Origin of the sequence: Rhodococcus sp. D-46, assembly GCF_011290655.1 — a bacterium.
In the GTDB taxonomy this organism is placed as follows: Bacteria; Actinomycetota; Actinomycetes; order Mycobacteriales; family Mycobacteriaceae; genus Rhodococcus_F; species Rhodococcus_F qingshengii.
The window spans coordinates 285757-343427 of record NZ_JAANTF010000011.1; the positions used below are offsets into that span (position 1 = coordinate 285757).

Sequence of the window (57671 nt, forward strand, 5' to 3'; positions counted from 1 at the left end):
GCATTCTTGACGACGCCCTTGCCGATTGCACGGTTGCCCGCACCGCCGATGACCGCACCGATTCCGGCCGGAACGAGCTTGCCGAGGATCAGTGCGCTGCGCTTCGCGGCGTACTTGGTCACGAATTTCCGCACGAGGGTGCTGTTCATTCCCCTCATCGTGGGTCCGGGAATCTTGCTCGTGATTGCCGTTCCCCAGTTCTTGGCTGTGATTCCGGTGGCCTTCTGCACGATCTCCATACCGGATTCGCCGAGGGCGACTGCCAGGACCAGGGCACGTCGTTGCTGGTGATCCTGTACGGAGATTCCATGCACTGACGCAATTGCCAACGTCAGCAGCGCTGACGCCTCGAGGAAGAAAGCCGATTCCGCACCGACGGCAGCGATGGACGCGACCGTTCCGACGCCCGGCACGGCGGCGGTGGCGCCGACGGCACTGCCGCTTCCGGTCACGGCGAGAATGAACATCTTCTCCATCCGCTCGACGATCTGAGCAGGTGACTCGTCGGGGTGGGCCTTACGGACATGGTTGACGTATTTGGCCACTGCGGGTGCTTGCAGGCGGCTTCCGTTGTCGAGAACGGAAACGAGGACCTTCTCGATACGCCCGCTGTCGTTGTTCGTCGACTTGCTCATTGCTGCCCCTCCACAGTTGTCCTCCTCTGAAGCGAGGTGGACCGTATCTCGAGAATAGGTGAAGTTTTCGCTGGCGGCGGTGATCACCGGGGCCATAGGCTCGTACGAGACTCGGTTTTCTTCGTGAGTTTTCCCAGGCAGGAGTTCGAGTGTTATGACCGCCACTTCGGAATCTCGTTCGACGACCATCTGGCCGACGCTGCGCTACCTCGACGCCCGTGCGGCAATCCACTTTCTGGTGAGCACCTTCGGTTTCGTGGAGAAGGCCGTCTACGGAGAGGGAGACGTGGTGGACCACGCCCAACTCGACTGGCCGGGCGGTGGCGGCATCATGTTGGGTTCGCCGCGCACCGATTCTGCGATCGCCGGCCTGCCGCCTGGAATCGGTTCGGTGTACATCGTCGTGGACGACGCGGACGCCGCCGATGCACTCCACGAACGCGCTGTCGCGGCGGGCGCCACGATCACGCAGGGATTGCGCGACGAGGACTACGGTTCGCGGGGGTTCACCTGCCGTGATCCCGAAGGTGTGTACTGGAGTTTCGGCACGTACGCAGGGGAGTAGCCCCCCGCGACCTACCTGGTGGCCCAGTGCTCTGCCGGAACCACTTCCGACGGGATGGGCGGATGAGGTGGTGTGCCGTCCCCGAACGGTCGGCCACCCAACTGTTCGCGTCCGTGCGGTTCGAGCCAGTGTGTCAATTCCGGTCCCTTGGGCACGATTCCGGAGGGATTGATCTCGGAATGCACGATGTAGTAGTGCGCTTTGATCTGTGTGAAGTCGATGGTGTCACCGAATCCGGGGGTTTGGAACAGATCGCGCGCGTAGTCCCACAGCACCGGCATCTCGCTGAGTTTGCTTCTGTTGCACTTGAAGTGGCCGTGATAGACGGGATCGAACCGCGCCAGCGTGGTGAACAGGCGCACATCGGCTTCGGTGATGGTGTCGCCCACCAGGAAACGTTGCCGGGCAAGACGTTCGGTGAGCCAGTCGAGGCGGGCGAACAGCGTGTCGTATGCCTCGTCGTACGCCTGCTGTGAACCGGCGAAACCGCAGCGGTAGACGCCGTTGTTGACGTCGCGAAAAACGTACTCGGCCACTTCGTCGATTTCGTTTCGCAGAGGCTCCGGGTACAGATCCGGTGCGCCTTCGCGGTGGTACTTCTTCCATTGCGTCGAGAAGTCGAGGGTGATCTGTGGGTAGTCGTTCGTGATCACCTTGCCCGTGGCGATCTCCACCATGGCGGGCACCGTGATTCCCCTGGGGTAGTGGGGATCTCGGGCGAAGTATGCGTCCTGCAGTCGCGGGATCTTCAGTACGGGATCGACGCCGCCCGGGTCGAGATCGAAAGTCCAGCTTCGCTTGTCGTGAACCGGACCGCAGATGCCCATCGACAGTACGTCTTCGAGGCCGAGTAGGCGGCGGACGATGATGGCGCGGTTTGCCCACGGGCAAGCACGTGCCACGATCAACCGGTATCGCCCGGGTTCGACGGGGTAACCGTCGCGGCCGTCCTCGGTGATCCGGGTCGGGATGTAGTTGGTGTCGCGTTTGAATTCACGACCCTCTTCGACGAATGTCGGTTCGCTCGCGCCGTCTTCCGTACTCATCCGCGGTCCCTCTCGTTCGAGTGTCAACTGGGCAGGTGCACGTGTACCCGAGCGTATGCCCCCAGAACGTCGAATTTGGCTTTACGTGGAAGCGTCGCTCCGATCGCACTGCCGCGACTTGTGCGTAGCTGCGGGATCAATCCGGAATCGAGAGCGTCCTCCGCAGCGAGAAGCGTTACTGCGCAGCCGATTCCGTGACGGCGATGCGCTGGAGCAGTCAGGGTCGTGAGATCTGCCACGAATCCCTGAAATTCGGAGTACGCCGCGCATCCGAGCACCTCGGTGGAATCGGTGAGGGCGGTGAACCACCGCGCCCGGTTTCCGAGGTCGGCTGTGGTGCTGTCGTCGGGTGGGCACAGCGCAGCGACGGCGAGGGCGTCGTCGATGTCGTGGGAAATCAGTAGTTGCTCGTCGGGCGGCGCGTCCGTGTAGTCGCCGAGGAAAGCGAGATCGACGGGGCCGGTGATTCTGCCGCCGTGATCGCCGGCGATCTCGAGTAGACGCGCCGGTTGCAGCAGGGCGTCGACGGAGATGTCCTCGGTGCGCTCGATGAACCACTGCGGCCCGACGATCGCACCTGAGCCTGCCAGATCGAGAACGTGGATGTCGTCGCCGACGACGCGGGCCGTGTGTGCCGGCCGAAGTGCCGAGTCGCCGAGGCCCAGTTCACGTGCCCAAGCGAGTCGGATGATGTCGAGGTGATGTTCGTCCACTCGCTACAGGCTAGTCCGATTCGAACGGGTTGATCGAGATGGACAGAGGTCGTATATTCCATGTGGACTATTTCAGGTGGAATAGTCAAGAAATAGTCAATTGCGGCTTGTCAGGGAGGGGGACTCATGGGTGACGTGTCACTGACGCCTCTGGGAATCACCGTTCTGGGCCTGCTGTCCGAGCGTTCGATGCATCCGTACGAGATGTATCAACTGGCCTCGGTTCGCCGGGGCGATCAGTTGGTGAAGATCAAGCCGGGATCGCTCTATCACACGGTTTCCCGGTTGGAGAAGCAGGAACTTCTGGCTTCGATCGGGACCGATCGTGAGGGCAACCGGCCCGAACGGACGACGTACGAGATCACCGCCCGGGGCCGTGAGGCCCTCGAGCATCAACTACGTGAGATGTTGGCGGTTCCGGTGCGGGAGTATCCGCGGTTGCCGCTCGCGCTCGCCGAAATGCACAACCTTTCCGCGTCCACCGCGTGTCAGATGCTTCGAATTCGTCTCGCGCACCTCGACAAGACGATCGCGAAATTCGAGGCCGACTACGAAGCGCTGAAGGCGGCGGAAAAACCACGAATCTTCACGGTGGGCGCGGACTACGCCCACGCACTGACCGTCGCCGAAAGAGAGTGGATCGGCGCGTTGGTGACAGACATCGAGAGCGGCGAAATGCCCTGGCTCTCACAAGAACTTCTCGACCGGCTGGCCGGCTCCGCAGGCTCGTCCGCACTACCTAAGGACTGAAGATGGAAAAGCAGGTCAATCCCTGGCACGCGCTGTGGGCGCTGTGTATCGGGTTCTTCATGATTCTGGTGGACAGCACCATCGTCGCTGTCGCCAACCCTGCGATCATGGAGGACCTCGGCACCGACATCAACAAGGTCGTCTGGGTCACCAGCGCGTACCTGCTGGCGTACGCGGTGCCGCTGCTCGTCACCGGCCGGCTCGGTGACAGGTTCGGACCGAAGAACCTGTACATGATCGGCCTCGTACTGTTCACCGGCGCTTCACTGTGGTGTGGTCTGTCCGGCAGCGTCGAGATGCTCATCGTGGCAAGGGCTTTCCAGGGTCTGGGCGCCGCAATGATGACGCCTCAGACGATGGCCGTCATCACACGCACGTTCGCGCCGAACAAGCGTGGCGCCGCAATGGGCCTGTGGGGCGCGGTTGCCGGTGTTGCGACGCTGGTCGGTCCGCTTGCCGGTGGTGTGTTGGTCGACAATCTCGGCTGGGAATGGATCTTCATCGTCAACGTCCCGGTCGGTGTCATCGCCTTCCTCCTCGCGTGGAAGCTTGTTCCGTCGTTGCCGACCAGCGAGCACAAGTTCGACATCCCCGGCGTGATTCTCAGCGCCGCAGGCATGTTCCTGCTCGTGTTCGGAATCCAGGAAGGCAGTTCGTACGACTGGAACGGATTCGTCTGGAGCCTGATCGGCGCCGGTGTGGTGTTGCTCGCGGTGTTCGTGTTCTACCAGTCGCGCAACAAGAACGAGCCCTTGCTCCCACTCGAACTCTTCAAGGACCGCAACTTCTCGCTCGCCAACGTCGCGATCACCGCGATGGGCTTCGCGATCACGTCGATGGTCCTTCCGCTGATGTTCTACACCCAGGCAGTTCGCGGACTCTCCCCGACGCAGTCGGCGCTCCTCCTCGTTCCGATGGCCGTGCTAACCGGCATCTTTGCGCCGATCATCGGCAAGCTCGTCGACAAGACGCATCCGCGCTACATCGCGGGCACCGGCTTCCTGCTGTTTGCGATCGCCCTGGGCTGGCTCGCACTGGTGATGTCTCCCGACGTCGCGATCTGGGAACTGCTCCTGCCGATCGGCCTGATCGGCTTCGCCAACGCATGCATCTGGTCACCGCTCGCGGCCACCGCCACACACAACCTGCCTCCGATGCAGGCCGGCGCCGGCGCCGGCGTCTACAACACCACCCGGCAGGTGGGTGCGGTTCTCGGCAGTGCCGCGATCGGAGCACTGATCACCGCACGATTGGCGGCTCAGGGTCTGACCGGCGGCAGTTCCGAAGCCGGAGTGGGTCACCTACCCGAGTTCGTCCGTGAACCGTTCAGCACGGCGATGTCGGAGTCGATCTGGCTGCCCGCAGGCGTGCTGCTCATCGGCTTCGTCGCTTCGGTGTGCTTCGCTCGGCCTCTGCGCGGCGACGCACACGACGACGCGATGGCCGTCAGTGCCGAAGCGCGTCGGGAAACATCACTGCACGATTGAGATAGTCGCTCGGGTCCAGGGCTCGCTTGATCGCCCACATCGTGGCTATGTCCTCCGCAGAGAGGGCCAGGTCCAGATAGTTGCGTTTGAGCGAGCCCACCCCGTGCTCGGAACTGACGTTTCCGCCGTGATCGCGAACCAGTTCGAGGACGCTGCGGTACACGGTGTCGGCGTTCGGACAGTTCAGGACGTTGAGGTGGATGTTTCCCTCAGCGACGTGTCCGAACAGGATCGGAATTGCCTCGGGCGCTCGGCTCGCGATCACCGCCGTTGCGTCCTCGGTGAAGGTGGCAAGCGAGTCCAGCGGTAGCGCCGCGTCGAATTTCAGTGGGGGACCGAACAATCCGACCACCTCGGCGAAGCATTCGCGGGCCGCCCACAAGCGCGTCGAGCCGGGGGCGTCGACCGCCACTGCCGGGGTCTGCGGTGGGCCGATGCGTTCGAGCAGCTCGGCCAGGTCTTCCAGCGGATCGTGGGCCGCGGACACCTCGGCGAGGAGGTACCACGGTCGCCCCGTCGGAACCGCGGCTTTCAAATGGCGTGCGGCCAGTTCGAGACCGCGCCCGTCCAACAATTCGAGTGCGTCGACGCCGTCGAGAGTGCGCAACACTCGCCCTGCCTCGACGACGTCTTGGAGTGCGTCGAAACCGATCAGCGACGTCACGCGGTAGGTCGGTATCTTCCGTAATTTCAGGTCGACGGAAGTGACCACCCCTAGAGTTCCTTCGCTACCGACCCACAGCGCGGGCAGGTTGTATCCGGAGTTGCCCGACAGCACTTTCGGTGACCGGCGCACAGTAGTTCCGTCGGGGAGTACCACCTCGAGTCCGAGCATCTGTTCGGCCATGTTCCCGTATCGAACCGTGTGCAGGCCACCGGCATTGGTGGACACCATGCCGCCGATCGTCGCAGTGTCCCGCGAGGCTATGTCGACACCGAACTTCAAACCGGCGGCGGCGGCCGCCGAATGTACCTGCGCGAGTGCCACTCCCGCACCGACGGTGATCCGACCGGCGGCAACATCGACTTCGCCGATGGCCTGGAGGCGTTCGGTGGAGAGCAGGACGTCGTCGTGCTCGGGCACCGTCCCGGCGACCAGACCGGTTCGCCCGCCCTGAACGGTGACCGGTACGCCGCGCGAGCGGCACACGTTCAGCACTGCCGAGACTTCGGCGGTATTTCCGGGTCGGACCAGAGCGCTGGCGCGCCCGCTGTAGCGCCCTGTCTGGTCGGTGGAACGGGTCGCCAACACGTCGGCGTCGTCGACGACGAACCGGTGTCCCACAACGTCCGCGAGTGCATTTCTCAGACCCTCCACCCGACGATCGTAGGCCGGTTCGATGTGGCAGTGTGGCGGCATGACTGCTCCCGAATCGCATCCCACCCGCCTCGAGCGCTTCACCACCGATGGTGGTGCCGAGGTGGCTGTCCTGACGTTCGCGCACGGACCACTCAATCTGTTCGATCAGGCCATGTTCGACGCCGTCATCGCCGATGTTGCAGCGCTGACCGAAAACCCACCGCGCGCTGTGCTTCTGCGCGCCGAGGGCAAGGTCAACTCGGCCGGCGTCGACGTCCATGTGTTCGACGGACTGAACCCGGAGCAGGGAGCGGAATTGTGGCGCGAACTGTTCGCCCAGATCTGCCATCCGCTCGAGGCGTTGCCGTGCCCGGTCATCTACGCGGCGCACGGGCTGACGCTGACTGCTGCCTTCGAGATCTCCTTGGCCTGCGACATCATCCTCGCGGCGCCGAAGGCGAAGTTCGGACTGGTCGAGACAGTGGTCGGTCTGACGCCGTCCATGGGTGGACCGCAGCGTTTGGCCGAGCGCGCCGGTTCCGGACGGGCTCGGGAGTTGGTCATGACCGGCGATCTCTACGACGCCGCAACCCTGCACTCGTGGGGCGTCGTCAATGCAGTTCACGACGATGTCGATGCTGCGGCGCGTGCCCTGGCGGCCCGGTTGGCGGACGGGCCCACGCGAGCCCACGACGCCACCAAGCAGATCGTGGCGGCCTGGCGTTCCGGCGGGATCGCCCACGCGGATTCGGTGACTCCCGGGGTGTCCGGTGCGCTGTTCGCCACCGATGACCTACGCGGCGCTGTCCGCAGTTTCCTCGAGGTCGGACCGGGCAAAGCGGTCTACTCCGGAAAGTAAGTTTGCGACGATTATCGCCAGAGACCTCCACGAACTGTGATCCACGTCATATAGTCGAATGGCCGGTGGGTTGTCAGTGACGTGGAGGTATCGATGCGGTCGACGCTTGTGGAATACCCGTGTTCGACTCAGCTCCTCGCCGACGCCCGTGTCACCCGTGCGGGTGACGGGGTGCTTCGGTACAGCCAACTCGACCCGTCGCTGTCCGAACTCCTCGATATCGCCGTTCATCGATTCTCCTCACGCATCGCGGTGGAGGAGGTCGACGGCGAGCAGGTCACCTTCGCGGAGTTGTGGGCCGAGGCGTCGCGGGTCGCAGGCGGGCTGAAGTCGCGAGGCGTCGAGATCGGTGACCGTGTGGCCATTCGCGTCGCCGCCGGGGTGAGGTGGATGGAGGCGTGCCTCGGCGTCATTCTCGCCGGCGGTGTTCCAGTCTCCGTGGGTGTTCATCTGAGCGACGACGCGGCGGACTTCGTCATCGCGGACAGTGGCTCGGTGTTGGTGCTCGACGGGGAACTCCCACACGGTGTTCCGTTCATCGACGACGGTGCCGCCCCGGAGGAGATGGCGATCCTCGCGTACACCGCCGATTCTTCGGGCGAAATGCTAGGCGTCGAGTTGAGCAACGAGAACGTGCTCTCCGCCATCGTCGGCATTCTGCACTCGCGCGATTACGGCGTCGAAGGTGTGCGCAATCTGTTGGTGGACAATGACTTCAAGTCGGTACGGCAGTTCGTGCACGTGCTCGCGACGTTGGTGGTCGGTGGAACGGTGGTCCTCGCCGGCGACTTCTGGCGTGAGAGTGTGCATACCGTCGACATCGTGACCGGGCGGCCCGAGGACCTGCTCGAGCCTCGGTTGCTCACCCTCGGGCCGGCGGCGCGTGCCGGTTCGAGGTCGGTGCAGTGGATCGATTGCAGCGGGTCGCCGATCACGGCCGAACAGGAAGCCAAGCTGCTGACCCTGTTCCCGGCTGCTCGGCATGTGATCGGGTGGGGCAAAACCGAGACCTGTGGGGCTGGTCTCATTCTGCCAACCGAGTCGGCACCCACCCACCTCGGAAGCGTCGGAATCGCTTTCGGTGGAATGGAAGTGGCGTTGTACGGCCCGGATGCGCCAGGTGGTTTCGGCGAGTTGTTGTGCCGTGGACCGAGTGTCACGCGTCGGTATTGGAACTCGCCGCAAGCGACCTCGACGAGGTTCACCCAGGGGTGGTTCTGCACTCACGACACCGCGCAGATCGACCCCGATGGCTTCGTCCGTATTGTCGAACGCAACGTCGCGTAGTCACGCGAGCGTGGTCGACAAACGAGAGGGACATCATGGCGGACGAGGTTCTCACCGAGCGGCGCGGGCGGACACTGATCATCACCATCAACCGGCCCGAGGCGCGTAACGCCATCAACTCGGCGGTCAGTCACGCATTGGCCGCTGCGGTCGAAGAGCTCGATGCGGACGACGATCTGTCCTTGGCGGTGCTGACAGGAGCCGGCGGAAACTTCTGTGCCGGTATGGATCTGAAGGCATTCGTGGCCGGCGAGAACGTACTCGTGCCGGGACGCGGTCTCGGATTCACGGAAGGGCCGCCGCGTAAGCCGATCATTTCGGCCGTCGAGGGCTTCGCGTTGGCAGGCGGCACGGAACTCGTGCTTGCCACCGACCTGGTGGTCGCGTCGTCCGAAGCGAAGTTCGGTATCCCGGAGGTCAAGCGAGGGCTGGTCGCAGGTGGAGGCGGATTGTTGCGCCTGCCCAAGCGGATTCCGTACCAGAAGGCATTGGAACTGGCCCTGACCGGTGACAGTTTCACAGCCGAGGAGGCCTACCGCTACGGCTTCGTGAACACGTTGACCGAGCCGGGTAAGGCGCTCGAAGGCGCGCTGGAGCTGGCTGATCGCATCACCCGCAACGGACCGCTCGCGGTTGCGGTCACCAAGGAGATCATCGTCAAGGCCGGCGGTTGGTCCGACGACGAAGCTTTCGCGAAGCAGTTGCAGGTCATGGCGCCGGTGTTCGCGTCCGAAGATGCACGCGAGGGCGCGACGGCGTTCGCCGAGAAGCGCGCCCCGGTCTGGAAGGGGCGGTAACACCGACATGGCTACACCTGTCGCAGAGCTGCACATGCACATCGAGGGTTCTCTGGAACCCGAACAGATTTACCGACTTGCCGAGCGCAATCGAATGGACTTGCCGTACAAGGACATCGACGATCTGAAGTCGAGGTACGAGTTCACCGATCTGCAGTCGTTCCTCGATCTCTACTTCGCCAACATGGCCGTCCTGCGCACCGCGGAGGATTTTGCCGACCTGACGCGAGCGTACTTCCGCCGCGCGGCTGCCGCCGGCGTCGCGCATGCCGAGTTCTTCTTCAATCCACAGGCGCACGTGGTCCGTGGTGTTCCGCTGACCGAGGTCCTGGACGGGATCATGGATGCGGTGGCATCGAGTGAGCGCGAGTTCGGGCTCAGCAGCGCGGCAATCGCCGCCATCCTCCGAGATCAGCCCGTCAAAGACGCCGAGGAGATCTTCTCCGAGATAATTCGCCTGCAGGCTCCGATCGTCGGGCTCGGACTCGACTCCGCGGAGGTCGGCAACCCGCCGTCACTGTTCGAGGACGTGTTCGCCCGCGCGCGTGCCGAGGGTTTGCACGTTGTGGCTCACGCCGGTGAAGAGGGACCGCCCGAGTACATCTGGCAGGCGCTCGACATTCTCGGCGCCGAGCGGATCGACCACGGAGTCCGGGCACTCGAGGATCCTGCCCTGATCGAGCGTCTGGTCGACGAGGAGATTCCACTGACGGTCTGCCCGTTGTCGAACGTTCGTCTGCGGGTGTTCGATTCGCTGTCGGATCATCCGCTTCGATCGATGCTCGAGATGGGTTTGATCGTCACGGTCAACTCCGACGACCCGGCCTACTTCGGGGGATATGTCGACGACAATTTCACCGAACTGGGCCGAGCCCTGGGTCTGACGGAGGCCGAGCGAGACACCCTCGCCCGGAACTCGATCAAAGCCTCGTTTGCGAGCGATGCGCGAAAAGCGGAACTGCTGCGGCACTGACCGTCAGTCGCCGAGCACCTGACGCAAGTATTCGTTGCCGAACACACGATTCGCGTCGTACTTGTCTCGAACGGCGACAAAGTCGTCGAGTCGGTCGTACGTAGGACGCAGGTCGTCGACGGTCCGGTTGTGCATTTTTCCCCAATGCGGCCGGCCGTCGACGGCGCGCGCGATTGCCTCCACTGCGGCGAAGTATTCGGTTTCGGGTCGTCGGTGGTACTGGTGTACGGCGATGTATGCGGTGTCGCGTCCGTGAGCAGTGGAGAGCCAGAGGTCGTCGGCGGCAGCAAAACGTACTTCGACGGGGAATGCGACGTTAGTTCCGGACTTCTTCATCCAGCGGTCGATTTCGCGGAGTGTCTCGGTGACGTGTTCGCGGGGGATCGCGTATTCCATCTCCTTGAACTTCACCCGGCGCGAAGACGCGAATACTCGGTAGCTGCGATCGGTGAACTCCCGGGCGCCGAGCAATCGAGACGACACGTTGTTGATTCTCGGGATCGCGGCCGGCGCCAGGGTGGCAACGCGGTTGACGCCTTCGAAGAGTGTGTTGGAGAGGAGTTCGTCGTCGACGAACGCGCGGACCTTGCCCACTGGATCGGGTTCGGTATCTCCGGGCAGTCGCGTATTGCTCTTCGTCAGGACACGGTCGGTGTGCGGAAACCAGTAGAACTCGAAGTGGTCCAAGCCCAGACGATCGCTCTCGAGGGTGTCCAGTATGTGAGACAGCGTGTCGGGTTCCTCGATTGCGCGAAGTGTGAATCGCGGGACGCAGGCGAGAGTGATCTTCGAAATGATGCCGATTGCGCCCAATCCGAGGCGGCCTGCTTCGAACAATTCGACGTTTTCGTCGGCGCTTGCGGTAACGACGGATCCGTCGGCGAGAACGATCTCGATTCCGCGAATCTGCGTGGCGATACCGCCGAATCGTGCGCCGGTGCCGTGTGTGCCGGTGGACGTCGCGCCGGCCAGTGACTGGACGTCGATGTCACCGAGATTGGCCATCGCATATCCGCGTTGCCACAAGGCGTCGTTGAGAGCATGAAGGCGAGTGCCTGCAAAAACAGTGACCAGCGCACCGTCGTCGGTCGGTGTGATCGAGTCGATTCCGCTCAAGTTGTCCAGGCTGACGAGGACACCGTCAGTGACCGCGACACCGGTGAACGAGTGGCCGGCGCCGACGGCCTTCACACGTTGGCCACGCGAAGCGGCCTCGGCGACCAACGACGAAAGTTCACGGGTATTTGTCGGCGTCGCAAAGCGACGCGGCGCGGCGCTTTGAGTGCCCGCCCAGTTCTGCCAAGTGTCCGAAGCCATTACGCAATAATGTACTTGGACGGTCGTCCAGGCAAGTATTGCGCGAAGATTTTGTCATTTGCGTTCTACGATCATTGGATGCTGAACAGGCTCCCGGCGGACGAACGCCGCACACAATTGGTCGAGTCCGCCTTGTCTATTGCGGAACAGCGCGGTGTCAGTTCTGTGACGGTAAGGGCGGTGGCAGAGGAGGCCGGGGTATCGCTCGGCGTCGTTCATTACTGCTTCGAGAGCAAGGAAGCGCTGATCGCGGCAATGGGTGAAACGCTCATTCTGCAGCTCAGTGCGTCGATGCAGTATGCGTTCGCGCAGGTCCGCCATGCGCCGGATCTCAGTGGCGTGCAGGGGCTCAGGGAATTGCTGCACATCGGCCTGACCGGAATGTGGCCGACCATCGAGGCAACCCCGGATCGCCAGTTGTTGACCTACGAAATTACCGCGCAGGCACTGCGTAGTCGCAATCTCGGAGCCGAACGTGCTGGGGCGGTTGCATTTGAGCAGTACCGAATCATGGATGAGCTCGCGGTGTCGTTTCTCGAAGAGTGCGCCAAGATATCGGGCACGGTGTGGACGGAGCCGTTGAGTTCGATTGCGCGACTGAGTCTTGCGATGATCGACGGCCTTGTTCTGCGATGGCTGGTCGATCGTGACTCCGACGCGACTATTGCCGAGTTCGGAGAAATGGTTCAGGTAATCGCCAACAAAGCCGTGGTCGCGCCTCAGTAGAACCGCCATCCTGGACATACGTCCAGGATTGGTGATTGACTGGTCGCACGCCGCGACGATTGGATCATCTGTGACCAGGACCCTTGATCGACTCACTGCTGCCACGCGAGAACTCGACCCGCCTCTGGCTGCTCTGGATCTGACCACACTGCGCAGTAATGCAGCCGACCTGGTGCGCCGCGCCGGTGGAACCCCGGTGCGAGTGGCGAGCAAATCGGTTCGTTGTCGGACGGTTCTGGCTGAAACTCTCGGCGACACACTGACCGCGTCCGGCGGATTCCGCGGAATCATGGCGTACTCACTGCGCGAGGCTCTGTGGCTGGTCGGGCTCGGCGCACGGGACATCCTGATGGGGTACCCGACCGCCGATCGTGGCGCCATCGCGGATCTCGCTGCCGACGACACCGCTCTCGCATCGATCACCTTGATGGTCGACGACGATGCGCAGTTGGACCTCATTCGTTCGGCGTCGACGGGGGATGCGCCTGTCCGCGTGTGTCTCGACGTCGACGCGTCACTGCGGATCGGCCCGATCCATCTGGGCGTACGACGCTCGCCACTGCGCGAACCTGGCGCGGTCGCCGCACTCGCGGCGCGTGCGCGCCAACGCGGATTCTCCGTCGTCGGAGTGATGTTCTACGAAGCCCAGATTGCCGGCCTTCCTGACACCAGTGCTCCGATCGGTTGGGTCAAGAAAGCCTCTGCCCGCGAATTGGCGTCCAGAAGGGGCGCTGTGGTCGCGGCCGTCACCGATGCCGTGGGTGCACTCGAGATCGTCAACAGCGGCGGTACGGGGTCGCTGGAGGTCAGCTCGGCCGATCCTGTGGTGACCGAGGTAACAGCAGGCTCCGGACTGTACGTACCGACCCTGTTCGACCGCTACCGCGCCTTCCGTCCCGATCCGGCGCTGTTCTTCGCACTGTCGGCCGTGCGCAAGCCGACGCCGTCCGTCACGACCCTGTTCGGCGGCGGATACATCGCGTCGGGACCTGCCGGAGCCACCCGCGTTCCGTCACCGGTCTGGCCCGCTGGTCTCAAACTGCTCCGCAACGAAGGTGCCGGCGAAGTCCAGACGCCGGTCACCGGGAAGGAAGCCGGAAACATCGCGATCGGCGACCGCGTATGGTTCCGTCACGCCAAAGCCGGCGAGCTGTGCGAGCGCTTCGACCGCGTGTACGTGGTCGAAGCCGACGGCACCCGAACCTCGGTTCCCACCTATCGCGGCGAAGGGCAGTGCTTCGGGTAAGGCAGTGCTTCGGGTAAGGCAGTGTTTCGGGTAAGACAGGCTTCGGCTAGCTCGTCAGCCTCATGAACGCGCCCAGTTCGACCAATCCCGCAGGCGTACTGGGCATGTACTGCGTCAACGCGTGCGATCGAACGATGATCGCGCACCACTTGCCGCGTGAGACAGCAACATTGAGACGGTTTCGCGACAGCAGGAACGACATCCCTCGCGGGACGTCCTCGACGGCAGATGCGGCCATCGACACGATTGCCACCGCGGCCTCGCGGCCCTGGAACTTGTCGACGGTCCCGACCTCGACCTCCGTGAGACCGGCTTCGGTGAGATCGCGCTCAACGGTACCGACCTGGGCGTTGTATGCCGCGACCACGAGGATGTCCGCCTGCTCCAGGGGCCGGGTTCCCTCGAACTCGCTCGGGTCGGTCCATGGCGTACCGAGAAGGCCCTGGATCTGGCGAACGATTTCGTGGGACTCTTCCGGGGAGTACGTGGAATTGCCGCGGTGATCGACGAACACCGTGTGCACTCCGGCAGCGAGTCCGTCGAGTTTTCTTGCCGCACTCACGGTTTCCTGGGAATGCAGCTTGCCCTCGTACGACAATGCGGACACGGGCGCACACAGATCCGGGTGCATCCGCCAAGTCTTCTCGAGGAAGTAGCCGAGTTCGGGTGGCAGTGCGCCGTGTCCCTCGGCGAGCCAACCGAGCGCCGATTCGTCGACAGGTTCGGGGTGAGTACCTTGGCTCACCTGCGGCAACTGCTGCGGATCGCCCAGCAGCAACAGGTTTCGCGCGGAAATCGCGACGGCAATGGTGTTGGCGAGCGCGAACTGGCCCGCCTCGTCGACCACGAGCAGGTCCAAGCTGCCCGCCGGAACACGATCGGTGTTCGCGAAGTCCCACGCAGTGCCGCCGATGACGCAGCCGACGCCTTCGGCCTCGGCGATGAATCTCGCATATTCTTCGGATGCGATGTCCTGCCATTCTGCGGTCTTGCTGCGGCTGCCCTTCTTCGCGACCAGTGCAGGGTCCACGCCGGCCTTCAGAATGCCGCCGAGCATGTTCTCGACCACCGAATGTGACTGAGCCACGACTCCGATTCGCCACTGATGTTGTTCGATCAGTGTCTTGACGACACGAGCACCCGTGTAGGTCTTGCCCGTACCAGGGGGACCCTGTACTGCCACGTAGGAATCATCGAGGTCGAGAAGTGCGGCGGTGATGGCGTCCGCGTAGTTGTTGTCGGTGCCGACGGGCGGGAGCGGTGAACCCGAGCGTGTCCTCGGGGTGCTGCGCCGGAGAATGTCGACCGCTGCTACGGGTGGCAGTTCGGGCAGGATCTCGCTGGCGCCGGATGCGGCAGCGGCGATGGACTTCTCCATGCGTCCGGTGGGAATCGGACGACCAGGTGCCAATGCGACTGGAGCATCGAGGTATTCGTCACCGCCGAGCAGTTCTTCGACGGTGACCACGTCGAGTCCTTCGGACTTGACCACGGCCGTGACCTTGACGCTGCTGGTGCCGCGTTGGGTGGGGTTCTCGCTTGCAACGGCATCGGGGGAGGGGGTTGCGTAGAGAGCGAACAGATCACTGCCCGGGCTCAAAGACGTTCCGGTGCCGAAACTTCCGGTCAGCTGAATGTGTCGACGGAACTTCTTCTGACGTGGAGTGCTCTTGTGCCAGTCCGCCTCGATTTCGGACTGTTCGACCACCATGACGTCGCGGATGTCCACCAGGTCTTCGATCGGTGTGACCAATCGGTCGAAGTGGGCCCACCAGTACGGCTTCCGCTCACGATTGTGGTACCCCACCGCAGCAGCCAGTAGAGCAGCTGCCTGCTGATCGGGGGTACGCGCCGAACCTGCCTTGTGTCCTGCGAATTCGCGGAGCGCGATCTCCGATTCGGTGAGCTCCTCGAGTGGAATCTTGATCTGCCCGGTCGGCTCACGAAGTTCGACGCCGTGTTCTGCGGCGCGCTCGGCAAGCCAATCGCGCAGGCGCAGAGTGGATTCGCAGTCGTACTCGTTGTAGTCGGAGATGCCCTGAAGAAGTTCCCTGGCCTGGTCGGCTTGTCCGCCGTCGCGCAATTCGCAGTAGTCGGCATAAGCGACAACCGAAGCGGCGGCATTGGTCACGTCGCCGTCGCGGCCGTGCTCACCCATGTAGAGCGGCTCGAGTTTCTTGATGCTGTACGAGCGTTGTCCGATCCGCAGGCACGCGCGGACGATCGGGTACAGGTCGACGAGCACGTTCTCGCTGAGCAGGGTGTCCACGGTCTGCTCGCCGACACCGTGACGTGCGGCCAAGCGCAACAGCGCCGATTTCTCGTACGCGGCGTAGTGGTAGATGTGCATGCCTGGATGAACTTCTCGACGCGCGGTGACGTAATCGAGGAAGTCGAGGAGCGCCTGGCGCTCACCCTCGCGATCGTGTGCCCAGAACGGCTTGAACACGTAGTCGTCCGCAGGCCCTTCGACCACACCGAACAGATACTCCAACCCCCAATCGGTGGACCCGTCCTCGGCCCAGAGCGGATCGCCCTCGAAGTCGAAGAAGATGTCGCCGTCGTCGGGGATGGGGAGTCCGCCGAGCGCCGAGGGTTCGTAGACCTCGAATTCGGCGTCGCCGGACACTTCCTGGCGTAGTTGAACCGCTGCCTGTGCACGGAGCTTGTCGAGTGTTTCCCGGCGGATTCCCTCGACTGGGCCGGTGCTCGCGGCGAGTTCGTCGATTGTCGTGATCCCCGAGACGATCAGCTGTTCACGCTGATTGCCGCGGACACCCGCAACCAGCAGCAGGTCTCGATGGCTTTCGACCTCGACGCTGCAGGTGTCGCATCGACCACAACGCAGGTACCGATCGTCGAGCCACTGTGTCGGTTTCCCCTCGGCGCGGTGCTCGTCGAGGACTCGTTCGAGTTCAGCTCTACGTGCCGCGAATACCGGCGCGATGTCTCCGATGTCGTGCGACGACGTGCTGCCGTCGCCTAGCAGTAGATGAACTTGATCGGAGGCGGCAATTGCATTGCGCTCCAACGCATCCGCGTATGCGGCGAGTTGTAGAAGTGCCGACACCTTGGCGTGCCGGGAGAGCTTGCTGTCGTAGACCGCGTAGGTGTCGCCTTCGCGGACGAGGAAATCGCAGAACCCGAGGAATCGGCCGTCGAAAAAGGTTCCCTGATAAATGACTGGCGCGCCCGATCGTGCTGCCTCGACGGTGGCCAACGTGGCAGCGGTCAGGCCTGCGCGTGAGTGTTCCGGTCGCGGCATGACGACGACGCCGTCTCCGTGTTGATCGATGAACTTCTGAAGCTGTTCGCGCTCGTGCGAGTCGCCGAGGCTCGACGTCCGCTCGAGCATCGGATCCGCCTCGGCGGCCTGGGCCGCGATCAGACCGGTACGGGCGTCGAGTTGCCGCAGCAGTGCGAACTCGCACGAGGCCGCAGCCGAGAGGTCGCTGGCGCTGTAGACGATCTGATCATCGAGTAGGAACACAGGGCGATTGTGCCATCGCTCACCGACAAGGCAACCCACCAGTAATCGCCCACGAGCCGCGGATACCGGTAGCGGCGTGCAGAATGACGATCATGCCTTTCTTCGACGGACGAACCGGTCAGGTGCACTTTCGGCATTGGCCGGCGGCAGGGGGTGCGGTGCCCACGGTGTCACTGGTCTTTCTGCACGGTCTCGGCCAGCACAGCGGCCAGTATCACCGCTTCGCGGGCGCAATGACGGCGTCGGGGATCGACGTGTGGGCGATCGATCACACCGGGCACGGTTTGTCGGAGGGTGATCCGGGAGTCGGGGCTCCGCTCTCCGATCTTGCTGCCGATGCAGCCGCGCTGGCTGACATCGCCTTGGCGGAACTGCCCGAAGTTCCGCAGGCGGTGATGGGTCATTCGTTAGGTGCCGTGACGGCGCTGACGATGCTGGCTCATCGCGATCACGATTTTGCCTCCGCAGTGCTGTGCGGCATCCCGCGCAGTGCGGTCGAGCAACACGGGTGGGCGGAACTCTCCGACGCGGGCATCCCAGTCCTGGTCGTTCACGGTACCGACGACCGGATCGCCCCGGTCGATCCCGTCCGGGACTGGGCGCGGACGCTGCGCAACGTCGAGATGCGCGAGTTCGAGGACGCCGGTCACGACCTGCTGCACGAGAAGGTTCACGCCAGTGTCACCAACGTCAGCCGTGAATTCCTTCTCGCGCATTCCAGGTAGTCCTCTCAGGAGAGCGCGCCGAGCACCTCTTTCGACGTGACGGGATGCGAGAACATCGGGTAGTCGTAGGTGATCGCGTTCTCGTGTTCGGCGACCGAAGTTCCGGCTACACAATCGGTGAGGGTGATGACCCGGTAGCCGTTCTCGTATCCGGTGCGCATGGTCGATTCGACGCAGCAGTTGGTCAGGAAACCACCGAGAAGGATCGTGCGAATTCCTTTGCTACGCAGAATGAAATCGAGGTTGGTGCTGGCAAAAGTGTCGAGTCCGCGCTTGCCCTCGATGACGATGTCGCCGTCTTTCGGAGTGAGGTCGTCGACGATAGCGGCGCCCCACGAACCCTTCACGAAGGCCTTTCCGTCGACGACGCCCTTGAGGATTCCGTACGGATGCGAGGTGATTTCGTTGTACCCCTCGGCGAAGGTGATCGGTGCGTGCATCACGGTGACACCCGCCGCACGGGCCGCATCGACCAGCGCGGCGGTGTTCGCGAGGAGTCCGTTCGATTCCATGACTGGTGCGACGGCCTCGTGAAGAACACCGCCCTCGGTGGTGAAGTCGTTCTGGTACTCGATGAGCACGACGGCGGTGGTCGCGGGATCCAATTCGAGCTTGTCGGTCATGGTCGGCACCTTCTCTGTTGTGGTCCGGGTCACGAATCTTCTCAATTAAACAGTTTGTCAGACAAGCAGGCAAGGGGTGGTAGCGTCGCGGCATGGATACGACTCCGTTGTCGCGCATGCCGCTCAGCCTTGCCGTGTCGGGACGAATCCGCGCTGCCATTCTCGACGGTTCACTCCCGGTCGGTGAGGCATTGCCCACCGAACAGGAACTTGCACAGACGTTCTCGGTGGGTCGATCGACGGTCCGTGAGGCCCTTCGGGTCCTGCAAGCGCAGGGATTGTTGACCGGCGCGGACACCACTTCTACTGCCAGGCCTCGGGTGACGCACGAGCATACGGCCGATTCCGCGGCCACAGCTCTCAGCACGGCGTTGCAGGTGGGTGCAGTTCCATTGGGCGATCTTGTCGAATTGCGAGTGCTGCTCGAAGCTGCTGCGCTGCGCACTGTCGTCGCGGTGCCGAACGGCGCCCGGGATGCGATCGAGCGGATGCGCGTCGCAACCCTTGCCGACGACTCGGTCGCATTCCACGACGCCGATGTCGACTTTCACGTTGCGCTGGCCGGAGCCGGCGGGAACAAGGCGTTCGGGTTGGTCATGACGGTTCTCCGCGACAGCATCGCCGGCTACCTGCTGAGTGAACTCGACTCGCGCGAGAACTCGGCGGCCACGCTCGGCGCACTGTTGGCAGAGCACGAGGGTATCGCTGACGCGATCGAGCGCGGCGCAGCTGACGAGGCCGCCGTTTTGGTCGAGCGCCATGTGCGCGGATTCTACGAAGGACGAACACAATGACCACGAGTATCGATCTGTTGGATGAACGCTTGCAGAAAGCGGTGGGGGACAGGGCGACAACCGATCCCGACCGAATGGGCGCGTACGTCCGGGATCAATCACTGCTCACCGCAGCCGGAAGGCCCGCCGCGCTGGTCAAGGCGAAGACGGTCGACGACGTCGTTGCGGTCATGACGGTGGCGCACGAACTCTCCGTTCCCGTGGTGACACGAGGGGCAGGTACCGGGTTGGCCGGCGCCGCCAACGCACTCGACGGATGCATCGTCTTGAGCGTCGCGGGCATGGATCGCATTCTCGAGATCGATCCTGCCGCGCGCACCGCCACGGTGGAGCCTGGAGTGATCAACGGTGACCTGGCGGAAGCTGCTGCACAGCAGGGACTTTGGTACGTACCGGATCCGGGAAGCCGGTCCATCTCGAGTATCGGCGGCAACCTGGCGACAAATGCAGGCGGCATCTGTTGCGCCAAGTACGGCGTCACCGGTGATCACGTTGCGGCCCTGACGGCGGTACTCGCCGACGGGCGTGTGATCCGTACCGGTGCACGGACGCGCAAAAACGTTGCGGGGCTGGACCTGACACATCTGCTCGTCGGGTCGGAGGGCACTCTCGCGGTCATCGTCGAAGCCACGATGCGGTTGCGTACGGCGCCCACTGCCGCGACCACTGTGGTCGCCTTCTTCGATTCCGCGGAGTCCGCGATCGATGCCGTCCTCGCCGTGTCGGCGGTGGCCGAACCGTGTCAGATGGAGTTGATGGACGACGTCACCATCGGCGCCGTCAATCGGCTGACCAAGATGGGGCTGGACGAATCGGCCGGGGCGATGCTGCTCATCCAGTGCGACGGTAGGTCGGCGGCCGCCGAGGCAGCGGACTGCGCCGCGGCGTGCGAAAGTGCCGGGGCCCGAGAGGTTTTCCACACCGACGATCCGGTGGAAGGTGAAGAGTTCACCGCCGCGCGCCGCATGGCCTTGCCGGCTCTCGAGGCGTTGGGCACGGTACTTCTCGACGACGTCGCGGTGCCGGTGCCGGCGTTGCCGTCCATGTTGGAATGCATTCGTGAAGCGGCCGATCGCCACGGCGTCACGATCGGAACCTTCGGTCACGCCGCCGACGGCAATCTCCACCCGACCATCGTGTTCGACGCTGCCGAATCGGGTGCGCAGGATCGTGCGCGCGGAGCTTTCGACGACATCGTTGCCGGCGCACTGGCGTTGGGCGGAACGATCAGCGGTGAACACGGTATCGGGGTTCTCAAAGCGCCGTACATGGCGGACATGGTCGGCCAGACCGAACGCGAAATGATGCTTGCAGTCAAGGCCGCATTCGATCCGAAGAACGTTCTCAATCCCGGACGAGGTATCTGAGCGGTTCGTCCGTGCCTCAGTCGCCGGAAATTGCGCTACCAGACGAACGTGTTGCCGCACGACGCTTTTCAAGTGACGATGGCCCTCATGAAGCTGTTGATGCTCGGAGGAACACGGTTCCTCGGCCACGCTCTCGTCGATGACGCTTTGGTCCGGGGCTGGGAGGTGACAGTGCTCCATCGTGGGCTCACCGGAGCGCCACCACCTACAGCGGAGGTCCTGTTCGCGGATCGCACCGATCAGCGTGCGATGGTTGATGCGCTCGGTGATCGTCGATGGGATCTTGTCGTCGACACCTGGTCGGGTAGCCCCCGAGTGGTCGGTGAGAATGCACGCGTTTTGCGCGGTCACGTCGACCGGTACGCATACATCTCCAGTGGATCCGTCTACCAATGGGGCTTGCACGTAGACGAGACCTCACCAGTGGTGGCCGCATCTGCGACCTCCGCTGACTACAGCGATTACGCGTCCGCCAAACGCGGGGCCGAACTCGCTGTCCTGGAATCCTTCCCGGACGCGTTACTCGCGAGGGCAGGTTTGATCCTCGGCCCGCGCGAGGACATCGGGCGGTTGCCGTGGTGGCTGCAGCGCATCGCGGCGGGCGGACGTGTCGTTGCTCCCGGAGTGCCGACCAGACCGTTGCAGTACGTCGATGCCCGCGACATCGCAACCTTTGTCCTGGCCGGACTGGCCGCCGGGATCAGCGGGGCATACGACGTCAGCAGCCCGTCCGGCCACACCACTACCTCCGGGCTCCTCCAGGCGTGCGTGGTTGCCACCGGTTCGGACGCTGAACTCGTGTGGATCGGCGAGGACAGGCTGGCCGCTGCGGGAGTGCAGCCGTGGACACAACTTCCGTGTTGGGTTCCGCAGGAGGGCGAGTTCGCGGGCTTCCTCGAAGCCGACACCGCCAACGCGGGGCAAGCAGGGCTGCGGTGCCGGCCCGTCGAAGACACCGTGCGCGATACCTGGGAGTGGATGCAGCGGGAAACTCTGCCGACTCAGCGGGAGGATCGTGCGGTGCACGGCCTTCCATCCGAGATCGAAGAGGAACTACTCTCCGCCGGACAGTGAAACGAGTCTGGCCCGGTTCGCATTCGAACCGGGCCAGACTCGTGAAAGACGATCGATCAGGCGTACAGGTCGCTGATCTTGGTCTTGTGAGCTTCGTGAATGATGTTGCGCTTGAGCTTGAGCGTCGGCGTCAATTCACCGGTCTCCTGGGTGAAGTCGACCTCGAGGATCGTGTACTTCTTGATCTGCTCGGGGTTGGAGACCTTCTTGTTCGCGTCGGCAACGGCCGAGTCGATCTCGGCGATCAGGTCGGCGTTCTTCACCAGATCGGCAATCGGGGTGCCGGCGGGCAGGCCGTTGCGTTCGACCCAACCGGGCAGAGTCTCCGGATCGAGGGTGATCAGTGCACCGATGAACGGCTGACCGTCGCCGACGACGAGGCACTGGCTGATCAGAGCGTGCGCGCGCAGGGAATCTTCGAGGCCTGCCGGTGCGACGTTCTTGCCGCCCGCGGTGACGATGATTTCCTTCTTGCGTCCGGTGATGGAGACGTAGCCCTCGTTGTCGATCGAGCCGAGGTCGCCGGTGTGGAACCAGCCGTCGACGATGGATTCGGCAGTGGCCTTCTCGTTGTGCCAGTAGCCGGCGAACACGACCGGGCCCTGCAGGAGGAGTTCGCCGTCCTCGGCGATCCGTGCTGCATGGCCGTTGATCGGCTTGCCGACGGTGCCGACGCGCTGCGCGCTCGAGGTGTTGACGGTGATTGCGGCGCTGGTCTCCGTGAGTCCGTAGCCCTCGTAGATCGGGATGCCGACGCCGCGGAAGTAGTGGCCGAGGCGCGCGCCGAGGGCTGCGCCACCGGAGACTGCACGCTCGCACTCGCCACCCAGAGCTGCGCGCAACTTCGAGTAGACGAGCTTGTCGAATACCGCGTGCTTGAGCTTGAGTGCCAGTCCGGGGCCACCCTTTTCGAGGGATTCGCTGTATTCGATGGCGGTGGCAGCAGCCTTGTCGAAGATGCTGCCCTTACCGCCGTCGACTGCCTTCTGGCGAGCCGAGTTGTACACCTTCTCGAACACGCGGGGCACCGAGAGGATGAAGTTGGGCTTGAAGCCGGCGAACTGCTCGAGCAGCGTCGTCAGGTCCGACGTGTGGGCGACGGTGACCTTGGCGTCGAAAGCGCCGAAGGAGATCGCCCGCGCGAATACGTGGGCAAGCGGCAGGAACATCAGAGTCTTCTTGCCGGGGACCATGGACTCCGGCATCGCCAGGCGGCAGGCGTTGGACTCGGCGTAGAAGTTGGAGTGCGTCAGCTGGACACCCTTGGGGCGTCCGGTGGTTCCGGAGGTGTAGATCAGGGTCGCGGGCGAGGCAGCGGTGACCTGGTGACGACGAGTGTGCAGTTCTTCGTCGGTGATTGCCGAACCGCGACTGGACAGCTCGTCGATCGCACCCGACTCGATGACAAGAACCTCGCGGAGGGCTTCTGCGCCGTCGGTGACTTCCTTGTGAGTCTCCGCGTGCTTGGCCGTTTCGACGACCAGAAGTGTCGTCGCTGAATCCTCGAGGATCCACTGCGCCTGATCAGGGGAGGAGGTCTCGTAGATCGCGACGGTGCATCCGCCGGCAGTCCAGATGGCGTAGTCGAGAACGACCCACTCGTAGCGAGTCGCTGACAGGATAGCGACGCGGTCGCCGAGCTCGACACCTGACGCGATCAGGCCCTTGGCAACTGCGGAGACCTGCTTCGCGAATTCAGCTGCAGTGACGTCGACCCATCCACCGTTCGACGGCCTCTTGAACGGCACGAATGTGGGGTCTTCTTCGGCGTGACGGAACACGGAGTCGGCCATGGATACGTTCTCCGGAATTGAGAACGACTGTGGAACTGAGAACTCGCGCACTATTGACCCCTCCAGTGACTACTGACATTTCTGATGTGCATTGCATCACATTAGTCGTCATTTTGCACTGTCGTTACTATTCGGTAGAACTGGTCGGGCGCTGACCTGCAGTTTAGTGTGACCGCCTGTTTACAGGTACTCAGGCGACGTGTTGGAGCGTGCGACCGTGCACGGACAGCCACCGCCGAATTGCGTAGTCCAATCGGTCCGGATCCACTCCGAGTTGCTCTGCAGTAGCTGCAAGGATCTCCGAGGTGTCTCCCGGCAACTCGGTGGTGCCGAGTGTCGCGCTGATGAAGGTGTCGGCAGCGGTCCCCAGATCGGTGTGCGGAATTCCGGCCAACATCAACAGGTGGGCCCAGGTCACTTCGGAACCGTCTCCGCACGCGTCCACCCAGGCATGGTGAACGGCTTCGAGAGCGTTGTCGGAATCGGCGGCCGACAGCAGGTCCTCGACGCTGTTGATCCGCAAGTGATGGAGTTTCTCGGCGACCTGTTGGATGTGCCGTGCCTCGATCGGGACACCCGTCGCCGTGTAGCGACGCTTGTACGAGCCGATCTTGCCTGCCCACTGGTCCGAACTGCCGGCTTCCTCGAAGGTGCGGAGTAGTTCACGTGCGCCATCCGTGACGGGTTTGTCCTCGCGGGCTTTCCGGTACGCCAAGTAGCGATCGACGACGGTCACTTCGCTGTGACCCGACGTGGACTGAACGGATTCGATGATGCACAGGGCGAGGCTCTGTCGATAAGCGTCTGACGCAACCCAGGCGGAAGGGTCGCCCAGGCGGTCACGGCACGCAGCTGCGACGGCGTCGACGGTATCGGTCGAGATGGTCACGGTTCCTCCAGAAAGCCGAATTCTTTTTGTTCCATTTGGGCTATCGGCACCGAGGAGCGAAATGTTGCACACATCACAAATTCTCAGAGATCTCTTGGACTGTGCTCAGGCTGGAGAGGTGTGCACTCAGGCGAGGAAGGACAGCACTTCGTCGTCGCTGAGTTGATGAAAGTCCTCGAATGCAGCACCGACGCCGCCTAACAGGGCAGGAACGAAGGGGCAGACGACCCGATCGGCGGAGCACGCGATCACTCTCATGGCTTCGGGGGACGCTACTGGGACCGCGACGATCACGGCGGCAGCACCCGCGGTGCGCGCGCATCGGCAGGCAACGGCGGCACTCGCGCCCGTAGCCATTCCGTCGTCGACGATCACCGCAGTGCGTCCGTGGAGGGAAACCGGGGTCCGCCCCTCGCGCAGGAGATGCGCCCGCCGTTCCAATTCGGTTCGCTCGTCGCGTTCGACGGCGACGAGTTCTCTTTTCGAGACGCGAACCGCTGCGATGACGTCGTGGTTGAGGACCCGCACGCCGCCCTCACCGATAGCGCCCATCGCCAGTTCCGGGTTGTACGGACTGCCGAGCTTGCGCACCACCACGACGTCGAGCGGAGCGTTCAGTGCCGCAGCCACCTCGGCTGCGACCGGAACTCCGCCGCGCGGGAGTCCGAGAACGACGGGCTTGTCGATACGCAAGGTCTCGAGCCGCCCGGCCAGAAATTTGCCGGCGGAAGATCGATCCCGATACTGGGTCACTGCGTTGTCCTCGAGAAGCTCGAACCCCGACCAGTTCGACGCTACTCGCTGCAGGTCACCGCGACGAGACTGTGAACCTCCGCAGCGCGAGAGCAGGATTCTTCTCGCGTACCTCGGCGATGCGAGCAGCCGAAACGAGTGCGGTGGTGACCCCGACCTGCTCGCCAAGGGAACACATCACGACGCCCATCGGGTCGACGATCATGCTGGCACCCGCGCCGCCGCGCGCGCTCTGATCTGCCGCTGCGATGTACATCGTGTTCTCGATGGCCCGGGCGCGCACGAGAGTGGTCCAGTGGTCTTCCTTGAGCGGCCCCGGCACCCACTGGGCGGGCAGGAGCAAGATGTCTGCGCCGACGTCGACGATGCGCCGGGTGACTTCCGGGAAGCGCAGGTCGTAGCAGGTCTGGAGGCCGAAGGAAAGGCCGTCGCACCCGAAAGTCTGCGGTTCGGTGATCGCGCCCGCGCGTATCACGGCCGACTCCTGGTAACCGAAGGCGTCGTAGAGATGCAGTTTCCGGTAGGTCGCCACCAGTTCGCCGTTCGGGTCCATCGCGACGAGGGTGTTGGAGATTCTGCTCACGTCGTCGATCCGCTCGTTCATTCCTGCCACGAGGAAGATTCCGAACTCCGCGGCGACCGACGCCAGCGCCGAACCGAATTCGCCGTCCAGGTCCTCCGCGGACTCGATCAAACGCTCATCCGTCTTCGGTGCGGTGAACATCGAGTATTCCGGCGCCACGACAACTTTCGCGCCGCGTGCTGCTGCATCGGAAGCCAGTGATCGCAGTGATTCGAGGTTGGCTTTCTTGTCCGTCCCCGGGGCGAATTGGGCAATCGCGACAACGGTCTGGGAGGGGGTGGCTGCGGTGGCTTCGGTCATGCTTCCTACGCTAGGCGAAACCCGCTGGGAGGGTGGATCTGTCGTAAATGCACCCCCGGTATGTCGTCGTGTCTATACTCTATCCGCTAAACTGCTGGTCAAATGAGTGATATTGAGCGTGACCCCGAACCCCCAACATTTGCCGACCTCGACATCGATGATCGGGTACTGAAGGCACTGTCAGACGTGGGCTACGAGTCGCCCTCGCCCATTCAGGCTGCCACCATTCCGCCGCTGCTCGAAGGCAAGGACGTCGTCGGTCTCGCACAGACCGGTACCGGCAAGACCGCAGCCTTCGCAGTTCCAGTCCTGTCGCGGATCGACACGTCGATCAAGCAGACCCAGGCGCTGGTGCTTGCTCCCACGCGTGAGCTGGCGCTTCAGGTTGCCGAGGCCTTCGGCAAGTACTCCGCGCACATCCCCGGACTCAACGTCCTGCCGATCTACGGTGGCCAGAGCTACGGCGTCCAGCTGTCCGGACTGCGCCGCGGTGCGCACGTCGTCGTCGGTACGCCTGGTCGTGTCATCGACCATCTCGAAAAGGGCACCCTGGATCTGACCAATCTCAAGTACCTCGTTCTGGACGAGGCCGACGAGATGCTCAAGATGGGCTTCCAGGAGGACGTCGAGCGCATCCTCCGCGACACCCCCGGCGACAAGCAGGTCGCTCTGTTCTCGGCAACGATGCCCGGCTCGATTCGCCGGATCTCGAAGCAGTACCTGAACAATCCGGTCGAGATCACCGTCAAGTCCAAGACGTCGACCGCCTCGAACATCACGCAGCGCTACATTCAGGTTGCTCATCAGCGCAAGCTCGATGCACTGACCCGAGTCCTCGAGGTCGAGGCATTCGAGGCGATGATCATCTTCGTCCGTACCAAGCAGGCCACCGAAGACCTGGCGGAGAAGCTGCGGGCCCGCGGGCACTCGGCTGCCGCGATCAACGGCGACATCGTCCAGGCACAGCGTGAGCGGACCATCGGTCAGCTCAAGAACGGCGCCCTCGACATCCTCGTCGCGACCGACGTTGCTGCTCGAGGCCTCGACGTGGATCGAATCTCCCACGTCGTCAACTACGACATCCCGCATGACACGGAGTCGTACGTCCACCGCATCGGTCGTACCGGCCGCGCCGGTCGTCAGGGTGACGCGTTGCTGTTCGTCGCCCCGCGTGAGCGTCATCTGCTCAAGTCCATCGAGAAGGCGACCCGTCAGCCGCTTGCGGAGATGCAGCTTCCCAGTGTCGACGACGTCAACGCCCAGCGCGTGGCCAAGTTCGGTGACTCCATCACCGAGAGCCTGGCCTCGGAGAATCTCGCGATGTTCCGCAAGATGATCGAGGACTACGACCAGGAACACGACGTTCCGCTCATCGACATCGCTGCCGCTCTGGCGTTGCAGTCGCGCGACGGCGAAGCATTCTTGCTTTCTCCCGAGCCGCCGGCACCGCCGCGTCGTGAGCGCGAGCCTCGTGAACCACGTCCTCCGCGTCGTTTCGACGACGGACCGGCCCCGCGCTCGCGTGGGCCCGAGGGCCAGGAGTTGGCTGCTTACCGCATCGCCGTAGGCAAGCGTCACCGCGTCGTTCCGGGTGCCATCGTCGGTGCCATCGCCAACGAGGGTGGGCTTCGTCGAAGCGACTTCGGGCACATCAGCATTCGCCCGGATCACAGCATCGTCGAGCTGCCGGCCGACCTCTCCAACGAGACTCTCGAAGCTTTGCGTCGCACACGCATCTCCGGCGTCCTGATCCAGCTGCAGCCTGATTTCGGGCCGCCGCAGGGACGTCCGAGTGGCCGTGGAGACCGTGGTGGCCGGGACGATCGCGGTGGACGTGACGACCGCCGCGGTGGCGGACGCGATCGCTACAACGACTGACCTACAGCTTCAACGACTGACATAAAGACTGAAACAGGCGCTGCCCTCCGCGAGGAGGACAGCGCCTGTTTTCTGTGTGTGTGTGTGTGGGCAAGGCGCTGCGCGGTATCAGATCGGCGTCGGTGCGAGGGCGCCGTTCTTCCGGGCGTTGGTGTCGAACTGCGTGCGGTACAACTCGGCGTAGCGGCCGCCGCGCGCGAGCAGTTCCTCATGGTTGCCGCGCTCGACGATCTGGCCTGCCTCGACGACAAGGATCAGGTCCGCGGAACGGATCGTCGACAATCGGTGAGCGATCACCACCGCAGTCCGCCCGGCGAGTGCTTCGCCGAGTGCTTCCTGAACCGCAGCTTCCGACGTCGAGTCGAGATGCGCGGTGGCCTCGTCCAAGATGACGACGCGAGGCTGGGCCAGGAGCAGGCGTGCGATGGTCAGGCGTTGACGCTCGCCGCCCGAGAGGCGGTAACCGCGTTCACCCACCACGGTCTCCAGTCCGTCGGGCAGCGACGCAACCAGGTCGGTGAGCCGTGCGCGCTCCAGAACCTCACGCAGATCTTCTTCGGTGGCATCCGGTCGCGCAAGGAGCAGGTTGGATCGAAGGCTCTCGTGGAACAGGTGCCCGTCCTGCGTGACCATGCCGACGGTCTCCCGGATGGAATCGGCACTGAGGTCGCGGACGTCGACGCCGCCCAACTCGACCGAACCGGAGTCGATGTCGTAGAGGCGCGGAATCATCTGCGCCACGGTCGACTTTCCGGCACCGGACGTGCCGACCAAGGCGACCATCTGTCCTGCTTCGGTGCGGAACGACAGGTCGTGCAACACGTCCTCGCCGCCGCGGGTGTCGAGGATCGCGACTTCCTCCAGGGACGCGAGAGACACCTTGTCCGCGGATGGGTAAGCAAAAGTGACGTTCTTGAACTCGACGGACACCGGGCCCTGCGGCACCGTGCGTGCATCGGGCTTCTCGGTGATGAGCGGCGCCAGATCGAGAATCTCGAATACCCGCTCGAAGCTGACCAGGGCGCTCATGACGTCCACCCGGGCGCTGGCCAGTGCGGTCAACGGTGAGTACAGCCGCGTCAACAACAGTGCCATCGCCACGACGGCGCCGGCGTCCAACTGTCCGCGCAGCGCGTAGAAGCCGCCGAGTCCGTAGACGAGGGCAAGAGCAAGGGCCGAGACCAGCGTCAGTGCTGTGACGAAGACGGACTGCAGCATTGCGGTCCGGACTCCGATGTTGCGCACACGCCTGGCGCGAACCGCGAACTCCGCAGATTCTTGCGACGGGCGGCCGAACAGCTTGACCAGAGTCGCGCCGGGAGCGGAGAACCGCTCCGTCATCTGGGTGCTCATGAGCGAATTATGGTTGGCTGCTTCACGATTGAGTGCTGCAAGTTTTGCGCCCATGCGCCGTGCGGGGATGACGAAGATCGGGAGAAGTAGCAGCGCGAGGACGGTGATCTGCCAGGAGATCCCGAGCATGACGATCAGCGTGATCACCAGGGTGACCAGATTGCTGACCACTCCGGACAAGGTGTCGCTGAAGGCGCGCTGAGCGCCGATGACGTCGTTGTTGAGACGGCTGACCAGTGCTCCGGTTCGAGTTCTGGTGAAGAACGCGATGGGCATCTTCTGGACGTGATCGAAGACGGTGGTGCGCAGATGCAGGATCAGGTCTTCGCCGATGCTGGCCGAGAGCCACCGGGTCAACAGTCCCAGAGCGGCTTCGAGAAGTGCAACCAGTGCGATCAGGGCGGCAAGTTTGACGACCACGTCGACGGCGTCGCCGCCGACTATCGCGTTGACCACGCGCCCGGCCAGGACAGGTGTTGCCACGGCAAGCGCAGCAGTGACGACACTCAGTACGAGGTACCAGCTGAGGTTGCGTTTCTGTGGAACTGCGAACGTCGCGATCCGCTTCAGTGTCGCCTTCGAGAACGGGCGCCGATCTTCTTGCGCGTGCATCGCGTTGTACATCGCGTTCCACGCGGTGACTTCCATACTCATGACTTCGCCCCTCCGGTCGCCGGCCACGAAGATTACGTGGCCGGTACGACACGAAGGTAGAACCTCAACCAAACTTCAGGTCAAGTGCGGCCTCAGCGGGCCACGTCGACCACCACGCGAGGAGGGTCGCTGAGCGTCGTGACCGTGAACGGCTGCTTCTCGGTCACGCCGATGAACGACTGCGTGACTCCCTCGAAGACGTTGGACCCGTTGACCTCGGTCACGACTCCGCCGACGCCGGGGACCGGGTTGGGGCCGGAGTACTGCTCGACTCCGCTGTCGAAGGGATATGCGGAACCGTCGATCAGGACCTGGATCACTGCGGCACCCTTGATGTCCACGGGCTTACCGCTGCCTTCCTGCGTCGCCGCGTCGACGTACTTGACGCGCCAACCGGGTGTGCCGGCTCCGCCCATTTCGTAGACGACACGATCGAATCCGTCGTGCTCGCCCACTCGGATGTCGACGACGGTGAGCTTGGATTCGGTGCCCGCAGCCGACGTCTTGTCGGAGCTGTCCGTCGGGACTGGTTCTGTGGTCGACGCTGCTGCACTCGAGGTCGAGGTCGAGGTGACGGCCGAGGTGGCTGCCGTGGGAGTGGTCTCCGCGTCCTGCGAACAGGCAGTCAGGCTCACGCCCACTGCGATGGCAGCGACAGCGGCAAATGATCTCGTCCGGTTCGTTGTCATGACTCGATCGTAGGGCTCGCGTTATCGGGATCCGCGGCGGCGGTGCCCGGAGTTACCTAACCGATATCGCCGTCGACATAGAGCCACTTACCCTCTGTTCGCGCAAATCGACTGCGTTCGTGGAGCATTCCCCGCTCGCGTCCGAATGTGTAGTGAGCGCGAAATTCCACGACGCCGTCGGAATCGAACAGCCCGCCCCGTTCGGTGTCCAGGATCTCCAACCGGAGCCATTTCTGGTCGGGGTCGAGATCGAGTTGGGCTGGGCGATGGTCGGGATGCCAAGTCCGCGTGAGATATTCGTCGTCCATCACAGCGAAAGCCGTGTAACGCGAACGCATCAGGGTTTCGGCGGTCGGTGCGTGCGCTACTCCGCTGATGTACTTGCCGCAGCATTCGGCCAACGCGTTGCCGCTGCCGCACGGGCACGGATCGGTCGGATTGGGTGTGGTGGGGCGGCGCGAAGTCACCGCCCCATTACAGCACGCGAACTCAGACCAGTTTGTGTTCGCGGTTCTCCCAGTACGGTTTGCGGAGGTCGCGTTTGAGGATCTTTCCGGTGGGATTGCGGGGAAGAATCTCGACGACGTCGATACTGGTCGGGCACTTGAACTTTGCGAGGCGTTCCTGTGTATAGGTGATCAGTTCGGCTTCGTCGATCTGCGCTTCGGCAGTGAGAACCACGACAGCCTTGACGGTTTCACCCCAACGGTCGTCGGGAACGCCGATGACCGCGACCTCGGCGATTGCCGGATGCTCCACCAGTACTCGTTCGATCTCGGGGGAGTAGACGTTCTCGCCGCCGGTGATGATCATGTCCTTGAGGCGGTCCTCGATGAAGACGAAGCCGTCGGAGTCGGCGCGGCCCATGTCGCCGCTACGTAGCCACCCGTCTGCGGTAATCGTTTCGGCCGTCGCCTCGGGCTTACCCAGGTATCCGGGTGTGCACTGTTCGGATCGCCACCACAGTTCACCGGTCGTTCCGGTGGGCACGTCCTCGAGCGTGACGGGGTCCACCACGCGCATCTCGACGCCGGGGATCGCCGTACCTGCCGATGCCATGCGCTCGACCTGCGACTCGTCGCGGTGAACGTCCGGCATCAACGCGGTAATGACGCCTGCCATTTCGGTCATGCCGTAGACCTGCACGAATTCGGTGTCCGGCCACGCTGCGAGTGCCGCGCGCAACAGTGGGAGCGGCATGGGGGCGGCGCCGTAGGTGATGCGTTTGAATGCTTTGAAGGCGGCGACCGCCTGCTCGCCTGCGGCCAGGACTCCGGCAATGACCGGTGGGACGAGAAAGGCGATGTTGGCTCCGGCGGCGAGACCGGCGAAGATCGACGGTCCGTCGGCTTCTCTCGTGAAGTAACAGCGGCCACCGGTGTGAATTGCCATGATGGCGTAGCACGTTCCGCCGACGTGGAACATCGGCATCGCGATCAAGAATCGGTGATCCTCGTGGGCCGGCAGGATTTCGAGGACATTGTTGCTGTGCGCGAACAGGTTTCGATGCGTGAGCTGGACACCCTTGGGGCGACCGGTCGTCCCGGAACTGTAGAGAACCAGAGCGGTGGCATCGGGGCTCACCTCGGGGCGGGAGTGCAGCGGTGTGACCTCGTCGATCCACGGCTCGAATTCGTCGTGTTCACCGCCGACGGCGAAGATCGATTCGACGGCCGTCAAGCGGTCTCGCATCGCGACGACCTGGGGGAGTAGTTCGCTGCCGACGAACAGAATGCGAGCGCCACAGTCCGCGAGAACGTAATCCAGCTCTTCGCTCGAAAGTCGCCAGTTGGGAACGACATTCGCGGCGCCGAGTAGTGAGGCGGCGTAGGTGACTTCGAGACAGGACAGATGATTCTTGTCGACGAACGCGACAGTGTCGCCGGCACCGATGCCTGATTCGGCGAGGGCGGCGGCGATACGCAAGATGCGGTCCCGCCACTGAGCCCACGTGAATTCGGTCCCTTGGAAGGTCATCGCTGCTTGATCAGGCTTGACCGTCGCCCAGTGCTCTAGCCGATCGAAAATGATTCCAGCGGTGGCGTCGGACATTCGGCCGCCTCTCTCGTGTGATTGGTGTCACAAGGTTAATGTGCGCCCGGTCTTCGTATCGCTGTTTCCAGTCAATGCGCACAAGCAGGAGGGGTCGCATTCCCCCGACCCTGACCGGCTCGGCCGCAGATATCAGGGTGGTCCCCGATGGCGGGCGCGCCCGCCACCCGACAGGATGGAACCAACCATTGCGGGCGTCCGTGTTTTCACGGGCGCCCGTCACGCCCGCAAAGTAGCACCGAAGTGAACAGGAAAGGCGATCATGAGTTCGCACGCCCAGGATGTCGCGGCCCGCGCAGTCGGCCTGTCCAAGACCTACGGCACCGGAGATACCCAGGTGCACGCCCTCAGTTCGGTGTCCGCAGATTTCGCCCGCGGTGAGTTCACGGCGATCATGGGGCCGTCCGGTTCCGGTAAGTCGACGCTGATGCATTGCCTCGCCGGTCTGGATTCCGCCAGTTCGGGTTCTGTTCTCATCGGTGACACGGAACTCACGACGCTTTCCGACAAACAGATGACCCAATTGCGACGCGATCGCATCGGTTTCGTTTTCCAGGCGTTCAACCTGGTGCCGACCCTGACCGCGCTCGAGAACATCACGTTGCCGCTCGACATCGCGGGACGCAAAGCGGACCCGACCTGGTTGAACAGCGTCCTGACCAAGCTGGGTCTCGGGGATCGCCTCGATCACCGGCCGGGAGAGCTCTCGGGTGGTCAGCAGCAGCGTGTGGCGTGTGCGCGTGCGCTGGCGGGTCAGCCGGAGATCATCTTCGGCGACGAGCCGACCGGAAACCTCGATTCGAAGTCCTCCGGGGAGGTGCTCTCGATCCTGCGGGCGGCCGTGGACGAGTTCAACCAGACCGTGGTGATCGTGACGCACGATCCGCGGGCAGCGGCGTACGCCGATCGTGTCGTGTTCCTCGCGGACGGCAAGATCGTCGACGAATTGCGTGAGCCGACGGCGGATTCGGTCCTTGATCGTATGAAGCGGCTCGACGCTCCGCAGGCGGTCGTGAACGTGGAAGCCGGGGCTTGAGCACATGGCTTCGGTAAGTAACTCGCCGATGCGCAAGGTTTCCCTGCGCAACCTGGCGGCACACAAGGTGCGACTTGCGCTGACGGTTCTCTCCGTGGTGCTCGGCACGGCTTTTGTCGCGGGGTCGTTCGTTTTCACCGACACCCTCCAGAAGACTTTCGATTCGATCTTCGAGAACACCGCCCAGGGCGTCGACGTCCGGGTATCGATGGAAGAGCGCAACACCAGTGGCGTTCCGGTCGAGGATGTCGACAAACTTGCCGCAGTCGACGGTGTCCGAGCGGTAGCCCCGGCCGTCAGTGGACAGATCGTCCTGATCAACGCAGACGGCGGCGCTGTTCAGACCGGCGGCGCGCCGAGTATCGGTCAGTCCTACCTACCGCCGGGCCAGGCGATTGCCGAACCCGACACCTTCGTCGAGGGCGCGCCTCCGACGCAGACCGGTCAGGTCGCGCTGAACACCAGCGCCGCCGAGCGAGCCGGACTGAAGGTGGGGGACTCCGCCAAGGTTCTGGCACCGGCCCGCGGAATCGTGGACGTGACGTTGTCCGGCATATACGAGGGGGCGGGCAGTGACACCGGCGGGTTCATCGGCGCGCTCTTCACCGACGAGCAGGCCCGTGGACTCTTCACCGACGGCCAACACGTCGAGTACATCGACGTCGCGGGCGACGGGGTGTCGCAGACGGAACTGCAGCAACGCGTCGAGCAGGTTTTCCCCGATCTCAAGGTGCAGACCGGCGACCAGGTTCGTGAGGAGACCAAGGCCGAGGTCGACTCGGCGCTGAGCTTCATCAACTACTTCCTGTTGGCGTTCGGCGCGATTGCTCTGCTCGTCGGAACGTTCATCATCTACAACACCTTCTCGATGATCGTGGCGCAGCGTCTTCGTGAGCTGGCGCTGCTGCGTGCGATCGGTGCGAGCCGAGCGCAGGTCGGCCGTTCGGTGGTCACCGAGGCGCTCGTGGTCGGACTCATCGGCAGCATCATCGGTCTGCTCGGCGGTATCGGTCTCGCCTACGGATTGCGCAGTCTCCTCAACACATTCGACGTCGGTCTGCCGGAAGGCCCGCTCCAGGTGGGTGCCCGCACGATCATCGTCGCGTTGGTGGTCGGCGTCGTCGTCACGACGCTCAGCGCTTACGCCCCGGCTCGTCGTGCGTCGAAGATCCCGCCGGTGGCGGCCATGCGTGAGGAGTTCGCCTCCACCGGTGACTCACTGCGAGTGCGGACGTTGATCGGTGCGATTCTCGGCGTGATCGGTGTGGCACTGCTCGTGTTCGGCTCTCGCGGTACCGGTGGTGGCGCGGCGCTGATCGTCGGCCTCGGTGCGTTCTCGTTGATCATCGCGGTGCTTCTCGGGGCTCCCGCGCTGTCGCGGCCGATCGTCGGCGCGCTCGGTGCCGTGTTCGCCAAGCCGTTCGGTGCCATAGGGCGATTGGCTCGTACCAATGCGGTGCGCAATCCCCGTCGCACGGCCGCAACGGCATTCGCGTTGACTCTCGGTCTGATGCTGGTGACGGTCATCGGAGTGTTCGGTTCCTCGGCCAAGGCGAGCATCAATGCTCTTGTCGACGTGGGTGTTTCGGCCGACTACATCCTGACCGGTCCCAACGCGATCGGCGTGCCGCGAGGTGCGGCCGACGCGGTCCGACAGGTGCCCGACGTGCAGAGCGCGACGTCGTTGCACGGAGTGCGTGCGAAGGTCGACGGTGAGGACGAGCAGGGCGCTTCGTTCGACGGCCCGATCGAAGGCGTGCTCGAGTACAAGATCCTCGAGGGCACGGTCGATCTGACCGGCAACAACATGCTCGTCTCGAAGTCGACTGCGGATGACAAGGGCTGGACTGTCGGCTCGACCCAGACGTTGACCGGTCCTGGCGGCGTCGAGTACCAGACCGTTGTCGCGGGAGTGTTCGAGGACAACCAGCTGATCGGCTCGTGGATCGTCTCGGACGAGGCGTACAGGAAGCTGATGCCGGCCGAGAGTCTGCCGGACTTCGTGGTGCTGGTGAAGGCGAAGCCTGGCGCGGATCTGACAACGCTGCGATCCGAGCTCGAAACGGCCACGGAGAAGTACGTCGTCGTCCAGGTGCAGGATCGTGAGGAGTTCAAGGGAACTCAGGGCCAGCAGATCAACACGTTGTTGGCGATCCTCTACGGACTGCTTGCACTCGCGGTCGTGATCGCAATCCTGGGCATCATCAACACCCTGGCACTGTCGGTGGTCGAGCGGCGACGAGAAATCGGAATGCTGCGAGCTGTCGGCATGCAGCGCGGACAGATGCGACGCACGATCTACCTCGAGTCGGTGCTCATCGCGGTGTACGGCGCGGCGGTCGGAGTTGTTCTCGGCATCGCGTTCGGTTGGGCCTTCGTGAGCACTCTCGCGGATCAGGGCCTCGACAAGATCACGATCCCGTGGGGTCAGGTGGTCGGAATGCTGATCGGCTCGGGTGTGGTGGGTGTCTTGGCGGCGCTGTGGCCGGCCAACCGAGCGGCCAAGACGAAGCCGCTCGAGGCGATTGCAGACATGTAGGGCCTTCGGCCCCGTGCGCACTTTTGGTAGCGGAAGCAGCCGAAAGTGCGCACGGTACCGTTGCCACATGAGCACCCTTCAAGAAGTCGGCGAACGTGAATCCTGGCGCTGCTGGCTGTGTGACGAACCGGTCGATCCCGATATGTCCGTCAATGATCCGCGCGGCCCGAGTATCGACAGCATCAACACCGCAAAAAAGGGTGGCAAGACCAAAGGTGGCGTCGAACGCTTGGCGCACCGCGCATGCAACACCAAGAAGGGTGCGGTCAAACCTGTTGTGGAATGGCCGGATCGGCTGTTCGTCGTGGATCCCGCCCCGATCATCGGGGTCGTGGAGCAGCTCGAGCGAAAGGGTGGCCGCGTCGCCGTCGCTCGCTGCCCCGGCAAGGACGACGCCCAGGAAGCGTCGGATTGGTTGATCGATCGGTTGTCGCGTCTGGCTCCCGCGTTGAATGTCGAAACAAGTATCGACGCCGCGGGCGGGGGTTACCTGTTGGTCCTGAAAACCGTGTAGGGGGTCGGCCCTGAGTGCCGTCTTTTGCGGTACCTGTTCCGCCTCCATAGCTGTCGGGGTACGGTCGAACCGAACATGAATCCGGTTTCGAGTGCGAAGGAATCCCGATGAACCTGGCATTGACCGACGAGGAACTAGCGTTCCGCGACGAGATGCGGACGTTCTTCCGTACGCAAATCCCCGCGGACATCAGGGAGGCGTACGCCCACGGCGAGGAGTTGGGGCGCGACCGTATGGTCGAGGCGCAGCAGATCCTCAACGCTCACGGTCTGGCGGTACCGCACTGGCCGGTCGAGTGGGGCGGCAAGGACTGGACCCCGGTCCAGCACAACATCTGGCTCGACGAACTGCAGCTTGCGTCGGTTCCCGAACCTTTGGCGTTCAACGCCAACATGGTCGGTCCGGTCATCGCGGCCTTCGGCTCGCAGGAGCAGAAGGAGAAGTTCCTTCCGGCGACTGCCAACCTCGACATCTGGTGGTGCCAGGGATTCTCCGAACCCGAGGCCGGTTCCGATCTCGCTTCGCTCAAGACTCGCGCGGTCCGCGACGGAGACGACTGGGTCATCAACGGCCAGAAGACGTGGACGACGCTGGGACAGTACGCCGACTGGATTTTCTGCCTCGTGCGCACCAATCCCGATGCGCCCAAGCGTCAGGCCGGCATCTCGTTCATCCTTGTCGATCTGAAGACGCCTGGCGTCACGGTCCGCCCGATCAAGCTGATCGACGGCGGCTACGAGGTCAACGAAGTGTTCTTCGAGGACGTCCGCGTTCCGGGAGAGAACCTGGTCGGTGAAGAGAACCAGGGCTGGGGCTACGCCAAGTTCCTGCTCGGCAACGAGCGCACCGGTGTCACCCGCGTCGGGTTCTCGAAGGTTCGTCTGGCCCAGGCCAAGGCCCGCGCTGCCGAGGTCAAGGTCGGCAACGGAACACTGCTCGAAGATCCGCTCTTCGCTGCGCGCCTCGCCGAACTCGAAAACGAATTGCTTGCCCTCGAGCTCACTCAGCTCCGGGTGGTCGCCAGTTCCGCTGACGGCCAGCCGAACCCGGCGTCGTCGCTGCTCAAGCTTCGTGGCTCCGAATTGCAGCAGGCGAGCGTCGAACTGCTGATGGACGTGGCCGGCCCTGATTCACTGCCGTACGACGCGGGCAGCGACATCGCCTCCGCGAGCTGGGCGCAGCACACTGCCCCGACGTACCTGAACTACCGCAAGGTATCCATCTACAGCGGATCGAGCGAAGTGCAGCGCAGCATCATCGCCTCCTCGATCCTCGGATTGTGAGGCGTGGCATGGACTTCGAACTCAACGACGAACAAAAACTTCTCCGCGACACCACCAAGGATCTCCTCGCGCGTAGCTACGACGCCGAGAAGCGCAACGCGATCATCGACTCCGATCCCGGGTGGAGCCCGCAGGTCTGGAAGCAGTTGGCCGAGGTCGGCTTGCTCGGCCTGACATTCTCCGAGGACGACGGCGGCATGGACGCCGGCCCAGTGGAAATCGGCGCGGTCATGACCGAGATCGGTCGACGCTTGGCACCCGAGCCGCTACTCGACGCGGTCGTGACGCCGGGCGGCCTCATCTCCGAAGGTGGCAGTGCAGAGCAGCGTTCGTCGATTCTTCCCGGAGTGGCCGAGGGCACCACGTTCCTCGCGTTCGCCGACCAGGAACCCGGAATCCGTTGGCCGGCAACCGAACGGGCCACCGCGGCGGCCCAGGTCGACGGCGGCTGGACCATCACCGGTATCAAGAATCCCGTCGGCCACGGCGCGACGGCGGACATCTTGGTCGTGAGCGCTGCGCTCCCCGGCGGTGGCGTCGGACTGTTCCTCGTCAAGAGCGATGCCTCCGGTTTGGTACGCAAGTCCTACGCCACTCACGACGGGTTGCGCGGGGCGCAGATCGAGTTCACCGATACGCCGGCCGAAGCACTCGGTGAGGGCGGTGACGCTACTGCTCTGATCCAGGCCGCGCAGATCCGTGAGCAGGCCGCGCTGTGCGCCGAGGCTGTCGGAGCGATGGAAGAGGCGCTACGCCTGACCACCGAATACCTCAAGACGCGTAAGCAATTCGGGGTTCCCCTCGCAAAGTTCCAGACGCTGACACACCGCGCCGCCGACCTGTACGTCTCGCTCGAGTTGGCACGCAGCATGAGTCTGTACGCAACGATGTCCCTTGCCGACGGCGTCGTCGATCCAGTGATCGCTTCGCGGGTGAAGTTGCAGATCGGGCGTTCGGCTCGGCTCATCGGCCAGGAGGCGATCCAGATGCATGGTGGTATCGGTATGACCGCCGAGTACCCGGTGGGGCACTACGTGAGCCGACTCGTCGCCATCGAGCACACCCTCGGCAGCACCGAAGATCACCTTCGGGTGTTGGCCGCCGGTGTGGCTGATCACGAGATGGTCAGCGTGGTCTGATCTTTCACGAACGACGAAGGGGCCGCATTCCGTTCCAAGGATGCGGCCCCTTCGTCGTTCAGCGGTGATTGCGCAGGACGTCCAAGCGGAGTCGGCGCTGCTCGATGTTGACGGCGCTGTCGGTGAATGCTTGTTGCCACCCGGGGTCACTCGTTCGGGCCGCCGCGTCCTGCAGAAGCGGTACGGCGTCGAAAGGGAAGCGCGCCTGCACGCTTCGCAGGGTGGAAAAGTGACTGTGACGCGAGTGGATGCCCAAGTCCTCACCCGTCGCAGCATGATCCAGAGCTTCGTTCTCCAAGGCATTCAACAACTTTTCGGCGACGGCCAGGGGCCATGGGCGGTCGATGCCGTCGAGCAGTGCGCTGCCGTCGACGCCCAGAAGGTACTCGTCCGCGTGTCCGGCAACGATGTACTCGACGCGCTCGCGTGGGTCCGCGATGGCGACGATTCTCCGGTCCGTCGTGCGCCCGTCCCGCTCCAGAAATGCCGACGCCCACGCGGTGTTCTTCTGGAGAACGGTTGCGGCAATCCATGATTCGATCATCACCGCGCGCCATTGCTTCTCGATGGGGATGGTGAGGGCCTCGCGTGGCGAACCGGCCATAGATTCCCACAGAGTCAGCGGAGTGGCGGTCACGACTTGCCGTAACCACCAGCGCCGGATGCCCTTGTTCTTGTAGTGGACGTCTTCGATGCCGTCACGAAATGCGAGGTCGTCGAGCGAGCCGGGCAATCGGACGGCAAGGCGCGGCCGCAAGGGCTTCGTCTCGAGCCGCACCCAGGACCGAGCCCGAGTGACCATTCGAGAGGCAAACGGAGATCGGGGGAGTTGCCGTAGTAGTTGAATTGCACGCTCACGGACCCGCACGGCTGGATCGTCGAGTGCACGCTCGAGGAGCGCGTAGTCGTGTTCACCCAGCCCGACGTCGAGATGGTCGAGGAAGTGCAGCCGGCTTGCCGTGGCCTCGTCGTCCCAAGCGATCTCGAGCTCTTCGCTCGCCAGTTCCGGGTCGACCGTACGTATGTAATCGAACCAGGCCGTACGGTCGTCCGGATCGGGCGAAAGCCACAGCTCGTCCCGGCGTGATCCGATTCGTCGTAGCTGGGCCCAATCCGGGTTCTGCTCCGCCAGGTACTGCCCGCGTCGACCGGCGAGGCGAAGTAGCGCCTCGCGGTGCTCGGGATACTTCAGCGCGGCTTCCATGAAGAGCGGGACACTGGCCGCGGGCGCGAGGAATCCGCGTTGGTCGGCCATCGCGAACCATTCCGCGAGAGTCCAGGAACGAACCTGCAACAAGGAGTGAAGTTGTTCGATCGCGAGGTCGGGAAGCAGCGGTTGAACTGCTGGATCAGTCTTCGATGCGCGCGAGTGACCTGCGTGCGCGTCTGATCGCAGGGAGGTCACCCGCCTACGGTATGGCAGGGGTGCGTCGAGCTGGGTCGCAGGGGTCGGGCGCGTGTCGGCAGATTCTGGAACAGTGGTAGCCGGCGACCACAAGGAGGCGTGAGATGACAGACGGAACTGACGACGTCTTTGTCGTGGCGTCGGTGACCGAACGGCGAACGCTCATCTCCACCCGAGTGAGGGAGTGGTGTGCGGCGGGAACCGTCGAGTCGAACCGGCCGGAGTTGTCCGATGATGTCGCGCTGCTGATTGCCGGGGGGTATGGGGACGAGTCGACGCGATCGATCCTGGCGAACCGGCGCAGTGTCGGACGTTCGTTCCCGGAGATCGGCGGCTTCTCGGAGTTGCGGTATCTCACCGACGAGCTGGCCCGCACCAGGCGTCGACTGCTCGCAACTCGCATCGGCCCTGTTCAGGTTGTCCTCGAACGACGGGTGCAGGCGCTCGAGAAGCGCGTTCAGTCGATGCGATCGGCGATCGTGCATTCCAATCGTCACTTCGCGAGCAGTGTCCGTGCCATCCGCAAGGACCGGCGCGACGGCCTGCATCTCGACGTCGAGCAACGCGAGGCTCTCTTTGCCGGGCTCACCCGTACACCGGTTCCAGCCAAGCTGCCGGTGGGGCTCGGTGTCGTGGCCAGCAGTGGAAACGCAGCACTCGACAAACTCGCCGCCCAGTTCGGGAAGGTCCAGGGAACCGGTGTCATCGCCGATGCCGGAAGGCGCATCGCGGAAGTCCTCGACGGACTGGTCGATTCAGAACCCGAGGGACGCGCCGGTGAGTACGACGCCTTGCTTTACCTCGCCGGGAATCTGTTCGACCGGATCGAAAGCTCCAGCGCGTGGCATTCCGACCACTTCGTCATTCAACGCAACCAACTCGACCTGGCCGACGAGATCACCCAGATCGCGGTCGACACCGTCGCGCTGCGTTCGATTCTTGCGGAGTTGGACGACGCGGCTGCACTGGCACGCGACGAGGGAACCCGAGCCGGAATCGCTTCGCGCAGGGAAGCGCTCGGCGCGGTCTGGGACCAGCTGGTCGAGCGCGTGGCGGCCCTCGCGCGGATCGGTGACCTGGTCGCACGGGCCGAGGATCAGTTGAGTTCGCAGCGCGCGGTTGCGCATGCAGCGAGCCTCGACAGCCGGATCGACGACCTACTTGCGCGCTCCGGCTCACGTGAACTTTCGGCTGCAAACACGCACTACGTCGGGGATCAATTCGACGGTGTGGAAGAGCTGATGTTCGCTCACCGGGCGGCGCTTTACGGGGACATTGCACTGCTGACCTCTGGGAACGAGCGTCGGGCGCCGTAGTCAGGCCGTCGCCGGAGCTGTAAGGTCGGGGGTACTGACCGGCCACACGATCGAAGTAAAGGCCGGGATTTCGCTCAATGCTCGACCCCGATGCCGATCCGGTGATGCGGGCGTACCCGCTCGAGACAGGTCGATCATGGAAGACACCGCAAGCCGCGGCATCAATGCGTTCATTTCCGAAGCTACGCAGCGTGGGGGCAAGGCTGTCCGTCTCACGCACTCACGTCGTAATCCCGTCGAGGTGACGGGCGCTGACGGTGTCAGCCGAATCGTCCGCGTGCGTTCCAAGCTCGACGGTGACTGGCAGGCCAGGCGTCAGGACGAGTCGCTCGAGAGTGACGACACCCGCTCCGAGTTCTGGGTGTTCGTCGATCTGGCAGCAGATCCGCACGAGTTCTACATGTTGCCCTCCAACGAGGTCGCCGACGACATCCGCGCCGAGGTCGACCTGTGGATCATGGACAGCCCCGGACGTAATCGCACCGGCCATCACGCGATTCCGCGTGGGCGCGTCGTGCACGGTCACGATCGTTGGGATGCGCTGGGCTTGGCCGCGGTCAAGGATCCGAGCATTTACGTCGAGACCCCGGTTGCGACCAAGCGTAAGACGTCGCCGGTCGCCGCGAAGAAGCGTCGCGCCAGCGGTGTCGAGGAGATCGAAGTCGTCGACAATCGCCTCGAGATGACAGCCGATTGCCACGGATATCGCTGGGTCGGGCGCTTCGACGAAACCACCGAGGTCGTCGAGATCATGCGCGGACCGATGGAAGGCCGCCGATTCCCTGATCCGACCGCGGCCGCAAATGCCGTCACCGGTCACATCTCAGGCGACACCGAGAGCCATGACGGTTGGTCGTTCTGGACGATCAACAACACGGCCCTCGGCGCTCATCTCAAAACTGCTTGATCTCAGGCTCCGACTGCCGCCGACACCCGTTCGAGAGTGTCCAGTTCATTCGACGAGAGCACCAGATTCGGGGCATCCAGTAGCGCCGGGAGCTGCTCGGGCCGGCTGACGCTCGCGATCGGTGCGGTGATGCCCGGTCGAGTCAGCAACCAGGCCAGCGCGACGGTCGAGATCTCGCTGTCGTGTGCCTGCGCGATTGTCGCCAGTTCCGCGACGACGTCGAGTCCGGCGTCGCTGAAGTATCCGGCGGTCAGTCGTTCGCGGGAGCTGCCTTCGATGTCCGCGCGGGTCTTGTATTTTCCGGTCAGGAAGCCGGAAGCGAGAGCGAAGTACGGGAAGACGCTGATGTTGTTGTCGGTGGCGATCTGGGCAAGTTCGGGTTCGTACGACTTGCGGTGAACCAGGTTGTAGTGCGGTTGCAGCGCGATGGGCGCGGCGTAACCGTTCTCCTCGGTGATCCGCAGCCACTCCCGGACGCGGTCGGGGCTGTAGTTGGAGATTCCGAGATAGCGAACCTTGCCCGCGACGACCAACGCATTGAAGGCTTCGAGTGTTTCCTCGAGCGGAGTCTGTGGGTCGTCGAAATGCGCGTAGTACAGATCGATGCAGTCCGTCTGCAGGCGCTGCAGCGACGCCTCAGCTGCGGCCGCGATGTTGTCGGCCTTCAGGCCCTTGAAATCGGGATGGCTACCCACCTTGGTGGCGACGACGATGTCGTTCTGCAGTCCCCGATCGGTGATCCATTTCCCGATGATCGTTTCGGATTCCCCGCCGGAATTGCCGGGAGCCGACGCCGTGTACGAGTCGGAGGTGTCGATGAAGTTTGCACCGGCTTCGGCGAACGAGTCGAGGATCTCGAAGGACGTCTTCTCGTCTGCTGTCCATCCGAAAGGGTTGCCGCCCAAGCTAAGTCGGAAGATGTCGAGGTCCGAATTTCCGATGATCGCCACTGTGTGGAACTCCCGTCGATGAAGGTGGTCGCTGCATCCCGCACCGTACCCTCTCACGGCGCTGGCGATGGCGCGCCCTCGCCAGGTTCGCCGAAAAATGTATCGGATCGTGATTGCCGCCGTCGGTGTTGGGTATGGCCTCAAATACTGAATTCTTCGATGGACTGCTGATAGGAGCGTCCGATGATGATTGTGGACGAAGCCACCCGCGTCGTTCGTGGTGTGGCAGACGCAACGACGACGGTGGCCGGAGCCGTCGGTGGTGGAGTGATCGGTGGAGTGACGGGCGGGATACGCGGATCGGCGGAGGGTGTCCGAGACGGAATTCGTGCGGGTAGTTCCTCGACGCCGACGGCGGTTCTCACGATGGCGGCCGTGGGTGCGGCGGGATTGGTGGAATGGCCGGTGCTCTTGGCAGTCGGCGGCACGGCCCTGGTACTCCACGAATGGGATCGCAAGAGCGGTCGGCCGGATCGCGAGGTCAAGGCGGTTGGCCGCACGAGCAAGCCGGAACAGGTAAAGAAGGAATCGAGCGGAAACTCCCACAAGGCGGCCGGCCGGTCACAGGATCGAACTCACAGTTCTTCGCACACTCGATCCACTCACTGATGTTCTCAGCGATGGCCCGGCGTGCGGTGTCGGTGGCAACTTTGCCGCCGCGTCTGGCGTTGTCGGGACTCGCGTTGGTGGGTGGTTCGACGATTCCGCGAACCGCTGTCAGTGACGTGGCGTTGCGGACCGGCACCCTCGCGTTGGCGGGTGTGGGGATGATTCCTGCAGCAGCGGGATCGATATTCGGTGCCCCGCGAATCCCAGGTTCCGCCTATGTCTCGGCGGCCGCGTCGGCGATCAATTATCAACCCCGGGTGCGTCGGCGAATCGAACAGCGCCTTGGCCGTTCGCTCACCGACTTCGCATTGGAGTCGGCGACGTCGTTCGCGGATGTTCTGACCTATGCGCCTGCGTCATTGGGCGTGGATTTCGGGCTGCGGACGATGCTGCTGCGCGAAACTCTGGCGGCGCGAAACTCTCGGCGGGTGTGGTCATTCGAACCTGGCGGTCGCGGTGCTTCCACGAGGCCTGACCCGAGTGGTCCGGGGGAGCGTTATGCCGACAGGATCGCTGGGGTTCAGCTGGCGGCCGGGGCTGCACTGGCTACCGTGTCCGCCGGCGGTGACACCGTCGCGACGAGTATCAAGGTTTCGGCGCCGCGGCCGCTTCGGATGTCGCGCGAATCATTCGCTGCTGGTGTGTCATACGGTCTGTGTCGGACGCACCACACCGCCGTTTCGGACTCTGCGGCTCTACGCATGCTCGATCGTATTGACACCGTCCTCGTCGATCCGAGCGTCCTCTTCGACGACTCGCTCCGGGTTTCCGACATACGAGAGGTGGCCGAGTCGGATCGCGTCGCAGTGTGGGAACAAGCCAGGAAAGCTCTGAACGACGGAACTGTCGGAGTGGGAAGGCACCGCATCGGCGGCGCCGAAGTGGTCGTGCGACCCGTGCGAAAAGGTCTGGCGGAAAAACTGATAGGCGAAATACGTGCGGCCGGGGTCGCAGCCGTCACGATCGACGACGACGGGCTCGGATCACTGCGAAGTGGATTCGACGAGCTCTATCCGGCGCAATCGACTGCCGAAGCCGGCCTGCGCGAGGCTCTCTCGGCGTTGGTGGCCGAGGGTCGGACAGTTGCGATCGTGTCGAGTAGGGCGATAGCGGGGCAGGCAGTGCTACGCATCGGGATTTCACCACCGAGTGGCGAGCACGTGAGTGCCGACATCCACACCGACTTGGCCGGGGCGTGGCGGGTTGTCCATGCGCTCCCGGCTGCTCGAACAGCGACGAGGCGCGGTGTCGAACTCTCCTCAGGTTCTTCGGCATTGGGTGCCTTGATCATGCTTCCGGGAGTTCGAGGGGCAGGGCCGGGGCCGGTCACGGCTGGTTCGGCCGCGGGACTGTGGACCGGATACACCCTGTCCCGATCTGTGATTCAAGCGCCCGTCCCTGTCGGTACTCCGAGCGATACCTGGCATGAGATGGACGGTGATGCTGTCGTTCGCGAACTATCCGAATCCATCCGACATACACCGCACCGTGCGGAAGCTCGTGTGCGAGCGCCCGCACGGTTCAGGTTGATCCGTGACGGATTGTCGGCGTTGCGAACAGAATTGGCGGATCCACTGACGCCTGTGTTGGCGACCGGCTCCGCTGCCAGTGCAGTCCTCGGTTCACCGGTAGACGCCGTCCTGGTCGGCTCGGTCTTGGTCGGCAATGCCGCGATGTCCGCTGTTCAACGGCTTCATTCGGAGCGGGCGGTGCAGCGGCTCTTGCGGACTCAGGAACCGGTAGCTCGGCGAGTAACCAACGACGGCACGGTCGAGACAGCGGCCGACGCGCTCGAACTCGGTGACGTCGTGGCAATCGAGTCCGGGGACATCGTGCCCGCAGATTGTCGCCTGTTGAGCGTCGAATCACTGGAAGTCGACGAGTCGTCGTTGACGGGAGAGTCCCTGCCCGTCGACAAGCAGACCGACCCGACCCCTGGGATGCCACTGGCCGAGCGACGGTGCATGGCCTACGCAGGGACAACAGTGCTTGCCGGATCCGGTCGTGGCGTGGTCACGGCCATCGGAGCCCGAACGGTGACCAGGCGTGCCGATGTCGGTGTGTCCCGATCCGGACCTGCTGTGGGCCTGACCAACAGACTTCGCGAACTCACGAGGGCGACCCTGCCGGCCAGTATCGGCGGTGGGGCGTTGGTGACAGTCGCGGGTCTGCTTCGTGGTACCGGTCTGCGCCGCGCCGTCACCGGAGGTGTGGCCGTAGCTGTGGCTGCCGTGCCGGAGGGGCTGCCTCTGGTTGCCACTCTGGCTCAGCAGGCCGCAGCGCGAAGGCTCACTGCAGCAGGAGTGTTGGTTCGTGCGCCACGATCGATAGAAGCGCTCGGTCGTGTCGACGTGGTCTGCTTCGACAAGACCGGAACCCTCAGCGAGAACAAGCTACGGGTGGCCGCGGTCGAACGCGTCGACGGCTGGGACGAAAGCGAGATTCTGGAAGTTGCGGCGCGCAGTGCCTTGGGAAGTCGCGACGATCGCGTGTTTCATTCGACGGATGCCGCCGTCGTCGATGCAGCCCAGCAAGCTCTGGACGATGCTTCGGTTTTCGGTGACGTCGAGGCGAACAACCTCGTTCCGTTCAGGTCGGGGCGGCCGTACTCGGCAGCTTTGCTCGGCAGGCGGATCGCACTCAAAGGTTCGCCGGAATTCGTGACCGAAGCAGGACGAGATCCGAATGCTGTGTCGGCGAAGCACGTTCAAAGCATGGCCGGACGCGGACTGCGGGTGGTTGCCGTCGCCCAGCGCGAGTTGTCGGAACACGACGCGCGACGCGCAGGCGAAGACTCGCAATTTCTCGAACAGTGTTGCTCCGAGGGGTTGGAAGCGGTCGGCCTTCTCGGACTCTCGGACACGCTCAGACCCGAAGCAACGCAACTTGTTCGAGAACTTCGAGGCGACGGACGGCAAGTGCGCGTGCTGACCGGGGATCATCCGACAACAGCGGCCGCGGTCGCCACCGAACTGGGGTTGGACGTCGCACGCGAGGATGTTGTCACCGGTCCTGACTGGGAGAACTTCTCTCGCGCCGAAAGACGGGATGCGGTCCGCGGCAGCAGCGTCTTTGCGCGCGTGACACCCGAGCAGAAGGTCGAGATCGTGCAAGCGTTGGAGACCGACGGGCGGGTGTGCGCCATGGTCGGTGACGGCGCGAACGATGCTGCGGCGATCCGAGTTTCCAGCGTGGGAATCGGGGTGGCGTCGACCGACAGTGATCCGGCGCGCGGCGTCGCAGACATCGTGCTCCTCGACGGCCGTGTCGGCGGAGTGACCGACGCATTGGACGAGGGCAGTCAATTGTGGCGGCGGGTCAGATCAGCGGTAGGGGTTTTGCTCGGAGGCAACGCGGGTGAAGTCGCATTCGCGCTGATCGGTTCTGCGTTGTCCGGCGAATCACCGCTCAACGCAAGGCAGTTGCTACTGGTCAATCTGATGACGGACGCCTTGCCCGCTGCCGCGCTTGCGGTGAGCACCCCGTCCGAGAACGGATCCGAGAAGTCCGAACAGATGGACGCTCATGCGTTGTGGCAGACGATCGCTGTCCGCGGCGGTGCCACGGCAATCGGTGCGCTGGCAGCGTGGCTTCTGGCCCGGGCGAGCGGTAGGAGGCGGCGAGCGTCGACGGTGGCGTTGGTTGCCCTGGTGGGCACCCAACTGGGGCAGACGCTGCTCGAATCACGCAGTCCGCTGGTGGTCGCAACCGTTGCCGGATCCGCTGCGGCGCTGGCGACGCTCGTCAGCACACCCGTGGTGAGCCAATTTCTCGGTTGCACGCCGCTTGGTCCCATCGCCTGGGGCCAAGCGGTGGTCTGCGCGTCGGCGGCGACGCTGCTCGCGGCGCTGGCCCCGCGGGCGTTGGAGCGGATTGCCGCAACTGAGGAGAACGCGAACGGTCAGTCGACGATTCGCAAGATCCCGACGCGAACGAGCACTGCGTACACCTCCCGAACCGGGGGAGTCAGCGCCCGCGACAGCGTGGAAATCAGCGACGTGGAAATCAAAGAAGCGGAAACCGGTGAATCGGACACGCTTGTGAGCGTCGCTGCTGGAAGTGACACGTCGCCGAACTCCCGGGCGACCCGAGATGAATCCTGAGGAATCGTGACATGTCCCAGAACACCGTCGACCACACGAACCCCGTCGATCACCGCGCGGTAGTCGAATCCGTCCGTTCGGCACGGAGCATCGAGTTGGAGCTACCGATCGTCGGTGCCATCCCTGTTCCGAGACCCGAGCAGATCGCCTACTTTGCGGTGATGGGACTGATGGTCGCCTTCGAGATCATCGAGTGGCCCGTGGCAGTCACCATTGCAGCGGGGCATCTGCTCGCAACAGAGCAGCACAATCACGTCCTCGAAGAGATCGGAGAGGCGCTCGAGGGCGTCTGACGCAGGCGCTGCCTGGACACAAATCGAGCGGCCCCGCATTTCGCGGGACCGCTCGACGTGCGGAGAAACTTACTGCGCGAGTGCGCGCTTCATGCCGCGTTCGACTGCTGCGATGATCTGCGGACGCAGTTCTGCGGCAGGGACGATCTCATCCACCGAGCCGACCTCTCGGGCCCGCTGGATGTTGTGGATCGCTTCGAATTCGGATGCCACTTCGCCGAGCTTGTCGGAGCGGACGGCGATGCGCTGAGCGTTCAGTTCTACGCGCAGATGTGCTTTCTCCGTGTCATCCTTGGCTGCTGCCAAGTCTGCCTCCAGTTGCTGCACCTTCGGGTCGTTGTTGGTGCGGGTGTTCACCTCACGGGTGAAGACCACTGCGGCGGCGGGGGCGCCGCCGAGTACCGACGCGAACGAGCCTTCGACAGCAAGAACTTCCATGTTGTCGTTGAGCGCACCGGAGAACACGACGAACGCGCCGCCGTGGTAGCGGGAGACGACGCAGAACACGATCGGTCCGTCGAAGTTGACAATGGCGCGGCCGATCTCGGCGCCGTACTCGAGCTGGATGTTGCGCAGCGACTCCGGGGAACCGTCGAAGCCGGACAGGTTGGCCAGCACCACGATCGGACGGTTGCCGCTCGCAGCATTGATCGCGCGGGCAGTCTTCTTCGACGAGTTCGGGAACAGCGTTCCCGACGTCCAAGTGTCGGGACCGTCGGCGGGGAAGTGCCCCTTACGTGGGATCGCGCGGGATTCGATGCCCACCACTGTGACCGGATGTCCGGCGAGGTGCGCGTCCAGAACGACCGACGTGTCGGCGCCGGCCATGTCGGCCCAACGCTCGAGAACAGAGTGGTCCTGGTCGACCACCGAACGCATCACGGTGCGAATGTCGAAGGGCTTCTTGCGATCCGGGTTCTTCGCCGAGGAGAAGATGTCGCCGACCGTCTCGAAGTCGCTCGACGGGTGGGTGTGCGGGAAGCTACGCACGTCGCGATCGACGGGGTCCGTCGTCGCTGCGCGGCGCGGGAACCGTTCGCCGGGAGCGAGGTACGAGTGTGCGTAGTGACGGAACAGGATCTCGCACGCCGCAGTGAGGTCGGGTGCCCAGTACTGCGCCTGGCCGTTGGGGCCCATGACGCGGTCGTAACCACCGATACCGAAGTTGTCCTCGGCCGACACACCACCGGAGTAGTCGAGAGACTGCTTGCCGGTCAGCACCATCGCGCTGTCCGGGGTCATCACCAGAATGCCCTTGGTGTGCATCAACATGGTGGCTTCGGCGTTCCAGTAGGGCTGAGCGCCGACGTTGATTCCCGTGACGACGATATTGATTTCACCGCCGTTCTGGGTGAAGGTGATGATCCGGCGCAGGCCACGGGAGACCCAGTCCATGTTCTCGGTGCCGCTCTCCATCGAGATGGTGGCACCCGAGGACAGTGCAAACCACTCGACCGGGGCGTTCAACTTCTCGGCCAGGTCGATGGCAGCGACCACGCGTGAGCATTCGGCCTCGGCCACGGTACCGAGCGCCTTGGTGGGGTCACCGAAGAGCGCGACACGGGTCATTCCCTCGGGATAGCGCGGCGTCGGAGTGTTCACGAGGCCGACGACGATGCCGGCCTTGTTGAGCCCGTACGGACGCTCGACAGGTGAGAGGACGCCCGCTTCGTCGAAGTCGTGCTCGACGAAGGTGCCCTTGGTGCCGGTCAGGAGCGGAATCAGCTCGTACGGGTACACCGTGCCGCGTGCCCGCGAACTCTGGACCTTCTGGGCGTACGCGTCGAGGGGGAGCAGCGGTTCAGTGGGAGGCGTGGTCTTGTTGATGACCACACCGGCACCTGCGCGGTAGGAGAATCGCAGCGCAACTTCCTTGGGCGCGCCGCCCTTTCGGTCCTTCAGGCGGGTGATGAGTGTGATCTCTTCTAGCCCGGCGCCGACGGTCAGTCGGGCTGCGTTCTGAGCGATCACGGAGAAGCGTTCGCTGGGAACGTCGGCGACCGGCCACACGTACAGCACGACGCGGTTGGCTGCCAGTCGACGCTTGTCTCCGCGCTGGGACTGCGCACGGCGGATGCCGTCGAGGCACGCGGCAAGTGTGCGCTCGATGGCCGGAAGCGCAACCATCTGGCCTTCGTCGTCGAGCTGCGGTGTCACGTCACGGATTTCCGCGAGAGCGATCAGGCGCTCGTCCTTCGGGTTCTCCTTGGCGGAGAGGTGGAACAGGTAGGTGTTCTCCGGAGCCGGCAGACGCTTGCCGTTGAAGTTCTTCAGACGCCACATGTCCAGACGCTGACCCGTGAGCGGATGCATGTCGCGGATGATGTTGTCCTCGACCAGTTCACCGTCGATCGGGCGGAAGGTGACCCAGCGGACCGGCTCCCCATTCGGATTGCAGATGATCACAGTCGCGCGGCGGGACCGGGTGATCGTCTCGTTGCGCGAGAGTTCGGTGCGCAGCGTCTCGACGAGCGTGTCGCCGTCGGCGGGCTGATTCGGCCAGTCGAGGTAGATGTCGACTACCAGGCCGCGACCGGATGGAGCATCCTGCGCGATTGTTGCGACATCGTCGAGAGCCGTTCCGAGAGCGTCGAATTCGGCCACCGTCGAGACCAGATGTAGCCCGTCGCCCTTGAGGTCGAAGTTGCCGGTCACGAAACGGCGGTCGACGTGCTCGAAAACGCGGACGTCTTCGAAGGAGTGAATCTTGTAGTAGCGACGCGTGATGACCTCGAGCAGAGGGCCGCCATCGCGGTTGCCGAGGCCGATCTTTCGACCCAACAGGTCCAGGAGCGGTTCGGGAGTGGCGACGAGATTGGCGATTCGCTCGTCGAAATCTGCAGCGTCCGGCTGCTCTTCGAGGTAGGCGAGGTTGCCGCGTACTCCGTCGTAGACGTCTTCGCGAACTTTGCGGATGCGCGGCTCGTCGAAGAACCGGAAGCGAAGGTTGCGGGCGACGTCGCCGATGACGGGGTAGCGGACCTGCGTCGCGACGATGAGTCGATCGAGAACCTCGTTGAGCTCCTGCGCCGAGCAACCGGGAGCCTTGTCGCCGACGAGCCAGCCTTCGAGAAGTGCTGCAATGACGGGGATCTGGGCTTCCATGCGCTGCAGAGCCAGGAAGAGTCGGTACACCGCTTCCTCGACGGCCTGGCGATCTTCCAGATCGGTGACGTCGTAGTGGCGAAGTGCCCGTTCGAGTCTCGTGCGGAACGACGCCGGCAAACCTTCGCGCTCGGAGTCGAGTGAGTGCAGGAAGGTGTGGAAGTGCTCGCGGGGGCTGTGGACGGATTCGTCCTTCGCGGACTCACCCGAGGTGGGCTTGTTGCGCGAGAGTTCGCAGATGTCGGCGAAGGTGGTCAGCACAGCCAGTTCGGCCTGTACCAGTTCGCGGTCCTCGGATTCGAGTGCGCTGCGAAGTGCGTCGTACTCGGCCAGAACAGCATTTGCGTGCTTACCGCTGACGTCGTAGCCACTGATCATCGCGGTCAGTGCTTCCAGCTGTGCCAATGCATCTGCGCGGGTATCGGAACCGGAAGTTGCCGCCGGAAGATCGAATTGGACTCGCGGAGCCTTCTCCGTGACAGCTTCCTCGCTGACCTGGTCGACGCGCAGGAGCGGCGCGCCGGCATCGACCTGAGAGTTGACGGTAGCGAGAACTTCACGCACCTTGCCCGCGTACGGTGCGCGAACGGCGGTCTCCATCTTCATGGATTCGAGTACGACCAGGGTGGAGCCGGCTTCGACGTCGTCGCCGACCGCGACCGGTACAGCCACCACGACGGCGGGAGCCGGCGCGCGGACCACTCCGGCGTCGTCCTGGCTGATCTGGTGGCTGATGCCGTCGACCTCGACGAGATAGCGAGCCGGGCTCACGACGGAAACGACGTGGAAGCGCCGATCACCGATCACCAGCCGTGACTCGAAGTCGCCGAGACGATCGACGTCGACCTCGATGTCGCCGGCGTCTCCGTCGACGCGGTAGCGGTGCGGGCCGATACGCCCGACGGTCAGTTTGTATGCCTGACCTTGGTAGTTGAGCTCGACGGTACGGCCGATCGCGTGGTTGGCGCGGGGACGGCCGCCGCGTGCCGAGGCGAGGAAGGCCGCACGCTCGAGGGACTCCTCGGCGTCGTAAGCATCGATGGCGGTGGCGATCAGTGCGACGTCCGCGCGACGAGTGGTGCCGGTCAGGGCGCCTGTGCGGTCGAGCCAGCCGGTATCCGCGGATGCCGAGATGACCTCGTCGCGATCGAGTAGATCGAGGAGGAACGACTTGGTGGTAGTGCCGCCGTCGAGTACGACAGTGGTTTCACGAAGGGCGGTACGCAGGCGCGCAAGTGCCTCGGAGCGGTTGCGGCCCCAGGCGATGACCTTCGCGACCATCGAGTCGTAGTCGGGCGGAATGACGTCCCCGGCAGCGATACCGGTGTCGACCCGGATGCCGGAGCCGAGCGGAAACTTGAGGAGTTGAACGGTGCCGGGTGCCGGCGCGAAATCGTTGTCCGCGTCCTCGGCATTGAGGCGGGCTTCGACGGCGTGGCCGAATGCGGGCGGGCAGTCACCGACCAATTCGTCACCACTGGCGACCAGAATCTGCAGTTTGACGAGATCGATTCCGGTGGTGACCTCGGTGATCGGGTGCTCGACCTGCAGACGGGTGTTGACCTCGAGGAACGTGAAGAGCTTGTTCTCGGGCTGGTAGAGGTATTCGACCGTGCCTGCGCCCTGGTATCCGGCTGCCTTGACCAGTTCGGCCGACACCTTCTTGAGGTGGTCCGACTGTTCTTCGGTCAGGACGGGGGAGGCGGATTCTTCGATGACCTTCTGGTTGCGACGCTGAATCGAGCAGTCGCGAACGCCCGGAGCCCAGACATTGCCGTGGTTGTCGGCGATGACCTGTACCTCGACGTGGCGTGCATCGGTGACAAGGCGTTCGAGGAAGACGACGGGGTCGCCGAAGGACCGCTCTGCTTCGCCCTGCGTGCGCTCGAGTGCAACTTCGAGTTCGTCTTCGGCCCAGACCTTGCGGATACCGCGTCCGCCGCCGCCGCTTCGGGCCTTGATGATCAGGGGATATCCGATGGACTGAGCATGACGACGAGCGTCGGCGCGCGTTTCGACCGGTCCGCCGCTCCACGGGGCGACCGGTACGCCGACCTTCTCGGCCAGGATCTTGGCGGCAACCTTGTCGCCGAGCAGGCGCATCGCGTCGGCGCTCGGGCCGATGAACGTGATGCCCAGTTTCGCGACGATCTCCGCGAAGGCGGGATCCTCGGCCACGAAGCCCCAGCCGACCCAGACTGCGTCGGCCTTGGCTGCGAGCAGTGCTCGCTCGAGTTCGGCGTAGTCGAGGTACGGGCTACCGGTGCCGGTGCTGCGCAGGGTCACGCCCTCATCGGCCTGGCGGACGAACATGGCGCGGCGCTCGGCCTCGGTGTGCAGTGCAATGACGCGAATGCCGTAGTCGTGTTCGGCGTTCAGTTCGCGTACAGCCCTGATCAGCCGGACCGCGGCCTCACCTCGATTGACCACTGCGATTCGTTTGAACATTGTCACTGCCACCGTCCTTGATGAGATTCTTCGTCACGTACGTTGCGATATGAGCCGACCGTGTCCCACATACCCGGATTCCCCGGTTCGTGAACTACGCCGCGATGCGCTGTGTTTCCCCCGGTTGCGCGTCGGCAAGTGATTGCCCTTCCGGTTCGTCGAGTCCCCTGCGCTGAAGCACTGTGTGCACCGAGGCGCTGTGTGCGCTGAGACACTGTGTGCCTTGTGCGCCACCCTGCAGGCGTGGACTCAGAACCGCTCCAATCACGAATCAGCAACATATTGTGTCTGCTTCCAGGGAATCCCTGGTTTATCTAAGAATGCAGTATGTCGACGCTCATGTCACCTGGGCGAATTGAAGAATATTAGTCAACGTGAACCACGGTTACACATATGGCGTTAAATCATTGCGGTGCAATCGAATTCGGACTTGTGACACGGATCACGATGGTAATGAAATCGGCAAGAAAGTGAATACTCACTGGTAACAAAATCGCATATTCGGAGAATTCTCTGGGTTGCTCGATTATTACTGATCGGTACTACTGGCGAGTATTTTTTATGTCCGGTCGGACCGTATTCGAGAAATCGCCTTCGATGGTTGCGATGTGCTTTGCGATCGCGTCGAGTCCTGAGGGGGGGAGGTGCAATCCGTTGCCGAGAGCAAGTGAAGTCCGCTTGAAGTGCTCCACGAGTGGTTCGTATTTCGTGACCAGTCTCAGCCTGTCGGTCTGGCTCAGGTACTTCACGCTTCCCGCGTTGTCGACGAAGTCACTGAACTTCACGAGGAACACTGCGGGATCCGCTATCGCGCGGATGACGTGATCCTGATATCCGGCGGTGGTGTTGTCGCATGGGTAGTCGATTGGATTGGTCACTGCCTCAACAAGTTCGGAGATTCTGTGGCCGAAGCGCGAGGCGATGAGTGTTGACGCACGTTCCTGCGCTTCGGATGCGGACATGTCGTCTGCAGTCTGGCCACCGAGGAGCGCGATGACGGCGTGTGGTCGGTCTTCGACCGTGTCGTGAAGCGCGGTTGCGCTCAGGATCTCGACATCGGAGCACCCGTACCGAAGCAGCCGCAATACATTTCGTAGGGGATGAACGATGTAGGGATCCTCGTCGGACTTGATCCCGTTCTTTCTGAACTGATCGAGGTGCGCAAGGGTCGCGACCTCCATGGCGAGCCGTAGGGTTTCACCCGAGATCGCCAGCTCGTCGACGGCGCTCTCGATGGCGAAGACCAGCGTTGCAGCGTCCATCTCCTTCAGGGGCAACTGGTCGAATGCAGACCTGATCGGGTCGGAGTTGCTCATGCCAAATAGCCTTCCGGTTGGTGAGGCGTCGCGACGAATGTCCTGGTGCAGATCTGCAATCGAGCCCTGATTGACGCCGGAAATACAGGTCGAGGTCAGAATCATCTTGATTCTATCCGGCGACTACGACAGCAAGTGTTCCTAGCGTTGTCATAGAGGTGGGCGGGGAGGTTCGTTCGCCTCCATCACAGGCAAATAGGGCAGGAAGAGGTTCGATGACCACGGAGGCGACCCTGGCGTCGTTTGTCGAGACAGTTGACACGGATGTCGACACCCATCCGCTGGACGATCCTGTGCGACAAGGACTTCGCGGACATCATGCGCAATTCGCTCGCTGGGCAGGGAGAGTTGCGCGATACGACCCGACGGTCGCGCCGTTTGTCGGTCATCCGCCCGAGTTGGACGCCGAGGACTGGGAGAACCTACTCACGCTCGTAGGTCCTGGCGGCACAGTAGGTTTGCGAGGATTTGATCACCGCCCGCCGGAAGGGTGGCGCGTTGTGGATCAGTTCGGCTCGGTGCAGATGGACGGATCCGCACTCGAAGTCTCCGTTGATCCGTCGGTCGAACTTCTCGGAACGGGCGACGTTCCCGAAATTCTGGCATTGATCGAGCGCACCAAGCCAGGACCGTTTCTTCCTCGTACCGTCGAGATGGGCAGTTACTACGGCATTCGCGTCGACGGAAGACTTGTTGCCATGGCGGGGGAGCGGTTGCACCCTCCGGGATGGACGGAAATCAGTGCGGTGTGCACTGACAGCGACTTTCGGGGGCGAGGCCTGGGTACGACGCTGATCCGTGCCGTCGCTGCCGGGATTCGCGAGCGCGGCGAGCTGCCATTTCTCCATGCAGTGCAATCGAATACGAATGCGATCAGACTCTACGAATCACTGGGGTTCGTTCTCCGGAAGAGATCCAGGTTGACTGCGGTGCAGGCGCCTGCCTGATCGAATTCTCGCCGACGCCTGTGTTTCGGGCGCTCGGCCACTAGTCTGAACAAATGACAGTCGATCAGGCGTTGGACAGTGATTTCCTCACTCTTGCCGATCCGTACCGCCGCGAGTTGCTGGCGCACTGCTATCGCATGATGGGGTCGATTCACGACGCCGAAGACCAGGTCCAGGAGACGTTCATCCGGGCTTGGCGCGGGTTCGACGGTTACAAGGGCCAGTCATCTCTCAGGACCTGGCTCTACCGCATCGCGACGAATACCTGCCTGACCGCGCTGGAGGGGAGATCGAGGCGTCCCCTCCCGACCGGCCTCGGCGCACCTAGTTCGGACCCGGCCGACGATTTGATCGAGCGCAACGAGATTGCCTGGTTGGAACCGATTGCCGATTCTGCGTTGGGCGACGTCAATGATCCGGCCGTCATGGTCGTCAATCGCGATTCGGTCAGGCTCGCCCTTGTCGCCGCTTTGCAGCACTTGTCCGCGCGCCAACGTGCGGTTCTGGTTCTACGTGACGTTCTCCAGTGGAAGGCGTCGGAAGTTGCGGAGGCGCTGGACACCACAACCACTGCGGTAAACAGCCTGCTGCAGCGGGCTCGCGCGCAGATCAATCACATCGGACCCACCGAGGACGATCTCGTGGAACCGACTACCGAGGCTGCCCGGAAGTTGCTTCGCGACTACGTGCACAGCTTCGAGAGCTACGACGTCGAGGCCATCGTCGAACTGTTCACGCGCGAAGCCATCTGGGAGATGCCTCCGTTCGAGGGTTGGTACCAGGGCCCCGAGGCAATCGGGCAACTCATCGGAACCAAATGCCCGGCCGACGGACCAGGAGCGATGCGCCTGCTTCCGACCGCTGCGAACGGACAGCCGGCGTTCGGCCTCTACATGCGCGAGCCCGATGGTGTTCACCGCGCTTTCCAGTTGCACGTTCTCGATGTCACCGAGTCCGGGATCTCGCACGTGACGTGTTTCTTCGATCTGAGTCTGTTCGCACGGTTCGGATTGCCTGCCGAGCTGTAGGGGCCCTGCCGAGTT

General features: G+C 63.6%; 45 protein-coding genes (1 of these 45 running past the window's edge). 26 read left to right on the forward strand and 19 right to left on the reverse strand.

Annotated elements, in window-relative coordinates; all coding sequences use genetic code 11:
• Positions 1 to 635, reverse strand: partial view of a hypothetical protein gene (locus G9U53_RS27700; protein ID WP_003945111.1) — the 5' portion only. 115 nt of this gene lie to the left of the window's left edge; the window shows 635 of its 750 coding nt (coding positions 1-635); it begins with the start codon at positions 633 to 635; its stop codon lies off the left edge, out of view.
• 154 nt (positions 636 to 789) lie between these two features.
• On the opposite strand from G9U53_RS27700, the gene G9U53_RS27705 reads away from it, so the two are divergent.
• Positions 790 to 1200: a VOC family protein gene (locus G9U53_RS27705; protein WP_003945129.1), complete on the forward strand. Its 411-nt coding sequence runs from the start codon at positions 790 to 792 to the stop codon at positions 1198 to 1200.
• Between the two features lie 11 nt (positions 1201 to 1211).
• Here G9U53_RS27705 and G9U53_RS27710 read toward each other — a convergent pair whose 3' ends face one another.
• Positions 1212 to 2246 carry a glutathione S-transferase C-terminal domain-containing protein gene (locus tag G9U53_RS27710; RefSeq protein ID WP_042450363.1) on the reverse strand — a complete coding sequence of 345 codons (1035 nt, stop codon included), beginning with the start codon at positions 2244 to 2246 and terminating at the stop codon, positions 1212 to 1214.
• Positions 2247 to 2269: 23 nt separating this feature from the next.
• Positions 2270 to 2959, reverse strand: a complete 690-nt coding sequence (locus G9U53_RS27715; protein ID WP_165639640.1) for a GNAT family acetyltransferase — start codon at positions 2957 to 2959, stop codon at positions 2270 to 2272.
• Between the two features lie 126 nt (positions 2960 to 3085).
• Between G9U53_RS27715 and G9U53_RS27720 the strand changes: the two genes are divergently transcribed.
• Both G9U53_RS27720 and G9U53_RS27725 read left to right on the forward strand, forming a co-directional pair.
• Complete coding sequence (locus G9U53_RS27720; protein WP_007736146.1) at positions 3086 to 3709, forward strand: PadR family transcriptional regulator; 624 nt, start codon at positions 3086 to 3088, stop codon at positions 3707 to 3709.
• A gap of 2 nt (positions 3710 to 3711) precedes the next feature.
• Complete coding sequence (locus G9U53_RS27725; protein ID WP_003945132.1) at positions 3712 to 5196, forward strand: DHA2 family efflux MFS transporter permease subunit; 1485 nt, start codon at positions 3712 to 3714, stop codon at positions 5194 to 5196.
• On the opposite strand, the gene G9U53_RS27730 is transcribed toward G9U53_RS27725, so the two are convergent.
• Positions 5156 to 6556: an FAD-binding oxidoreductase gene (locus G9U53_RS27730; RefSeq protein WP_064444035.1), complete on the reverse strand. Its 1401-nt coding sequence runs from the start codon at positions 6554 to 6556 to the stop codon at positions 5156 to 5158. The two genes, G9U53_RS27725 and G9U53_RS27730, sit on opposite strands and share 41 nt — an antisense overlap.
• Here G9U53_RS27730 and G9U53_RS27735 point away from each other — a divergent pair.
• The 4 genes from G9U53_RS27735 to G9U53_RS27750 all read left to right on the forward strand — a co-directional run bounded on the left by G9U53_RS27735 (position 6555) and on the right by G9U53_RS27750 (position 10412).
• Positions 6555 to 7355, forward strand: a complete 801-nt coding sequence (locus tag G9U53_RS27735) for an enoyl-CoA hydratase/isomerase family protein (RefSeq protein ID WP_007736151.1) — start codon at positions 6555 to 6557, stop codon at positions 7353 to 7355. The genes G9U53_RS27730 and G9U53_RS27735 overlap by 2 nt on opposite strands.
• A 93-nt stretch (positions 7356 to 7448) precedes the next feature.
• Positions 7449 to 8642 carry an AMP-binding protein gene (locus G9U53_RS27740; RefSeq protein ID WP_058037452.1) on the forward strand — a complete coding sequence of 398 codons (1194 nt, stop codon included), beginning with the start codon at positions 7449 to 7451 and terminating at the stop codon, positions 8640 to 8642.
• Positions 8643 to 8677: 35 nt separating this feature from the next.
• Positions 8678 to 9439: a crotonase/enoyl-CoA hydratase family protein gene (locus tag G9U53_RS27745; protein WP_003945127.1), complete on the forward strand. Its 762-nt coding sequence runs from the start codon at positions 8678 to 8680 to the stop codon at positions 9437 to 9439.
• A gap of 7 nt (positions 9440 to 9446) precedes the next feature.
• Positions 9447 to 10412: an adenosine deaminase gene (locus tag G9U53_RS27750; RefSeq protein WP_003945144.1), complete on the forward strand. Its 966-nt coding sequence runs from the start codon at positions 9447 to 9449 to the stop codon at positions 10410 to 10412.
• 3 nt (positions 10413 to 10415) lie between these two features.
• Here the strand turns inward: G9U53_RS27750 and G9U53_RS27755 are convergent, their stop codons facing one another.
• Positions 10416 to 11729 carry a D-arabinono-1,4-lactone oxidase gene (locus G9U53_RS27755; protein WP_165639641.1) on the reverse strand — a complete coding sequence of 438 codons (1314 nt, stop codon included), beginning with the start codon at positions 11727 to 11729 and terminating at the stop codon, positions 10416 to 10418.
• Between the two features lie 78 nt (positions 11730 to 11807).
• Here G9U53_RS27755 and G9U53_RS27760 point away from each other — a divergent pair, with 78 nt between their 5' ends.
• Together G9U53_RS27760 and G9U53_RS27765 are read left to right on the forward strand one after the other, a co-directional pair.
• Positions 11808 to 12455 carry a TetR/AcrR family transcriptional regulator gene (locus G9U53_RS27760; RefSeq protein ID WP_020908434.1) on the forward strand — a complete coding sequence of 216 codons (648 nt, stop codon included), beginning with the start codon at positions 11808 to 11810 and terminating at the stop codon, positions 12453 to 12455.
• A 70-nt stretch (positions 12456 to 12525) separates the two neighbouring features.
• Positions 12526 to 13701, forward strand: coding sequence for an amino acid deaminase/aldolase (locus G9U53_RS27765; protein ID WP_007736155.1), 1176 nt, complete (start codon positions 12526 to 12528; stop codon positions 13699 to 13701).
• Positions 13702 to 13747: 46 nt separating this feature from the next.
• On the opposite strand, the gene G9U53_RS27770 is transcribed toward G9U53_RS27765, so the two are convergent.
• On the reverse strand, positions 13748 to 17191 hold the full coding sequence (locus G9U53_RS27770) for a bifunctional RecB family nuclease/DEAD/DEAH box helicase (protein WP_165639642.1): 3444 nt from the start codon (positions 17189 to 17191) through the stop codon (positions 13748 to 13750).
• A gap of 83 nt (positions 17192 to 17274) precedes the next feature.
• Between G9U53_RS27770 and G9U53_RS27775 the strand changes: the two genes are divergently transcribed.
• Positions 17275 to 17916 (forward strand): alpha/beta fold hydrolase, encoded by a 642-nt coding sequence (locus G9U53_RS27775; RefSeq protein WP_003945142.1) that lies wholly within the window; start codon positions 17275 to 17277, stop codon positions 17914 to 17916.
• A 5-nt stretch (positions 17917 to 17921) separates the two neighbouring features.
• Here the strand turns inward: G9U53_RS27775 and G9U53_RS27780 are convergent, their stop codons facing one another.
• On the reverse strand, positions 17922 to 18539 hold the full coding sequence (locus G9U53_RS27780; RefSeq protein ID WP_030536921.1) for a cysteine hydrolase: 618 nt from the start codon (positions 18537 to 18539) through the stop codon (positions 17922 to 17924).
• A 92-nt stretch (positions 18540 to 18631) separates the two neighbouring features.
• Between G9U53_RS27780 and G9U53_RS27785 the strand changes: the two genes are divergently transcribed.
• From G9U53_RS27785 to G9U53_RS27795, 3 genes are all read left to right on the forward strand, one after another.
• A complete protein-coding gene (locus G9U53_RS27785; RefSeq protein WP_007736157.1) occupies positions 18632 to 19333 on the forward strand; it encodes an FCD domain-containing protein in 702 nt (233 codons plus the stop codon).
• Positions 19330 to 20700, forward strand: coding sequence for an FAD-linked oxidase C-terminal domain-containing protein (locus G9U53_RS27790; protein ID WP_007736158.1), 1371 nt, complete (start codon positions 19330 to 19332; stop codon positions 20698 to 20700). The genes G9U53_RS27785 and G9U53_RS27790 overlap by 4 nt, the downstream gene beginning before the upstream one ends.
• 78 nt (positions 20701 to 20778) lie before the next feature.
• On the forward strand, positions 20779 to 21774 hold the full coding sequence (locus G9U53_RS27795; RefSeq protein ID WP_207624671.1) for an NAD-dependent epimerase/dehydratase family protein: 996 nt from the start codon (positions 20779 to 20781) through the stop codon (positions 21772 to 21774).
• 56 nt (positions 21775 to 21830) lie between these two features.
• On the opposite strand, the gene G9U53_RS27800 is transcribed toward G9U53_RS27795, so the two are convergent.
• The 4 genes from G9U53_RS27800 to G9U53_RS27815 all read right to left on the reverse strand — a co-directional run bounded on the left by G9U53_RS27800 (position 21831) and on the right by G9U53_RS27815 (position 26092).
• Positions 21831 to 23618 (reverse strand): long-chain fatty acid--CoA ligase, encoded by a 1788-nt coding sequence (locus tag G9U53_RS27800; RefSeq protein ID WP_042450345.1) that lies wholly within the window; start codon positions 23616 to 23618, stop codon positions 21831 to 21833.
• Positions 23619 to 23757: 139 nt separating this feature from the next.
• Positions 23758 to 24456 carry a hypothetical protein gene (locus tag G9U53_RS27805; protein WP_003945151.1) on the reverse strand — a complete coding sequence of 233 codons (699 nt, stop codon included), beginning with the start codon at positions 24454 to 24456 and terminating at the stop codon, positions 23758 to 23760.
• Positions 24457 to 24582: 126 nt separating this feature from the next.
• Positions 24583 to 25209, reverse strand: coding sequence for a phosphoribosyltransferase family protein (locus G9U53_RS27810; protein ID WP_165639643.1), 627 nt, complete (start codon positions 25207 to 25209; stop codon positions 24583 to 24585).
• A gap of 55 nt (positions 25210 to 25264) precedes the next feature.
• A complete protein-coding gene (locus tag G9U53_RS27815; RefSeq protein WP_063316854.1) occupies positions 25265 to 26092 on the reverse strand; it encodes a carbon-nitrogen hydrolase family protein in 828 nt (275 codons plus the stop codon).
• A gap of 102 nt (positions 26093 to 26194) precedes the next feature.
• Between G9U53_RS27815 and G9U53_RS27820 the strand changes: the two genes are divergently transcribed.
• Positions 26195 to 27970, forward strand: coding sequence for a DEAD/DEAH box helicase (locus tag G9U53_RS27820; protein ID WP_003945121.1), 1776 nt, complete (start codon positions 26195 to 26197; stop codon positions 27968 to 27970).
• 108 nt (positions 27971 to 28078) lie between these two features.
• On the opposite strand, the gene G9U53_RS27825 is transcribed toward G9U53_RS27820, so the two are convergent.
• The 4 genes from G9U53_RS27825 to G9U53_RS27840 form a co-directional block, all read right to left on the reverse strand.
• Positions 28079 to 29977: an ABC transporter ATP-binding protein gene (locus G9U53_RS27825; protein WP_019749303.1), complete on the reverse strand. Its 1899-nt coding sequence runs from the start codon at positions 29975 to 29977 to the stop codon at positions 28079 to 28081.
• Between the two features lie 92 nt (positions 29978 to 30069).
• A complete protein-coding gene (locus tag G9U53_RS27830; protein ID WP_063316855.1) occupies positions 30070 to 30666 on the reverse strand; it encodes a hypothetical protein in 597 nt (198 codons plus the stop codon).
• A gap of 56 nt (positions 30667 to 30722) precedes the next feature.
• Positions 30723 to 31133, reverse strand: coding sequence for a YchJ family metal-binding protein (locus tag G9U53_RS27835; protein ID WP_042923391.1), 411 nt, complete (start codon positions 31131 to 31133; stop codon positions 30723 to 30725).
• Between the two features lie 22 nt (positions 31134 to 31155).
• Positions 31156 to 32718, reverse strand: coding sequence for a long-chain-fatty-acid--CoA ligase (locus G9U53_RS27840; RefSeq protein WP_003945105.1), 1563 nt, complete (start codon positions 32716 to 32718; stop codon positions 31156 to 31158).
• 262 nt (positions 32719 to 32980) lie between these two features.
• Between G9U53_RS27840 and G9U53_RS27845 the strand changes: the two genes are divergently transcribed.
• The 5 genes from G9U53_RS27845 to G9U53_RS27865 all read left to right on the forward strand — a co-directional run bounded on the left by G9U53_RS27845 (position 32981) and on the right by G9U53_RS27865 (position 39229).
• A complete protein-coding gene (locus tag G9U53_RS27845) occupies positions 32981 to 33754 on the forward strand; it encodes an ABC transporter ATP-binding protein (RefSeq protein WP_003945134.1) in 774 nt (257 codons plus the stop codon).
• Between the two features lie 4 nt (positions 33755 to 33758).
• The gene (locus tag G9U53_RS27850; RefSeq protein WP_019749299.1) at positions 33759 to 36293 is read left to right on the forward strand and encodes an FtsX-like permease family protein; all 2535 of its coding nucleotides are present in this window, start codon (positions 33759 to 33761) and stop codon (positions 36291 to 36293) included.
• Between the two features lie 67 nt (positions 36294 to 36360).
• Positions 36361 to 36807, forward strand: coding sequence for a hypothetical protein (locus G9U53_RS27855; protein WP_007736175.1), 447 nt, complete (start codon positions 36361 to 36363; stop codon positions 36805 to 36807).
• 107 nt (positions 36808 to 36914) lie between these two features.
• Positions 36915 to 38090, forward strand: a complete 1176-nt coding sequence (locus G9U53_RS27860; protein WP_007736177.1) for an acyl-CoA dehydrogenase family protein — start codon at positions 36915 to 36917, stop codon at positions 38088 to 38090.
• A gap of 8 nt (positions 38091 to 38098) precedes the next feature.
• Positions 38099 to 39229: an acyl-CoA dehydrogenase family protein gene (locus tag G9U53_RS27865; protein ID WP_030536908.1), complete on the forward strand. Its 1131-nt coding sequence runs from the start codon at positions 38099 to 38101 to the stop codon at positions 39227 to 39229.
• Positions 39230 to 39287: 58 nt separating this feature from the next.
• On the opposite strand, the gene G9U53_RS27870 is transcribed toward G9U53_RS27865, so the two are convergent.
• Positions 39288 to 40634 (reverse strand): DUF5691 domain-containing protein, encoded by a 1347-nt coding sequence (locus G9U53_RS27870; RefSeq protein ID WP_165639644.1) that lies wholly within the window; start codon positions 40632 to 40634, stop codon positions 39288 to 39290.
• A 104-nt stretch (positions 40635 to 40738) separates the two neighbouring features.
• Between G9U53_RS27870 and G9U53_RS27875 the strand changes: the two genes are divergently transcribed.
• Together G9U53_RS27875 and G9U53_RS27880 are read left to right on the forward strand one after the other, a co-directional pair.
• Positions 40739 to 41950, forward strand: coding sequence for a hypothetical protein (locus G9U53_RS27875; protein ID WP_165639645.1), 1212 nt, complete (start codon positions 40739 to 40741; stop codon positions 41948 to 41950).
• Between the two features lie 136 nt (positions 41951 to 42086).
• Positions 42087 to 42857, forward strand: a complete 771-nt coding sequence (locus G9U53_RS27880; RefSeq protein WP_003945109.1) for a hypothetical protein — start codon at positions 42087 to 42089, stop codon at positions 42855 to 42857.
• Between the two features lie 2 nt (positions 42858 to 42859).
• Here the strand turns inward: G9U53_RS27880 and G9U53_RS27885 are convergent, their stop codons facing one another.
• Positions 42860 to 43807 (reverse strand): aldo/keto reductase, encoded by a 948-nt coding sequence (locus G9U53_RS27885; RefSeq protein WP_007732210.1) that lies wholly within the window; start codon positions 43805 to 43807, stop codon positions 42860 to 42862.
• Positions 43808 to 43990: 183 nt separating this feature from the next.
• Between G9U53_RS27885 and G9U53_RS27890 the strand changes: the two genes are divergently transcribed.
• Genes G9U53_RS27890 through G9U53_RS27900 form a run of 3 tightly spaced genes read left to right on the forward strand, consistent with a single transcriptional unit; the run spans position 43991 to position 48812 of the window.
• Positions 43991 to 44416, forward strand: a complete 426-nt coding sequence (locus tag G9U53_RS27890) for a hypothetical protein (protein ID WP_054825885.1) — start codon at positions 43991 to 43993, stop codon at positions 44414 to 44416.
• Complete coding sequence (locus tag G9U53_RS27895) at positions 44416 to 48519, forward strand: cation-translocating P-type ATPase (RefSeq protein ID WP_165639646.1); 4104 nt, start codon at positions 44416 to 44418, stop codon at positions 48517 to 48519. Before G9U53_RS27890 ends, G9U53_RS27895 begins: the two co-directional genes overlap by 1 nt.
• Positions 48520 to 48530: 11 nt before the next feature.
• Positions 48531 to 48812 carry a hypothetical protein gene (locus G9U53_RS27900; protein ID WP_165639647.1) on the forward strand — a complete coding sequence of 94 codons (282 nt, stop codon included), beginning with the start codon at positions 48531 to 48533 and terminating at the stop codon, positions 48810 to 48812.
• 69 nt (positions 48813 to 48881) lie between these two features.
• On the opposite strand, the gene G9U53_RS27905 is transcribed toward G9U53_RS27900, so the two are convergent.
• Together G9U53_RS27905 and G9U53_RS27910 are read right to left on the reverse strand one after the other, a co-directional pair.
• Positions 48882 to 54365, reverse strand: a complete 5484-nt coding sequence (locus tag G9U53_RS27905; protein ID WP_081558839.1) for a carboxyl transferase domain-containing protein — start codon at positions 54363 to 54365, stop codon at positions 48882 to 48884.
• A gap of 542 nt (positions 54366 to 54907) precedes the next feature.
• Positions 54908 to 55681 carry a hypothetical protein gene (locus G9U53_RS27910; protein ID WP_242430627.1) on the reverse strand — a complete coding sequence of 258 codons (774 nt, stop codon included), beginning with the start codon at positions 55679 to 55681 and terminating at the stop codon, positions 54908 to 54910.
• Positions 55682 to 55896: 215 nt separating this feature from the next.
• Here G9U53_RS27910 and G9U53_RS27915 point away from each other — a divergent pair, with 215 nt between their 5' ends.
• Positions 55897 to 56628, forward strand: a complete 732-nt coding sequence (locus G9U53_RS27915; protein WP_003945124.1) for a GNAT family N-acetyltransferase — start codon at positions 55897 to 55899, stop codon at positions 56626 to 56628.
• Positions 56629 to 56681: 53 nt separating this feature from the next.
• Positions 56682 to 57656: a sigma-70 family RNA polymerase sigma factor gene (locus G9U53_RS27920; protein WP_003945115.1), complete on the forward strand. Its 975-nt coding sequence runs from the start codon at positions 56682 to 56684 to the stop codon at positions 57654 to 57656.
• Positions 57657 to 57671 lie beyond the last annotated feature (15 nt).

What these genes read in the sequence shown, in the direction of transcription:
- G9U53_RS27760 (WP_020908434.1), top strand. Translation starts at nt 11,808, where the DNA reads ATGCTGAACAGGCTCCCGGCGGACGAACGCCGCACACAATTGGTCGAG.
- G9U53_RS27875 (WP_165639645.1), top strand. Translation starts at nt 40,739, where the DNA reads ATGACAGACGGAACTGACGACGTCTTTGTCGTGGCGTCGGTGACCGAA.
- G9U53_RS27795 (WP_207624671.1), top strand. Translation starts at nt 20,779, where the DNA reads ATGGCCCTCATGAAGCTGTTGATGCTCGGAGGAACACGGTTCCTCGGC.
- G9U53_RS27775 (WP_003945142.1), top strand. Translation starts at nt 17,275, where the DNA reads ATGACGATCATGCCTTTCTTCGACGGACGAACCGGTCAGGTGCACTTT.
- G9U53_RS27880 (WP_003945109.1), top strand. Translation starts at nt 42,087, where the DNA reads ATGGAAGACACCGCAAGCCGCGGCATCAATGCGTTCATTTCCGAAGCT.
- G9U53_RS27920 (WP_003945115.1), top strand. Translation starts at nt 56,682, where the DNA reads ATGACAGTCGATCAGGCGTTGGACAGTGATTTCCTCACTCTTGCCGAT.
- G9U53_RS27815 (WP_063316854.1), bottom strand. Translation starts at nt 26,092, where the DNA reads ATGACCGAAGCCACCGCAGCCACCCCCTCCCAGACCGTTGTCGCGATT.
- G9U53_RS27865 (WP_030536908.1), top strand. Translation starts at nt 38,099, where the DNA reads ATGGACTTCGAACTCAACGACGAACAAAAACTTCTCCGCGACACCACC.
- G9U53_RS27845 (WP_003945134.1), top strand. Translation starts at nt 32,981, where the DNA reads ATGAGTTCGCACGCCCAGGATGTCGCGGCCCGCGCAGTCGGCCTGTCC.
- G9U53_RS27755 (WP_165639641.1), bottom strand. Translation starts at nt 11,729, where the DNA reads ATGGCTTCGGACACTTGGCAGAACTGGGCGGGCACTCAAAGCGCCGCG.
- G9U53_RS27910 (WP_242430627.1), bottom strand. Translation starts at nt 55,681, where the DNA reads ATGAGCAACTCCGACCCGATCAGGTCTGCATTCGACCAGTTGCCCCTG.
- G9U53_RS27890 (WP_054825885.1), top strand. Translation starts at nt 43,991, where the DNA reads ATGATGATTGTGGACGAAGCCACCCGCGTCGTTCGTGGTGTGGCAGAC.
- G9U53_RS27790 (WP_007736158.1), top strand. Translation starts at nt 19,330, where the DNA reads ATGACCACGAGTATCGATCTGTTGGATGAACGCTTGCAGAAAGCGGTG.
- G9U53_RS27705 (WP_003945129.1), top strand. Translation starts at nt 790, where the DNA reads ATGACCGCCACTTCGGAATCTCGTTCGACGACCATCTGGCCGACGCTG.
- G9U53_RS27745 (WP_003945127.1), top strand. Translation starts at nt 8,678, where the DNA reads ATGGCGGACGAGGTTCTCACCGAGCGGCGCGGGCGGACACTGATCATC.
- G9U53_RS27730 (WP_064444035.1), bottom strand. Translation starts at nt 6,556, where the DNA reads ATGCCGCCACACTGCCACATCGAACCGGCCTACGATCGTCGGGTGGAG.
- G9U53_RS27720 (WP_007736146.1), top strand. Translation starts at nt 3,086, where the DNA reads ATGGGTGACGTGTCACTGACGCCTCTGGGAATCACCGTTCTGGGCCTG.
- G9U53_RS27780 (WP_030536921.1), bottom strand. Translation starts at nt 18,539, where the DNA reads ATGACCGACAAGCTCGAATTGGATCCCGCGACCACCGCCGTCGTGCTC.
- G9U53_RS27895 (WP_165639646.1), top strand. Translation starts at nt 44,416, where the DNA reads ATGTTCTCAGCGATGGCCCGGCGTGCGGTGTCGGTGGCAACTTTGCCG.
- G9U53_RS27830 (WP_063316855.1), bottom strand. Translation starts at nt 30,666, where the DNA reads ATGACAACGAACCGGACGAGATCATTTGCCGCTGTCGCTGCCATCGCA.
- G9U53_RS27820 (WP_003945121.1), top strand. Translation starts at nt 26,195, where the DNA reads ATGAGTGATATTGAGCGTGACCCCGAACCCCCAACATTTGCCGACCTC.
- G9U53_RS27725 (WP_003945132.1), top strand. Translation starts at nt 3,712, where the DNA reads ATGGAAAAGCAGGTCAATCCCTGGCACGCGCTGTGGGCGCTGTGTATC.
- G9U53_RS27785 (WP_007736157.1), top strand. Translation starts at nt 18,632, where the DNA reads ATGGATACGACTCCGTTGTCGCGCATGCCGCTCAGCCTTGCCGTGTCG.
- G9U53_RS27735 (WP_007736151.1), top strand. Translation starts at nt 6,555, where the DNA reads ATGACTGCTCCCGAATCGCATCCCACCCGCCTCGAGCGCTTCACCACC.
- G9U53_RS27710 (WP_042450363.1), bottom strand. Translation starts at nt 2,246, where the DNA reads ATGAGTACGGAAGACGGCGCGAGCGAACCGACATTCGTCGAAGAGGGT.
- G9U53_RS27840 (WP_003945105.1), bottom strand. Translation starts at nt 32,718, where the DNA reads ATGTCCGACGCCACCGCTGGAATCATTTTCGATCGGCTAGAGCACTGG.
- G9U53_RS27860 (WP_007736177.1), top strand. Translation starts at nt 36,915, where the DNA reads ATGAACCTGGCATTGACCGACGAGGAACTAGCGTTCCGCGACGAGATG.
- G9U53_RS27750 (WP_003945144.1), top strand. Translation starts at nt 9,447, where the DNA reads ATGGCTACACCTGTCGCAGAGCTGCACATGCACATCGAGGGTTCTCTG.
- G9U53_RS27825 (WP_019749303.1), bottom strand. Translation starts at nt 29,977, where the DNA reads ATGAGTATGGAAGTCACCGCGTGGAACGCGATGTACAACGCGATGCAC.
- G9U53_RS27905 (WP_081558839.1), bottom strand. Translation starts at nt 54,365, where the DNA reads ATGTTCAAACGAATCGCAGTGGTCAATCGAGGTGAGGCCGCGGTCCGG.
- G9U53_RS27855 (WP_007736175.1), top strand. Translation starts at nt 36,361, where the DNA reads ATGAGCACCCTTCAAGAAGTCGGCGAACGTGAATCCTGGCGCTGCTGG.
- G9U53_RS27740 (WP_058037452.1), top strand. Translation starts at nt 7,449, where the DNA reads ATGCGGTCGACGCTTGTGGAATACCCGTGTTCGACTCAGCTCCTCGCC.
- G9U53_RS27900 (WP_165639647.1), top strand. Translation starts at nt 48,531, where the DNA reads ATGTCCCAGAACACCGTCGACCACACGAACCCCGTCGATCACCGCGCG.
- G9U53_RS27850 (WP_019749299.1), top strand. Translation starts at nt 33,759, where the DNA reads ATGGCTTCGGTAAGTAACTCGCCGATGCGCAAGGTTTCCCTGCGCAAC.
- G9U53_RS27915 (WP_003945124.1), top strand. Translation starts at nt 55,897, where the DNA reads ATGACCACGGAGGCGACCCTGGCGTCGTTTGTCGAGACAGTTGACACG.